Annotated in this window: 49 protein-coding genes and 1 tRNA gene (1 of these 50 running past the window's edge); 29 read left to right on the top strand and 21 right to left on the bottom strand. The window is 60.2% G+C overall.

Features of this window, described 5'->3' with window-relative positions; translation table 11 throughout:
• Positions 1-321, top strand: partial view of a threonine ammonia-lyase gene (gene ilvA / locus AC6CHO_RS12135; protein WP_060700845.1) — the 3' end only. Its footprint begins 951 nt before the window's first position; 321 of the gene's 1,272 nt are visible here — the last part of the coding sequence; its start codon lies beyond the left edge, outside the window; its stop codon occupies positions 319-321.
• Positions 322-399: 78 nt separating this feature from the next.
• Here ilvA and greA read toward each other — a convergent pair whose 3' ends face one another.
• Both greA and AC6CHO_RS12125 read right to left on the bottom strand, forming a co-directional pair.
• A complete protein-coding gene (gene greA, locus AC6CHO_RS12130) occupies positions 400-897 on the bottom strand; it encodes a transcription elongation factor GreA (RefSeq protein WP_060700846.1) in 498 nt (165 codons plus the stop codon).
• A 291-nt stretch (positions 898-1,188) separates the two neighbouring features.
• On the bottom strand, positions 1,189-1,608 hold the full coding sequence (locus AC6CHO_RS12125; protein WP_498215218.1) for a DUF4307 domain-containing protein: 420 nt from the start codon (positions 1,606-1,608) through the stop codon (positions 1,189-1,191).
• A gap of 241 nt (positions 1,609-1,849) precedes the next feature.
• Between AC6CHO_RS12125 and mca the strand changes: the two genes are divergently transcribed.
• The 5 genes from mca (at position 1,850) to phoH2 (ending at position 7,642) form a co-directional block, all read left to right on the top strand.
• Positions 1,850-2,716: a mycothiol conjugate amidase Mca gene (mca, locus tag AC6CHO_RS12120; RefSeq protein ID WP_498215489.1), complete on the top strand. Its 867-nt coding sequence runs from the start codon at positions 1,850-1,852 to the stop codon at positions 2,714-2,716.
• Positions 2,717-2,759: 43 nt separating this feature from the next.
• Positions 2,760-3,041, top strand: coding sequence for a hypothetical protein (locus AC6CHO_RS12115; protein ID WP_444660670.1), 282 nt, complete (start codon positions 2,760-2,762; stop codon positions 3,039-3,041).
• A 32-nt stretch (positions 3,042-3,073) separates the two neighbouring features.
• A complete protein-coding gene (locus AC6CHO_RS12110; RefSeq protein WP_498215216.1) occupies positions 3,074-5,203 on the top strand; it encodes a thioredoxin domain-containing protein in 2,130 nt (709 codons plus the stop codon).
• A gap of 111 nt (positions 5,204-5,314) precedes the next feature.
• On the top strand, positions 5,315-6,076 hold the full coding sequence (locus AC6CHO_RS12105; protein ID WP_498215487.1) for an isoprenyl transferase: 762 nt from the start codon (positions 5,315-5,317) through the stop codon (positions 6,074-6,076).
• A 249-nt stretch (positions 6,077-6,325) separates the two neighbouring features.
• Complete coding sequence (phoH2, locus tag AC6CHO_RS12100) at positions 6,326-7,642, top strand: RNA 5'-3' helicase PhoH2 (protein WP_498215214.1); 1,317 nt, start codon at positions 6,326-6,328, stop codon at positions 7,640-7,642.
• Between the two features lie 92 nt (positions 7,643-7,734).
• On the opposite strand, the gene AC6CHO_RS12095 is transcribed toward phoH2, so the two are convergent.
• Entirely contained in the window at positions 7,735-8,514 is a 780-nt protein-coding gene (locus tag AC6CHO_RS12095) for a hypothetical protein (protein ID WP_498215212.1), read from the bottom strand.
• Positions 8,515-8,597: 83 nt separating this feature from the next.
• On the opposite strand from AC6CHO_RS12095, the gene AC6CHO_RS12090 reads away from it, so the two are divergent.
• Together AC6CHO_RS12090 and AC6CHO_RS12085 are read left to right on the top strand one after the other, a co-directional pair.
• Positions 8,598-9,101 carry a prepilin peptidase gene (locus AC6CHO_RS12090; RefSeq protein WP_498215210.1) on the top strand — a complete coding sequence of 168 codons (504 nt, stop codon included), beginning with the start codon at positions 8,598-8,600 and terminating at the stop codon, positions 9,099-9,101.
• A gap of 4 nt (positions 9,102-9,105) precedes the next feature.
• A complete protein-coding gene (locus tag AC6CHO_RS12085) occupies positions 9,106-9,570 on the top strand; it encodes an NUDIX hydrolase (protein WP_498215208.1) in 465 nt (154 codons plus the stop codon).
• An 87-nt stretch (positions 9,571-9,657) separates the two neighbouring features.
• Here AC6CHO_RS12085 and AC6CHO_RS12080 read toward each other — a convergent pair whose 3' ends face one another.
• Both AC6CHO_RS12080 and AC6CHO_RS12075 read right to left on the bottom strand, forming a co-directional pair.
• Entirely contained in the window at positions 9,658-11,367 is a 1,710-nt protein-coding gene (locus tag AC6CHO_RS12080; protein WP_498215206.1) for an MDR family MFS transporter, read from the bottom strand.
• Positions 11,368-11,400: 33 nt separating this feature from the next.
• Positions 11,401-12,066: a TetR/AcrR family transcriptional regulator gene (locus AC6CHO_RS12075; protein ID WP_498215205.1), complete on the bottom strand. Its 666-nt coding sequence runs from the start codon at positions 12,064-12,066 to the stop codon at positions 11,401-11,403.
• 113 nt (positions 12,067-12,179) lie between these two features.
• Between AC6CHO_RS12075 and AC6CHO_RS12070 the strand changes: the two genes are divergently transcribed.
• On the top strand, positions 12,180-12,749 hold the full coding sequence (locus AC6CHO_RS12070) for a GNAT family N-acetyltransferase (RefSeq protein ID WP_498215203.1): 570 nt from the start codon (positions 12,180-12,182) through the stop codon (positions 12,747-12,749).
• Positions 12,750-12,898: 149 nt separating this feature from the next.
• Here AC6CHO_RS12070 and AC6CHO_RS12065 read toward each other — a convergent pair whose 3' ends face one another.
• The 3 genes from AC6CHO_RS12065 to AC6CHO_RS12055 form a co-directional block, all read right to left on the bottom strand.
• Entirely contained in the window at positions 12,899-14,311 is a 1,413-nt protein-coding gene (locus AC6CHO_RS12065; protein ID WP_498215201.1) for a class II fumarate hydratase, read from the bottom strand.
• 131 nt (positions 14,312-14,442) lie between these two features.
• Positions 14,443-15,072: a carbonic anhydrase gene (locus tag AC6CHO_RS12060; protein ID WP_146277825.1), complete on the bottom strand. Its 630-nt coding sequence runs from the start codon at positions 15,070-15,072 to the stop codon at positions 14,443-14,445.
• A gap of 68 nt (positions 15,073-15,140) precedes the next feature.
• Positions 15,141-15,815, bottom strand: coding sequence for a DUF4245 domain-containing protein (locus AC6CHO_RS12055; protein ID WP_498215199.1), 675 nt, complete (start codon positions 15,813-15,815; stop codon positions 15,141-15,143).
• 154 nt (positions 15,816-15,969) lie between these two features.
• On the opposite strand from AC6CHO_RS12055, the gene glpX reads away from it, so the two are divergent.
• Positions 15,970-17,004 carry a class II fructose-bisphosphatase gene (gene glpX, locus AC6CHO_RS12050; RefSeq protein WP_060703296.1) on the top strand — a complete coding sequence of 345 codons (1,035 nt, stop codon included), beginning with the start codon at positions 15,970-15,972 and terminating at the stop codon, positions 17,002-17,004.
• 93 nt (positions 17,005-17,097) lie between these two features.
• Here glpX and manA read toward each other — a convergent pair whose 3' ends face one another.
• From manA to AC6CHO_RS12030, 4 genes are all read right to left on the bottom strand, one after another.
• Positions 17,098-18,306 carry a mannose-6-phosphate isomerase, class I gene (gene manA, locus AC6CHO_RS12045; protein ID WP_498215198.1) on the bottom strand — a complete coding sequence of 403 codons (1,209 nt, stop codon included), beginning with the start codon at positions 18,304-18,306 and terminating at the stop codon, positions 17,098-17,100.
• A 65-nt stretch (positions 18,307-18,371) separates the two neighbouring features.
• Positions 18,372-20,006 (bottom strand): LCP family glycopolymer transferase, encoded by a 1,635-nt coding sequence (locus tag AC6CHO_RS12040; RefSeq protein WP_498215197.1) that lies wholly within the window; start codon positions 20,004-20,006, stop codon positions 18,372-18,374.
• Between the two features lie 18 nt (positions 20,007-20,024).
• Positions 20,025-20,555, bottom strand: coding sequence for a 5-(carboxyamino)imidazole ribonucleotide mutase (gene purE / locus AC6CHO_RS12035; protein WP_498215196.1), 531 nt, complete (start codon positions 20,553-20,555; stop codon positions 20,025-20,027).
• Positions 20,556-20,631: 76 nt separating this feature from the next.
• On the bottom strand, positions 20,632-21,744 hold the full coding sequence (locus tag AC6CHO_RS12030; protein WP_498215485.1) for a 5-(carboxyamino)imidazole ribonucleotide synthase: 1,113 nt from the start codon (positions 21,742-21,744) through the stop codon (positions 20,632-20,634).
• Positions 21,745-21,968: 224 nt separating this feature from the next.
• Here AC6CHO_RS12030 and AC6CHO_RS12025 point away from each other — a divergent pair, with 224 nt between their 5' ends.
• Positions 21,969-22,538 (top strand): GtrA family protein, encoded by a 570-nt coding sequence (locus AC6CHO_RS12025; RefSeq protein WP_444660655.1) that lies wholly within the window; start codon positions 21,969-21,971, stop codon positions 22,536-22,538.
• On the opposite strand, the gene AC6CHO_RS12020 is transcribed toward AC6CHO_RS12025, so the two are convergent.
• Complete coding sequence (locus tag AC6CHO_RS12020) at positions 22,535-23,263, bottom strand: TIGR03089 family protein (protein ID WP_498215194.1); 729 nt, start codon at positions 23,261-23,263, stop codon at positions 22,535-22,537. The two genes, AC6CHO_RS12025 and AC6CHO_RS12020, sit on opposite strands and share 4 nt — an antisense overlap.
• A 288-nt stretch (positions 23,264-23,551) precedes the next feature.
• Between AC6CHO_RS12020 and AC6CHO_RS12015 the strand changes: the two genes are divergently transcribed.
• The 4 genes from AC6CHO_RS12015 to AC6CHO_RS12000 are packed head-to-tail and all read left to right on the top strand — an operon-like array spanning position 23,552 to position 31,077.
• A complete protein-coding gene (locus AC6CHO_RS12015) occupies positions 23,552-24,076 on the top strand; it encodes a WhiB family transcriptional regulator (RefSeq protein WP_075972560.1) in 525 nt (174 codons plus the stop codon).
• Positions 24,022-27,552 carry a glycosyltransferase family 2 protein gene (locus AC6CHO_RS12010; protein WP_498215193.1) on the top strand — a complete coding sequence of 1,177 codons (3,531 nt, stop codon included), beginning with the start codon at positions 24,022-24,024 and terminating at the stop codon, positions 27,550-27,552. The genes AC6CHO_RS12015 and AC6CHO_RS12010 overlap by 55 nt, the downstream gene beginning before the upstream one ends.
• On the top strand, positions 27,552-30,119 hold the full coding sequence (locus tag AC6CHO_RS12005; RefSeq protein ID WP_498215192.1) for a DUF5719 family protein: 2,568 nt from the start codon (positions 27,552-27,554) through the stop codon (positions 30,117-30,119). The genes AC6CHO_RS12010 and AC6CHO_RS12005 overlap by 1 nt, the downstream gene beginning before the upstream one ends.
• Positions 30,120-30,144: 25 nt before the next feature.
• The gene (locus tag AC6CHO_RS12000; RefSeq protein ID WP_498215190.1) at positions 30,145-31,077 is read left to right on the top strand and encodes a COX15/CtaA family protein; all 933 of its coding nucleotides are present in this window, start codon (positions 30,145-30,147) and stop codon (positions 31,075-31,077) included.
• Here the strand turns inward: AC6CHO_RS12000 and AC6CHO_RS11995 are convergent.
• Positions 31,068-31,529, bottom strand: a complete 462-nt coding sequence (locus AC6CHO_RS11995) for a metallopeptidase family protein (protein ID WP_444660650.1) — start codon at positions 31,527-31,529, stop codon at positions 31,068-31,070. The genes AC6CHO_RS12000 and AC6CHO_RS11995 overlap by 10 nt on opposite strands.
• Before the next feature lie 91 nt (positions 31,530-31,620).
• Here AC6CHO_RS11995 and AC6CHO_RS11990 point away from each other — a divergent pair, with 91 nt between their 5' ends.
• Both AC6CHO_RS11990 and AC6CHO_RS11985 read left to right on the top strand, forming a co-directional pair.
• The gene (locus AC6CHO_RS11990; protein ID WP_498215189.1) at positions 31,621-32,016 is read left to right on the top strand and encodes a DUF3499 domain-containing protein; all 396 of its coding nucleotides are present in this window, start codon (positions 31,621-31,623) and stop codon (positions 32,014-32,016) included.
• Positions 32,017-32,197: 181 nt separating this feature from the next.
• On the top strand, positions 32,198-33,658 hold the full coding sequence (locus tag AC6CHO_RS11985; RefSeq protein WP_498215188.1) for a TIGR01906 family membrane protein: 1,461 nt from the start codon (positions 32,198-32,200) through the stop codon (positions 33,656-33,658).
• A 64-nt stretch (positions 33,659-33,722) separates the two neighbouring features.
• Here AC6CHO_RS11985 and AC6CHO_RS11980 read toward each other — a convergent pair whose 3' ends face one another.
• The gene (locus tag AC6CHO_RS11980) at positions 33,723-35,564 is read right to left on the bottom strand and encodes an AMP-dependent synthetase/ligase (RefSeq protein WP_498215186.1); all 1,842 of its coding nucleotides are present in this window, start codon (positions 35,562-35,564) and stop codon (positions 33,723-33,725) included.
• Between the two features lie 78 nt (positions 35,565-35,642).
• Positions 35,643-37,253: a dolichyl-phosphate-mannose--protein mannosyltransferase gene (locus AC6CHO_RS11975; RefSeq protein WP_498215483.1), complete on the bottom strand. Its 1,611-nt coding sequence runs from the start codon at positions 37,251-37,253 to the stop codon at positions 35,643-35,645.
• A gap of 68 nt (positions 37,254-37,321) precedes the next feature.
• Here AC6CHO_RS11975 and rsmI point away from each other — a divergent pair, with 68 nt between their 5' ends.
• Positions 37,322-38,182, top strand: a complete 861-nt coding sequence (rsmI, locus tag AC6CHO_RS11970; protein ID WP_498215185.1) for a 16S rRNA (cytidine(1402)-2'-O)-methyltransferase — start codon at positions 37,322-37,324, stop codon at positions 38,180-38,182.
• A gap of 136 nt (positions 38,183-38,318) precedes the next feature.
• Positions 38,319-39,806, top strand: a complete 1,488-nt coding sequence (locus AC6CHO_RS11965; RefSeq protein ID WP_498215184.1) for an NAD-dependent succinate-semialdehyde dehydrogenase — start codon at positions 38,319-38,321, stop codon at positions 39,804-39,806.
• A 72-nt stretch (positions 39,807-39,878) separates the two neighbouring features.
• On the opposite strand, the gene AC6CHO_RS11960 is transcribed toward AC6CHO_RS11965, so the two are convergent.
• From AC6CHO_RS11960 to AC6CHO_RS11950, 3 genes are all read right to left on the bottom strand, one after another.
• Entirely contained in the window at positions 39,879-42,305 is a 2,427-nt protein-coding gene (locus AC6CHO_RS11960) for a transglutaminase TgpA family protein (RefSeq protein ID WP_498215182.1), read from the bottom strand.
• Positions 42,305-43,543, bottom strand: a complete 1,239-nt coding sequence (locus AC6CHO_RS11955) for a DUF58 domain-containing protein (RefSeq protein WP_498215180.1) — start codon at positions 43,541-43,543, stop codon at positions 42,305-42,307. Before AC6CHO_RS11955 ends, AC6CHO_RS11960 begins: the two co-directional genes overlap by 1 nt.
• A 94-nt stretch (positions 43,544-43,637) precedes the next feature.
• On the bottom strand, positions 43,638-44,600 hold the full coding sequence (locus AC6CHO_RS11950; protein ID WP_444660641.1) for an AAA family ATPase: 963 nt from the start codon (positions 44,598-44,600) through the stop codon (positions 43,638-43,640).
• Between the two features lie 209 nt (positions 44,601-44,809).
• Between AC6CHO_RS11950 and AC6CHO_RS11945 the strand changes: the two genes are divergently transcribed.
• The 5 genes from AC6CHO_RS11945 to AC6CHO_RS11925 all read left to right on the top strand — a co-directional run bounded on the left by AC6CHO_RS11945 (position 44,810) and on the right by AC6CHO_RS11925 (position 50,640).
• Positions 44,810-45,769 carry a TatD family hydrolase gene (locus tag AC6CHO_RS11945; protein ID WP_444660640.1) on the top strand — a complete coding sequence of 320 codons (960 nt, stop codon included), beginning with the start codon at positions 44,810-44,812 and terminating at the stop codon, positions 45,767-45,769.
• A 261-nt stretch (positions 45,770-46,030) separates the two neighbouring features.
• Positions 46,031-47,197, top strand: coding sequence for a resuscitation-promoting factor (locus tag AC6CHO_RS11940; RefSeq protein ID WP_498215177.1), 1,167 nt, complete (start codon positions 46,031-46,033; stop codon positions 47,195-47,197).
• A gap of 100 nt (positions 47,198-47,297) precedes the next feature.
• On the top strand, positions 47,298-48,182 hold the full coding sequence (gene rsmA / locus AC6CHO_RS11935; protein ID WP_498215175.1) for a 16S rRNA (adenine(1518)-N(6)/adenine(1519)-N(6))-dimethyltransferase RsmA: 885 nt from the start codon (positions 47,298-47,300) through the stop codon (positions 48,180-48,182).
• Positions 48,183-48,184: 2 nt separating this feature from the next.
• Entirely contained in the window at positions 48,185-49,117 is a 933-nt protein-coding gene (locus tag AC6CHO_RS11930; RefSeq protein ID WP_444660638.1) for a 4-(cytidine 5'-diphospho)-2-C-methyl-D-erythritol kinase, read from the top strand.
• A 152-nt stretch (positions 49,118-49,269) separates the two neighbouring features.
• The gene (locus AC6CHO_RS11925; RefSeq protein WP_498215481.1) at positions 49,270-50,640 is read left to right on the top strand and encodes an NAD(P)/FAD-dependent oxidoreductase; all 1,371 of its coding nucleotides are present in this window, start codon (positions 49,270-49,272) and stop codon (positions 50,638-50,640) included.
• Between the two features lie 9 nt (positions 50,641-50,649).
• Here the strand turns inward: AC6CHO_RS11925 and AC6CHO_RS11920 are convergent, their stop codons facing one another.
• Both AC6CHO_RS11920 and AC6CHO_RS11915 read right to left on the bottom strand, forming a co-directional pair.
• Positions 50,650-50,946: a putative quinol monooxygenase gene (locus AC6CHO_RS11920; protein ID WP_498215173.1), complete on the bottom strand. Its 297-nt coding sequence runs from the start codon at positions 50,944-50,946 to the stop codon at positions 50,650-50,652.
• 116 nt (positions 50,947-51,062) lie between these two features.
• Positions 51,063-52,856, bottom strand: coding sequence for an ABC-F family ATP-binding cassette domain-containing protein (locus AC6CHO_RS11915; protein WP_498215172.1), 1,794 nt, complete (start codon positions 52,854-52,856; stop codon positions 51,063-51,065).
• A 163-nt stretch (positions 52,857-53,019) separates the two neighbouring features.
• On the opposite strand from AC6CHO_RS11915, the gene AC6CHO_RS11910 reads away from it, so the two are divergent.
• The 5 genes from AC6CHO_RS11910 to AC6CHO_RS11890 all read left to right on the top strand — a co-directional run bounded on the left by AC6CHO_RS11910 (position 53,020) and on the right by AC6CHO_RS11890 (position 57,482).
• Positions 53,020-53,091: transfer RNA gene (locus AC6CHO_RS11910), tRNA-Gln, on the top strand.
• A 134-nt stretch (positions 53,092-53,225) separates the two neighbouring features.
• A complete protein-coding gene (glmU, locus tag AC6CHO_RS11905) occupies positions 53,226-54,677 on the top strand; it encodes a bifunctional UDP-N-acetylglucosamine diphosphorylase/glucosamine-1-phosphate N-acetyltransferase GlmU (protein WP_498215170.1) in 1,452 nt (483 codons plus the stop codon).
• 72 nt (positions 54,678-54,749) lie between these two features.
• Positions 54,750-55,730 carry a ribose-phosphate diphosphokinase gene (locus tag AC6CHO_RS11900; protein WP_060700887.1) on the top strand — a complete coding sequence of 327 codons (981 nt, stop codon included), beginning with the start codon at positions 54,750-54,752 and terminating at the stop codon, positions 55,728-55,730.
• A 349-nt stretch (positions 55,731-56,079) separates the two neighbouring features.
• Positions 56,080-56,631 (top strand): RNA polymerase sigma factor, encoded by a 552-nt coding sequence (locus AC6CHO_RS11895; RefSeq protein ID WP_498215168.1) that lies wholly within the window; start codon positions 56,080-56,082, stop codon positions 56,629-56,631.
• A gap of 5 nt (positions 56,632-56,636) precedes the next feature.
• Positions 56,637-57,482, top strand: coding sequence for a hypothetical protein (locus tag AC6CHO_RS11890; RefSeq protein ID WP_498215167.1), 846 nt, complete (start codon positions 56,637-56,639; stop codon positions 57,480-57,482).
• Positions 57,483-57,671: the final 189 nt, after the last annotated feature.

Raw genomic sequence — 57,671 nt, 5'->3', positions numbered from 1 at the left:
GGAAATATCGACCCGCTGCTGATGCTCAAGGTGATCCAGCGAGGCTTGTCTGCTGCTGGACGATTCTTGACCGTCCGCATGATGCTGCCAGACCGCCCCGGCGCCCTGGCACAGATCTCGCGGATCATCGCCGACTCCGATGCAAATGTCACCCGCCTGGACCACACGCGCATCGGTGGTTCGCTATCGATGGGCGACGTGGCAATCACCATCGATCTGGAAACCAAGGGCCATGAGCATTCCAAGGCCGTGCTTAATAACCTCCGGGCCGAGGGCTTTGACCCGCAGATCACCAATAACGCTGGCGGATCCGTCGCCTGATCTATAGCAAAAAAGTCCTCGCCGGCTGCCAGCTCCTTGAGCTGGCAGCCGGCGAGGACTTTAAAGCTTGAAGCAGTATCAGGAAGCTTCGTATGGCTTGGCCGAAATGATTTCAACCTTGATGTCGCGGCCGTTGGGAGCCACGTAGGAAAGCTTGTCGCCAACCTTGGCGCCGTGCACGGCAACGCCGATTGGCGACTGCTCGGAGTAAACTTCCAAATCGGTGTCGCCAGCGACTTCGCGGGAGCCAAACAGGAAGGTGGTCTCATCGCCAGCGATGCTCGCGACAACCATCATGCCCGGTTCGACAATTCCGTCATCTGCAGGCGCTTCGCCAACGTTGGCTCGGCGCAGCAGGTCCTTCAAGTACAGGATGCGGGCTTCTGCTTTGCCCTGCTCTTCACGGGCAGCGTGGTAGCCGCCGTTCTCCTTCAGGTCGCCTTCGGAACGGGCCTGCTCGATACGGGCAACGATCTCGGCGCGTCCCGGGCCTGAGAGGAAAGTCAGTTCGTTCTGGAGCCGGTCGAAGGCTTCCTGAGTCAGCCAAACGACAGGTTCGTTGCTGTTGGTGCTCACGTTGTACTTCCTTTGGTCAGTTAGGACTTCGCTGTGGCTTGGTGGACTGCAAAGAGCCCCTCAAAGCCGAACGCCACCTGAACGGTGGCGTCGACGAAGTCGGATTCGGTACGGATCTGCGGGCTTACGTTGTTCTATTGATGCAAGCAAAGACCCCGCCAGCTTCATGATCTGGTTTAAACCAGGACCAATCGCGGATGCGGGGCGAAACGTATCTTTTCAACGATAGTAGTCGCCAAAACGCTTTAAGCCCAATAGATTCAGCTATTAGGGAATGAACGGGCTGAAATATTAACCCTTGTAGTCCTGGGGAACCACGTAGCAAGTTTCGACGCCAGAGGTCACCGCAAGGTTATCGGTATGCAGATCGACGTCGATCTGCTGATTGATCAGGCCGGTGGCCTCTCCCGGATCAAGCAGGATCGTCTTGTAGCCAACAACAGCCTTGGACTCGTTCATCGCGCGGATATCGCATTGGACACGATCCTTGGCGTTGTATTCCACGGCGATGGTCGTCTTGGTCAAGGTCGGCGAAACGACCTCATAATGTATGTCCTGGGCGGTAATGGCGCTGTAGTTGCTAAACCCAATGTAGGCGGCGCCGGCCACGCCAAGAGCAATGGCCGAAGTGATCAGCCAATTGCGCGAGGATTTACTCAGGCTGCGTTTCTTGGGGTTGTTGTAGCGAGCCGTTAAGCTTGGATCAGACATTACTTGTCTTGCACCACTCTCTGTGCCTGGGCGGCATTTGAACTGGGAATGCCGTATGTTGGTTCCTTCAACAAGTTTACCGCCTGAGCTGAATTGGGAATAACCAGCAGTCGAGTATCAGTTGATATCAATGGTGAACAGTATTCTCAAAAATCCGCTGTTCAGCATAGTGGCGAAGGAAAGTAGATCAGTGGAGATTCACGACGTGAAGAAAATTGGCCCATCGCAGGGGCTCCGGCTCATGGCTATTCACGCGCACCCCGATGATGAATCTTCGAAGGGCGCTGCCACCATGGCTGCCTATGTCGATGCAGGCGCAGAAGTGATGGTGGTTTCCTGCACCGGCGGCGAACGTGGAGACATTCTCAACGCGGCAGCCGGAGAACTGGCACACGCGCACCGCGATCTGCCCGGCGTGCGCCGCACCGAGATGGCCGAAGCTGCCGCGGTGCTCGGCATTAAGCACCGCTGGCTAGGCTATGTGGACTCCGGATTGCCCGAAGGCGACCCGCTGCCCGACCTGCCTTTTGGCGCTTTTGCCCTGCAGCCGGTCGAGTTTGCCGCTGCCGGCATCATCAAGCTGATCCGTGAATTCCGTCCCCATGTCATCACGACCTACGACGAGAATGGCGGCTATCCGCACCCGGACCACATCCACAGCCACAAGGTGGCGACCTTCGCCTTCGAGCATGCCGCGAATCCTGGGATGTACCCGGAGCTGGGCGAGCCATGGTCGGTCAGCAAGCTGTACTACGACCGCGCCTTCGCGCCGGACCGCTTCCGCGCCCTGCACTACGCGATGATCGAAGCCGGCTACGATTCGCCGTATGCGGAACGGGTCGCGCAATGGGAAGCGGACGAGGACAACCAGATGTTCAAGTGGGTTTCGCCACATACCACGACCACCCAGATTCACTGCGCAGACTTTTTCTCGCAGCGGGATCAGGCGCTGCTAGCCCACCGAACCCAGATTGACCCGGAAGGTTTCTTCTTCGCGGTGCCGGAGCACGTCTACGCTGAGCACTGGCCATGGGAGGACTACACCTTGATCTCATCCAAGGTATCCACCGATTTGCCCGAGTCCGACCTCTTCGCCGGACTAAGATAGCAATAAGCACTTCCTCGTTCCAGAAAAGAGTTGTCTGTACATCGTGAGTACGATCTTCGCGTCCTTGGCCGTAGCTTCTCAGACCACCAAGTTGGGCACGGAGACCAGCAGTGACTACGGTCCCGGATTCCTCGGCTTCATTTTCACCGCAGTCATGGTCATCGCTGTGATCTTCCTGATCCGCGACATGGTCCGTCGTGTGCGCCGCGTGCGCTACACCTCCGAAGCGGAGTCCAAGCAGCAGGATATGGTGGCCAAGGGCGAGCAGCGCAACCTGCAAGAACCCGAGGGCCCGGTCGACCCGAAGACCGACGAAGCCCGGTAGCTGCGGTGTGAGCCACGCGATAGCATGAAAGCGTGGCTCAACGACTCGCTGGCGCTGCCAGCCAATATCTCAGACAACATGCGCACCAACTAGTCGACTGGTTCCCTTACGGGGATGAAGCCTTCGAACAGGCCCGCCTGCGAGATGTGCCGGTGATGCTGTCCATCGGCTACGCCGCCTGCCACTGGTGCCATGTCATGAGCCACGAGTCATTCGACGATCCGCAGATCGCCGCGCTGCTCAACGAGAATTTTGTGGCCATCAAGGTCGACCGCGAAGAACACCCGCTGGTTGACGATACCTACATGATGGCCACCCAGGCGCTCACCGGTGCTGGTGGCTGGCCCATGACCATCTTTGCCCTGCCCGATGGACGCACCGTGCACGCGGGAACCTATTACCCCAAAGAACCCCGCGGACGCACCCCGGGGTTCAGCCAAGTGCTCCAAGCCGTGCATGAAGCCTGGGAAACCAAGCGCGAAGGCCTTGAAGAGCAGGCAGCAATGCTCGCCGATCACCTGGCAGAACTCGGCAGCAGGCAGAGCGCGCTGCTGGCCCTGGACTCCCGGGAACCGGCCCAGCCGGCTCTGGCCACGGCCACCGAACGCTGGATCCTCACGACCAGGGCCGAGGGCGGATTCACCCCGGCGCCCAAATTCCCGCCCACCTGGGCGCTGAAGACGCTGTGGCATTCGATCATCACCCGCCCGGACAGCGCCCGGGAAGCCTTCAATGCCGCCGCAACCAGCCTGGAAGCGATGTTCCTGGGAGGGTTGCAGGACCATGTCGACGGTGGATTCGCGCGGTACTGCGTGGATGAAAACTGGTCGGTGCCGCATTTTGAAAAGATGCTCTACGACAATGCCGGGCTGCTTTCGCTGGCTGCGCGCAGCGCGGTGCTGGCATCCGAAGTTGCCGCAAGCACCGGTGGCGAGGCTGCTGCACGGGCGCAGAACTTGGCGCAGCTGGCCAGAAGCAGCGCCCTGGGCATCATCGACTTCCTCCATGAAGAACTGCTGATCGAATCCGGGCCCCACCCGGCCTTTGCCGCCTCCCTCGACGCGGATTCAGCACGCGATGGCGCGCAGATCGAAGGCGCCTATTACAGCTACAACCGCGAGCAGATTACCCAGGCTACCGAACAACTGCGTTCCCGTTTGGCACAAGGGCTGATCCGCTTCGCGCCCATTGCCGAGGATCCGCAGCACTTTTGCTTCTCGCTCGCCCGGATGCCAGAGCCCGGGGAACAAGATGCGATCGATGAACTGATCAGCGCTTTGCGCCAGTTGCGCAGCTCGCGCATCCGACCGGTGCGCGATGAAAAGGTGGTTGCGGGTTGGAATGCCCTGGCTGTCGAAGCGCTCTGCGATGCCTTCATGCTGCTTGAGGAGCCCAAAGCGCTGGAGCTCGCCGAGCGTGTTGCGGCCTCGCTGTGGGCCACCCACTGGGATGAAGAGACACGTCGCTTGGCCAGGGTGAGCTTTGCCGGCCGTCCTGCGCCGAATAATGAAGGAACCTTGCAGGACTATGCCGCGTTGGCCCTCGCCTTCCTGGCCTTGAAGCAGGCTACCGGCGAGGCGAAGTGGGGCCAACGCGCCAGCCAGCTGCTGCTCAGGGCCGAAGACTTTGTCGATCCGGCTACCGGGGTGCCCCGCGACGCTATTCAGGTCGATGCGCGTATTGCCGCGCAGCGCAGCAACGTCGCTGCGGTCAGCGTGCTTGACGATGCCCTTCCGGCTGCCGGCGCGCTCTATGCAAAGGCCCTGGCACTGCGCGCAATGCAGGGCATGGCCGACGGAAACTATTCCGAATCCCATGCGGCGGGCCTCGAAAGTGCACGGGCGCTTTCGGCCCACGCGGTAGCGTTGGCGTCCGAAGCCGCTACCCAGGTGGCTACCGCCCTGGAAGTGCAGAGCATCATTTCTGCTCCCGTGCACTATCTGGCATTGGGCTCCTGGGACACTGCCGAAGCCCAGCGGGTTCGCAAGCTTGCCTGGGCGATGGGAATGAATGTTCATTACTCGCCCGAATTAGCTGGTGAAGCAGCGGGGCTCAAAATCCAGCCGTGCCGCGAGGAGCTATGCCAGATGCCAGTTGAGGGCTTCGATAAATTAATGGAATTGCTGCGGGTCAATGACCAGGCGGGGGGATCGGGAAACTGAGAATAGCCCGGCATTTTTGCCGCTGCGGCCGGCAGATCAGCAAAGGGCCGGGGGATTCGCGGTAGATTTAGAACCTAGACTTTTTGGATTCGATTGAAAGGCAGTGCCACGGTGCAGCTTCCCAACCTTGCGTACCGTTACTACGAACGGCGCTTGGCGAAGTCACTGCCAGCCGACAGGCTTCCGCACCATATCGGAGTCATGGTTGACGGCAACCGCCGTTGGGCCAAGCTTGCAGGTTCGCCAACCATGGCCGGCCATCAGGCTGGGGCGGACAAGATCCTTGAATTCCTGGACTGGTGCGAAGAGCTGAACATCAAGATGGTCACGCTCTACATGCTCTCCACGGACAACTTGAATCGCGAAGCGAGCGAACTGCGCGACCTCTTGGAGGTCATCGGCGGGACCCTGGACCGCTTGGGCGAAACCAACCGGGTCAAGGTCCAGCAGGTCGGGGCCAAGGACCTGCTTCCAGAAGATTTGGCACAGAAATTGGCGGCTTTGGAAACCGTTACCGAAAACCGCGCCGGGGTTCACGTGAATGTGGCAATCGGCTATGGTGGCCGCCGGGAAATCCTGGATGCTTTCAAGGCTCTTTTGGGGCAGGCCGCACACGACGGACGCACGCTCGAAGAGCTGGCTGAAAACCTCTCCACAGATGACATCGAATCGGCCCTGTACACCAAGGGCCAGCCCGACCCCGACCTGGTCATCCGCACCAGCGGCGAGCAGCGCCTGAGCGGATTCTTGACCTGGCAGAGCGCCTATTCAGAGTTCTACTTCTGCGAAGCGCTGTGGCCTGACTTCCGGCGTGTTGATTTCTTGCGAGCCCTGCGCGACTTTGCCGATCGCCAACGCAGGTTCGGCGCCTAGCGCCCGATGGGGCGAACAGAGTTTAAATAATCGTTACCCAGAAGTTGCTTACTGGTGGCCGCGCAAGGACTATGGTGATCATAAGGCAGGGGCATCCAGCTCCAGCTGATCGAAGGGTTCCGCACTAGATGACCAAAAGCAGCGCCATCCGGTACAGCTACCGGACACGCCTTGGACATCCGGTGTTGGGCTTCCCCACTAACGCGTGGGGAGAGTCCCCACGCCGGATTCGAGAATGGGTGCGCTGCCATGAGCCGAACTGCCGAACAGGACGTACGAACCTACGTCATTGATACCTCGGTTTTGCTTTCCGATCCGAAAGCGATGTTCCACTTTGAAGAGCATCATGTGGTGATTCCATTGACCGTGGTCACCGAGCTGGAACACAAGCGCAAGGATCCCGACCTCGGATACTTTGCACGCCAGGCCCTGCGCCTGCTCGATGACCTGATCGCCAGTCACGGGGGACTTGCCCAGGCTGTTCCCGTGTCATCGGCCGGCGGCACATTGCGCATAGAACTCAACCACATTGCTCCTGACGTTCTTCCTGTGGGCATGCGCTCGGGCGACAACGACGCGCGCATCCTCGCCGTCGCCAAGCATCTGCTGGATTCAGGACTTGATGTTGCCCTGGTGACCAAGGACCTGCCGATGCGCATCAAGGCGTCAGCGATGGGGATCCATGCCGAGGTGTACCGCAACGAGCTGATAGCCTCCACCGGCTGGACCGGAATACAGCAGCTGGACCTGGATGAGGAATCGATGGCAGCGCTGTATGAGCGCGAGCAGCTCTTGAATTTGCCCGCGGCGGCCGAAGCGCCCGTCAATACCGGCTTTGTCATCACCTCGCCCCGCGGCAGCGCGCTGGCCCGAAAGACCGATGACAATACCCTCAAGCTGGTTCGTGGAGATCAGCAGGCTTTTGGCCTGCACGGCCGCAGCGCCGAGCAGCGAATCGCCTTGGACCTGTTGATGGATCCTTCGGTGGGCATTGTTTCGCTTGGCGGCAACGCCGGTACCGGCAAGTCAGCTCTGGCGCTGTGCGCGGGGATGGAAGCGGTGCTGGAGCGCCGTGAGCACCGCAAGATCACCGTGTTTCGCCCGTTGTACGCCGTGGGTGGCCAAGAGCTGGGCTACCTGCCGGGGTCGGAGGGCGAAAAGATGGGTCCGTGGGCCCAGGCCGTTTTTGACACGCTTGGTTCCATCGTGTCGAAGAACGCCATCGACGAAGTGCTGGAGCGCGGAATGCTAGAGGTATTGCCGCTGACCCACATCCGCGGACGTTCCCTGAATGACTCATTTGTCATTGTTGATGAAGCGCAGTCCCTGGAACGCAACGTGCTGCTCACGGTGCTCTCGCGCATCGGGCAGAACTCCAAGGTGGTGCTCACCCACGATGTGGCCCAGCGGGATAACCTGCACGTGGGACGCCATGATGGTATTGCCGCGGTGGTGGAACAGCTCAAGGGGCATTCGCTGTTTGGCCATGTGACGCTGACTCGTTCCGAGCGGTCAGCGATTGCCGCTTTGGTGACCGAAATGCTCGATGCGCCGATGCTGCGCTAGCTTCCGGCACATGCGCCGGCTCTCGTGCCGCGGGTGATCAACCACCAGCTACACGGGAGCCGGAACTGCGTGCGGAACCAATGGAAAGACGGCTACGAGCGCACTATCGGCTGATCAAGCCAATGAACCTTCTGGAAGTGCGAATTGATGTAATACTCATCCTGGGCCAGAATCCGAAGCCTCAGATCAGGCGCGGCTGGAGCTGGGCCTGAAAGTCTCTGGCGCAGAAGGCAAACGCCGGTGCCCAGATCCAAAACCAGCAGCGTGCGCGCGCCAGCGGGAACCAACGCGAAATCGGCAAGGGCGGCTTGATACGTGTGACCGGAACTGAGCACCGCCGCTAAGGCTGGACGTCCCTCATGCATGATCTCGCTGAGTTCATGAATATAGGTGGGATGGTCAAAGGCCAAGTCCTGCGCTGCGGGCTCAGTACCCGCAATTTCCACCGGATCCAAAACCGCCGCCCAGTAGTCCAGGGGCAGCAACTCATCAAATCCTGCGATCTCCGGGCGGCGGAGCACTAGCTGATCTGTCGTATATACCGGTGTGATCAGCGTTGATGGCAACTTCCACGACGCATTGGTGGCGGCCACATAACCACGACTGCGTTGGGCACTGAAAGTCTCTTTCTGGAAGACCAGCGCGCCCGCGGCATTATGAACGGCGATTCCTTCGCGTTGGCGAATTTTGGCGGTCACTGTACCGGTCAGACCACGCTCTGGATCGCCCAGCTCATCGGGAATGTCGATTTCGACTTTGAGCGACGTGCTCAGCCAGGGCGCGGAGCGGGCCAGGGCGCGAAATCTTCTCCGCGCGGTGGAATCTGGCTCAGGGGAGCCGGGGAAGTACAACGGAGCTGAAGGCACGTCCATAATCTAATTGTATAAGTGCCTGAATTATTCACAAGGGCGAGCTGGCCATCCCATGGCATTGGGAAGATGCCTATGCTCTATACATGTCGCAGATATGGAGCGTTGCCCAAGAAGGGCCGATCGAGGGTGCCCTGGTGGCGCTTCAATTTCTCTGCTTTGGCGTCTTTGGAGTACTGCTGTCCAAGGCTGACATCGCCAGCCATCGACTGCCGAATCGGCTTGTGGGCTCGTGGCTCCTGGGCAGCCTGGCCCTTGTGATCTGTTTGGGCGCCAGCAGCGGTGGCCTGCCGGGAATTCTGCAAGGATTCCTGGGGATGCTGCTCCTCGGTGGCGGATATTTGCTGATCAGCCTGATTTCGGCTGGGGCCATGGGAATGGGCGATGTAAAGCTGGCTGGCGTCCTTGGCTTAAACCTGGGTTATTATTCTCTGCCTGCGCTGTTTCTTGCCACGTTATTGACTTTTGTCTTGGCCACACTCTGGGTGATTGGGGGAGTGATCGTGCGCAAGCTGACTTTGAAGTCGGCCGTTCCATTTGGTCCATTTATGGTCATTGGGGCATTTGCGGTGCTGCTTGTGGCACGATGAATTCATGGCGACTCCGGAATTCATCACCAAGCTGCGAACACATATAGGGCATGAGATGCTTTGGCTCTCGGGGGTAAAAGTTGTTGTATTCCACGGTGATCGAGTTCTACTGGTGCGCCGTGCCGATAACGGACTGTGGACTTTGCCTGCCGGCATCATCGACCCGGGAGAAGAGCCATCGCATACTGCCCAGCGCGAGGTCCAGGAAGAGACCGGGGTGTCCTGCGAAGTCACCGATTTGGTGGGGGTGGGAGTGACTGCGCCAACTGTTTATCCCAATGGAGACCATGCCCAATATCTCGATATCGTATTCAAGGCCCGGCACCTCTCCGGGCAGGCGAGTATTAACGATGACGAAAATCTCGAAGTCGGCTACTTTGATCTGCGGGACCGTCCAAAGCTGCCGCCCTTGCATGAACGAGCCTTGTCATGGGCGCTGGAGCCTCGTCCAGGTGGCTACTTCGCCTAGCTGAAAATGGAAAGAGCATCGGCATGCGGACCAATTGGTCCGCATCCCGATGCTCTTGAACCGATAGAACTAGTGGCTGCTGAATCCCTATTTAGCTTCTGGCGAGGAGTTCTTTTCGCTTGGGCGCTCAGCGACCAAGACATTGCCCTCGGACTCCATTGCGTTCTCCGCAGGCGCAGCCTGCTGGGCGCGCTGGGCTTCTTCGAAAGCGATTGCTTCCTCTCCGCCAATGGCCTCGCCACGGGCAACCATGCCGGCGGTGTCGGATAGCGGAACCTGCTTTAGGAACAAAGCCAGAGCGAAAGCTACAACCAGGAACGGAATCAGGTACCAGAACACCGGAGCCAAGGAGCTGGCGTAGGCATCCACGATGCCATCACGCAAAGCATCTGGCAGTGATGACAGCGTCTGCGGATCCAAGGTGGATGCCGCCTGGCCGGCTTCGGCAGCGCTGGCTCCAGCGCCGGAGAAGACATCCAGGAGCTTATCGGAGAGGCGGTTGGTGAACAAGGCACCGAAGATGGCCACACCCAGCGATGCGCCGACTTCACGGAAGTAGTTGTTGGTGGAGGTGGCGGTGCCGACCATTTCTGGTCCAACCGCGTTCTGTACTACAAGGACAACAACCTGCATGATCAAGCCCATGCCGGCGCCGAGGACAAACAGGTAGGCGCAGATCAGCCACAGCGGGGTCTGCGCGGTCAGGGTGGTGAATGCCAGCATGGCGGCAACGGTGACGATGGTTCCGGCGATCGGGTAGCCCTTGTAGCGTCCGGACTTGGAGATCGCCATGCCCGAGTAAATGGAAGTACCCATCATGCCGACCATCATTGGAACCATCAGCAGGCCGGAAACGGCGGCTGAGGTGCCCGAGGACATCTGCAGGAAGGTTGGCACGAAAGCGATCGCGGAGAACATTCCGATGCCCAGGGTGAAACCGATGGCGGTGGCGTTGATGAAGACCTTGTTCTTGAACAGGCTCAGCGGGATGATCGGGTCTTCGGCCTTGGCCTCGGCCAGGATGAACAGCGAAGCGGCGATCACCAGACCGACACCCCAGCCCCAAGTTTCCAGAGCTCCCCAGCCATGAGCGGCGGAGCCGCCGAAGTCGGTGAAGAAGATCAGGCAGGTCGTGGCAATCGACAGCAAGAGCACACCCAGGATGTCGATCTTCTTTTCTGCCTTCTTGTTTGGCAGGGTCAATGCGAACCATGCAATGGCAAATGCGGCAATACCAACAGGGATGTTGATGTAGAACGCCCATTCCCAAGTCATGTGGTCAACGAAGAATCCACCGAGCAGCGGGCCGGCGACGGCCGACAAACCGAAGATGCCGCCCAGAGGCCCCATGTACTTGCCGCGCTCGGAAGCCGGGACGATGTCAGCGATGATGGCCTGCGAGAGGATCATCAAGCCACCGCCACCCAGGCCCTGGATGGCGCGGAAGACCACGAACATCCAGAAGGTGGTGGAGAAGGCGGCGCCGACAGATGCCAAGGTGAACAACGCGATGGCAATCATGAACAGGTTGCGGCGTCCGAGAACATCGCCAAACTTGCCATAGATGGGCATCACGATGGTGGTGGCCAAAAGGTAGGCCGTGGTGATCCAGGCCTGGTGCTCAACGCCGCCGAGCTTGCCGACAATGGTTGGCATGGCAGTGGAGACGATGGTTTGGTCCAGTGATGACAGGAGCATTCCTGCGATCAAGGCGGAGAAGATGATCCAGATGCGCCGCTGGGTCAGTACCAGGGGTGCATCGCCCGGGGTTTTCCGGGAACCGGTAGTTGCGGTCATTGCAATCCTTGCGAGAGGTGTTGAAGGAATTATTTAGTCGTTGCTGCGTCTCAGGGGCTGGCCCATGATGTTTTGGATCCGGCCCATCAGTTCCAGGAATTCCTCGGTGAGCGAGCGTTTCCCAGAACCTTCGACATAAGCCTCGATGGCTTGGAGAGTGGTGTGCCTGAGAATGTGCAAAAGGCTTGAGAGCAGTGGATCCTGCGGATCGACTCCTTCGCGCGATGCAATGAGTTCACGGAACTCCGCGTCTTTCCTGGGTCCGGCCTGGACCATGTGCTGAAGGAGTTCCGGTTCGCGGTGTGCCACGGAGAAGAACCCATGGGTGCTCACGATTTCGGTTTCATCAAAACTCAGCCGTTCAATGACCATGTCCACCAAGTCCGCCAGAAGCGTGGGGGAAATCCCGGTGATGCCTTCAGGCCGAGCCGCCATGAAACGCTCGATGATGCCTTCTGGCATGGCGTCGGCGTCGTGACCGAAGACTGCGTCGACTTTGCTGGGGAAGTAGTTGAAGAAGGTTCTCCGGGAGATGCCTACCCGTTCGCACGCCTGTTCAATGGTGAAACCGTTGAAGCCCAACTCGGCCGTTAGCTCGCGGCAATGGCGAGTGATGGACGTCCGGGTTTTTTGCATGCGTCCGCTCAACGTCGGTGCCTCGGTGGGCACCCCCGTTGCATCTTTTGCACTATCTTTCATACAGTGCAGTATTGCACTATGGTTTCAAGGGTGCAACTTAAGTGATCTGCGGCATTCCACCCCTGCCGAGCCTGAGCGGAAAGCTGGATGGCGATCTGTACTAGGCTGGCCCCATGAGCCAGATAGATCTCTGTGAACCAACCACTGACCTGCACCATTCATTCATGCAAAGCACCGCAGAATGGAACGGCGAGGAACAAGACGGCGCTTCGATGTTCTTTGCCGATAAGTATGGCTGGGACTTGGCTGACCCCAAGGATTTTGAGCGCTGGGTGAAACTTCTCAACGATCTGGCAAAGCCAGAATTCACGCCAGCACCAGGATTCGTTTCGCAAAGCACGCTCTGGGTAGTGGAAAACGGCAAGTACTTAGGCGCCGTGAGCCTGAGGCATGATCTTGGCACCGGCTATCTGGCGGAGGTCGGCGGCCATATAGGCTACGGCATCCGACCCAGCGCGCGGCGGCGAGGCCTGGCCAAGCTGGCGCTCGCCGGATCGCTGGAGCAAGCGCGGAGCCTGGGGCTGCCAAAAGTCCTGATTACGTGCAATGACTCCAACTTCGGATCCGCTCGCACAATCGAATCATGTGGCGGCGTGCTTGAAAGCATTAAGCCGCAAAGCGAAGTTGGTCCGATATTCGGTTCACCGGACGATGTGCGCCGCTACTGGATCACGCTGGTTTAACGGGCGCTTCATGCAGCTGCTATACGATGCGAGCTGTTCGGGTGTTCCGGTGGCTGGTTTGCTCGCCAGCCCCGAAATAGCGGCGGCCCCTTGCCTTTCGCGATCATGAATCCGGATAGCAAGGGGGCGCCGCTTGGTTTATGAGGGCTCTAGTGCTTGCCCACCATGGTGGAGACGTCGAGCAGTTCATCAAGCTGGGCTTCGGTGACTTCGCCGCGCTCGACGAAGCCCAGCGCAATGGTGGCCTCGCGGACGGTCAGTCCTTCGGCAACGGCTTTCTTGGCAATCTTGGCCGCGCTCTCGTAGCCGATCAACTTGTTCAACGGGGTGACGATGGATGGAGACGCCTCGGCGAGGAAGCGGGCTCGTTCAACGTTGGCCTTGATTCCATCGATCATCTTTTCAGCCATCACGGTGGCGGTATTGGACAGCAATCGAATTGATTCAAGCAAATTCGAGGCCATGACCGGGATGCCCACGTTCAATTCAAAGGCTCCATTGGTACCTGCCCACGCAATCGCGGTGTCGTTGCCGATGACCTGGGCGGCAACCTGGATGGTCGCTTCGGAGATCACCGGGTTGACCTTGCCAGGCATGATCGAGGAGCCTGGCTGCAGATCAGGAATGGAGATTTCGCCCAGGCCGGTGTTCGGTCCAGAGCCCATCCAACGCAAGTCGTTGGCGATTTTAATGAGCGATATGGCGATGGTCCGCAGGGCAGCCGATGCTTCGATAAGACCATCGCGATTGGCCTGGGCTTCAAAATGATTGCGTGCCTCGGTAATAGGCAGGCCGGTATCCTCGCGAAGGAGCTCGATCACCTTCTGCGGGAAGCCTTCAGGAGTGTTGATGCCGGTGCCGACTGCGGTGCCGCCCAGCGGGACTTCGGCAACTCGTGGCAAGGCTGCCTCGACTCGTTCGATGCCGTAGCGCACCTGTGCAGCATAACCGCCGAACTCCTGTCCCAAGGTGACCGGGGTGGCATCCATCAGGTGGGTGCGGCCGGACTTGACGACATCCTTGAATTCGGTCGATTTTGCTTCCAGTGCGGTGGCCAGCTGGCCCAAGGCAGGGACCAGATCATTGATCAGGGCACCGGTGGCAGCTACGTGGACCGAAGTCGGGAATACGTCATTGGAGGACTGCGAAGCGTTCACGTGGTCATTGGGGTGAACTTCGGTGGCGCTCTGTTTTGCCTTCAATGCGCGGGTAGCCAATTCGGCAAGGACCTCATTGGTGTTCATATTCGAGCTGGTTCCCGAACCGGTCTGGAAGACGTCGATGGGGAAGTGCTCGTCGTACTTTCCGCTGGCCACCTCTTCGGCAGCATCGGTGATAGCTCCGGCGCGCTCGGCATCCAGCACACCCAATGCGAGGTTTGCCTGGGCCGCGGCCTTTTTCACCTGGGCGAGGGCCTTGATATGCGATGACTCCAGCGTTTTGCCTGAGATTGGAAAGTTCTCGACCGCACGCTGAGTTTGTGCGCGATACAAAGCCTGGGCTGGAACTCGGACTTCACCCATGGTGTCATGTTCAATGCGGAAATCGTCACTGTTAGTCATGCGCCCAGATTACGCCTCGAATGCAATGGAAGGACAGGACTCTGAAGCAAACATCACAACCGCTGGTGACGCTGCGCCGATACGGGAATAAAACCCGCGCTGCAAGGCGGTTACCGCAGTGCGGATGCTGCCTAGTCCAGGCCCAAGCTTGAGACGAGCTGCGCCCGGCCATCGTCGAGGTGGTAGGCCACGCCAGCTACGGCTGTGCGGCCCTCTTCGATAGCGTGCGCGATGATGGTGGACAGATCCACAAGGCGGTCCGTGGTCTGCTTTACGTGCTCAACGACCGTGCCGTTGACATCGGTGATGCCCTTGCGCTCGGCGGCCAGCACCGACGGAGTGATGTGCTCGACCAGATCCCGCACGAAGCCCTTGGGCATGTCCCCGGACTCCTTGACCTTGATGGCGCTCGTGACTGCGCCGCAAGAATTGTGGCCCAGAATGACAATCAAAGGCACGTTGAGCTCGTCGACCGCGAACTCCAGCGAACCGAGGCTGGCCGGGTCGATCACGTGGCCGGCGGTGCGCACCACGAACATGTCGCCCAGGCCGACGTCGAAGATGATTTCTGCTGCGAGCCGGGAATCTGAGCAACCGAAGATCACCGCAAACGGCTCTTGTCCTGAAATCAGCGACTGGCGCCGGGCACTGTCCTGATTAGGGTGTTCGGTTTCTTCATTGACGAAACGCAGGTTGCCGGCGCTAAGCTTCTCCCAAGCCTCTTTGGGGGACAAGGATTGAGTGGTTGATTCAGATCGCATAAGCCAAAGTCTACGGGATGATGTTCGAATATCGAATATTTGCGGTCAGGGTGAAGTCACAAAACTGACTAGCTAAGCGTGGATTCTGCCAGCTCGGCCACATCCTCAAGCTGCTGCTCGGAAGTGTCCGTGGACAGGATCAGCGTTGAGTCTTTTCGCTCCGAAATCAGATACGTGGTTTCGTCCTTGACCCGGACTTCCCATTCCCAGCCACCGATGGTCCTGGTGCCGGTCGGGACGGCGGTGTCGGTGGTCAACGCGATCCACGTGGCGTTTGCTTCAGCGGCCTGGCGTACCCAGACGAAATCCTTGTTCTTGGTCACGATGCCAAATTCCCAGTAGGGGACACCCTGAGCGGTATTGGCCTGCCAACGGGCAAAGTTGGCATACTGTCCATCGCCCAGGCTTGGCGCGAAGACCTCGAAACCTGCAATTTGTTCGGTTTGCTCCGCGGTCTGCTGCAAGTTCACCTTGCTCTCGAATGCTTCATCTTTGGGAGCTGGGTTGAGCAAAACCAGCGGAATAACAACAGCGAGGGTGAAGCCAACCGAAAGGACCATGCCTTTAAAGGTCTGGTTGGCACGCTTGGCCTGCTTCTCGGTGAGCTGCGGCTTGAACGGCAAGTCCTCAAAGGTCGCCTCGGGATCATTCAAATCGCGACGAGGCTCCGGTGCCGACTTTGCGGACTGATCCGACGGCTCGTTCACAGGCATGGTGTTCCCATTGTTGTTCTCAAGTTGCACGTCTTCTATTCTCCCCTAAGATTCTGTGTAATTGGAACTAGCGTGCCCAACCCCACGTTGGGCTTCAAAAGCCCTGGCGACACGAACTGTCACTGCAAATTCTAAAGAGATAGAATGAATATGTTTGCATAGGCGCAATGACTACGACTCAGTGATGGGATCTTTCGTGACCGAAAAGAACAATTATGCCCACCTTTCCTCGCGACTGTCGGTAACCGACTCGGAGCCGGACCGCAACCTAGCACTGGAACTGGTGCGCGCTACTGAAGCTGCCGCCATCGCGTCCACGCCCTGGGTTGGATTCGGTGACAAGAACGCGGCCGACGGCGCTGCAGTAGACGCTATGCGAGGTCTGCTCTCCACCGTGAACTTCAATGGCGTTGTTGTCATCGGTGAGGGTGAAAAAGATGAAGCCCCAATGCTCTTCAACGGCGAGCAAGTCGGCAACGGCACCGGTGCCGAATGCGACGTAGCTGTTGACCCGATCGACGGAACCCGCTTGACAGCCCTCGGCTTGAACAATGCGCTGTCGGTATTGGCAGTGGCTGACCGCGGATCCATGTTTGATCCCTCAGCTGTTTTCTACATGGAAAAGCTGGTCACCGGCCCAGAAGCCGCCGACCTTGTTGACCTGCGTTTGCCGGTGAAGCAGAACCTGCACTTGATCGCCAAGGCCAAGGGCAAGAAGCTCAGCCAGATCACCGTGACCATCTTGGACCGTCCGCGCCATGCCGGACTGATCGAGGAGATCCGAGCTGCTGGTGCTCGCACCAAGCTGATCATGGACGGCGACGTCGCCGGCGCCATCGCCGCAACTCGTGAAGGTACTGGCGTTGACGCGCTGATGGGTATCGGTGGCACGCCGGAGGGCATCGTGACCGCCTGCGCTATCAAGGCGCTGGGCGGCGTCATCCAGGGGCGCTTGTGGCCAACTGATGACGACGAAAAGCAGAAGGCGCTGGACGCTGGCCACCAGCTGGACCGCGTATTGACCACCAACGATCTGGTGACCTCCGATAACTGCTACTTCGCAGCGACCGGCATCACCGATGGCGACCTGCTGCGCGGCGTACGTTACAAGGGCAACCGCATCAGCACGCAGTCGATCGTGATGCGCGCGAAGTCCGGAACCATCCGCTTCGTTGAAGGTGAGCACCACCAGGATAAGTGGGAAGCCTACACCCGCTAAATCTTTCTGGAATACGCCGATGGCCATGAACCTATTCAAGGTTCATGGCCATCGGCGTATTAGAGCTAGATTCGGTCCAACAAGGAGACTTCTTTAATCGAGCTGTGCGCTGGCGGCAAAGAGCTGGCCAGCTGTATTTCCCTGCAGTGTCGCCGTCGCGGGTAGCTCAGCGGCGGTAATGAAGAGGGACTGTCCGCGCGTGATGCTTCGCTGGCCTTCCTGGGTTTTGACCAAGAACTCGCCCGCGGTGCACAAGACCACTCCAGCACCATGCAGCTGAAGTTCGGAAGCCAGGCCTGCAGCCTGCGGATCCAGCACCTGCAGCTGGAACTCTTCGAAGTCCGGCTTGTACAGGCGGTCGTGCGAGCCCAGCGCGACCGGTGCAAGGATCGGCGCAGGGGAGGGCTGGCTGATGGTGACATCCAGAAGTTCGGGAACATCGATATGCTTGCTGGTCAACCCGCCTCGCAGAACGTTATCCGAGTTGGCCATGACTTCGATGCCGAGGCCGCGCAAATAAGCATGAACATTTCCAGCGCCCAGGCTGATGGCCTGGCCCGGCTCCAAGAACACCAGATTCAGCAGCAGTGCGACGAGCACGCCAGGATCCGAGGGGTAGATCTTGTTGATCGACACCATCTCGGCAAAGTGGACGTTGGCCTTCAACTGATCCGAGGACTCAATGGCTGAGCAGATCAGCTCCACGGTTTGGGCAACAGGTTCCCCGGCGGTCAGCACACGGCTGAAAGCGGCAGCCAGCGGATCCTGCCCCTGCAATGAACGGATGATCGTCTCAAGCTCTCCCAGCTTGTCTTCCGGCAGCCCGGCGGACAACAACCGCAGATCCTTGATGATTTGGGCAGGCTGGCGGAATCCGGATAACGCCACAAAATCAGTCAGCGCATAAAGCATCTCTGGCTTGTGGTTGTCATCCCGATAGTTGCGGTCGGCCGCATCAAGGGGCTTGCCACTGGAGTTTTCCAGGGCAAAACGCTCCTTGGCCTGCTTGAGCGTTGGGTGCGTCTGAATCGACAGGGGTTGGGTCGCCGAGAGTACCTTGAACAGGTACGGCAGGCGGCCAAATCGCTGCGCAACAGTTGCCCCCAGTACTTGCTGCGGGTCTTGGGCAATGAAGTCGTTCAGCGCAATGTCTTCATCAACCAGCCGGCTTGGGCAGCCCGGGTGGGCGCCGAACCACATCTCTGCCTGCGGGGAAATGTCCGCAGGCAGATCCAGCAAATCAGAGATCTGGGAATCAGAACCCCAGTGGTAATCCCTTATCGCGTTTTTCAACTCGAACACGTTGTTTGACCATAGCCTTTCAAGAACGGTGATTGGGTTGCATCGCGGTCGGGGGGTCTAACCGTTTACGGAACAGAGCATTCGTCGTTGTTAGCGGCGATCTGTGAAATGCGGGTGTTGTATCCAGCCATTTCCAACTGCACCAAGTACTCTTCGGTGATTGGACTTCCATCAGGCTGGGTGAATTCCTGATCTCCGCCGTTGGAAAGCTTGGGAGCGTTATTTATATCCGTGGTATCTTTGCTCTCTTCAGTGCTTTCTTCACTTTCCGAGCTCTTGGAGGACTCGGAAGCCTTGGAAGAATCTTCGCTCTTCTTAGGAGAATCGGACTTCTCGGTCTTCTTCTTTTCACTCTCCGACTGCTTGGCAATCAGGGTCCGGATTCGCTCCTGGAGCTCGTCAAAGTCCGGGTACGTGGAGAAGGTTCGCTCAAAGTCAGGTGCGCCCAAGGTCAGGCGTGCCATTGGCTGTGAAGAGACCTTCTCGGCCAAGGAGACGAAGGAACCGAGCTGGCCAGCTGGAATGTTTGTCTCCACCAGCTGCTCGCCAGCGGACATGATGCTGGTGAAGTTCGTCAGAATGGTCTGCGGAGTGAACTGCTTGATGATGGCCTGCTGCAAGCACTGCTGGCGCTTGATGCGGTGGTAGTCGTCGGTGAAGTCGCGGGAGCGGGCAAACCACAGCGCATGCTTGCCATTGAAGGTTTGAGTGCCAGGAGCGAACCAGTGGGTGCGCACGGTGCTGTTGGGGTAGCGCTTGCCGTTGTATGGAACCCAGCCGCCGGAATTGATGGTGACTCCGCCCAAGGCGTCGACAAACTGCTCAAATCCTGCCATGTCCACCATGACGTAGCCCTGCACGGGCAGTCCAGTAGTTCCTTCCAGGGCATCCATGGCGGCCTGCGCGCCAACATTCTTCACGGAGGCCGGGAAAGCATCAGCATGCTCGTCGGCCGCATTGCGGTAAATGGCATTGAAGATGCAGTCGTCACCGCAGTTGTAGCCGTCGGGCCAGATCTTCTTCATCGGCGAGTCATCGGCAAAGCGCGCGCCTTGGAAGTTACGCGGCACCGAGATCAGCAGGGTCTTGCCGGTCTTGGCATCGACCGAAAGCAGCGCCACCGAGTCGGTGCGCACACCCTCTCGGTTGGATCCTGAGTCGGCTCCGAACACCGCGATGTTGTAACGGCCATCGATCGGGTCAAAAGCCGGCCCTTCATCGAAGACCGAGACAATGGTCTCGCGTCCGGTGTTCAACAAGGACGCACCGTAGATGAACACGCCACTGGTGGCGACCACCGCGGCCAGGGTGAAAACGGTAACGATGGCGCGCATGCCGGGAGCCAGCATTCCGGGCCGAATGATCACCAGGGTATTGATGAACATGATGAACCAGCCGACAGCCAAGCTGCCGAGCACGATGATCAGGAACAGCTGGAAGTTCGGGTGCGCTACCCAGCCGAGGATGACCGACCGGTTGATGAAGTAGATTGCCAGGATGCCAAGAATGGCGACCCAGCACAGCATCGTAATGGAGACCGCAAGCCTTCCGAGCTTTCGATTTCCGGCAACCAGCTGAGCGCTGCCCGGGAAGAAGATGGTCAGAAGAACCAAGATCAGCGCACGTTTGCTGCGTTGCGGAGCGCTAATTGTCTCCGGCTGGCGCAACGGACTTGGTGCGCGGTGACTGGCAGAACCCATGTACTTGTTTGACTTTCCCTAGGAAGCGAAATTCTCGTTGGCTACTTCATCGCGCAGAGCAGCGCCCTTAGCGTGGGCTGACTCGCGCAGTGAATCTGCGAACTGAAGCAACTTTACCTGCAACGACTGTGCAAGCTCATCCGTTCCCGAGGCAAGGGTGCGCACCGCGAGCAAGCCTGCGTTGCGTGCACCGCCAATGGAAACAGTTGCGACGGGGACTCCTGCTGGCATCTGGACGATAGACAACAGGGAATCCATTCCATCAAGTTTAGCCAGTGGAACTGGAACTCCGATGACAGGCAGCGGAGTAACAGCTGCGAGCATGCCGGGAAGGTGGGCCGCGCCGCCTGCTCCAGCAATGATCACGCGCAGCCCACGCTCATGTGCCTTTTTGCCGTACTCGATCATCTCGGTTGGCATCCGGTGGGCGGAGACCACGTCGGCTTCAAATGGAATTCCGAACTCGGCCAGGGCCTGCGCAGCCAGGCGCATTACTGGCCAATCGGAATCCGAACCCATGACCAGGCCGACAAGAGGTGCTTCAGACATCAGATTTTTCCTTGGTTGTGTCATTGGCAAGAGCCACTGCGCAGTTGCGCGCAGTGGCTCTTGCCGGAATATCAGGTTAGTTCTTGGCGTCGACGCCGTCGCGGATCAGCGCGGCAACTTTGTTTGCCTGCACGCGAAGTTCATCTACGGTTTGCCTGGCATTTGCCACCACGTTCACATGCCCGATCTTTCGGCCCGGGCGAACGGACTTGCCGTAGGCGTGCACCTTGACCTCGGGGGCCGCGGCCAGTGCAGCACTGAATGCCGAGTAGAGGTTCTGGTTGGCGCCGCCGAGGTAGTTCTTCATGACGGTGACACCCAGCTCGCGGGTGTCGCCCAGCGGAAGATCAAGGACGGCACGCAGGTGCTGCTCGAACTGGCTGGTGACCGAACCATTCATGGTCCAGTGCCCGGTATTGTGCGGGCGCATCGCCAATTCATTAATGACATATCCGGCTCCCTGGCCGGGAGTCTCGAACAGCTCCGCGGCCATGACGCCGGTCACGCCGAATTCGTTGGCGATCCGCAGGGCCGCCTCGGCGGCGCTGCGTGCGGTGGTCTCGTCAAGGTCCTGGGCCGGGGCGATCACTTCGTCGCAGACCCCGTCAACTTGAATGGTGTGGACTACTGGCCAGGCTTTGGCTTCGCCGGAAGGGGTGCGCGCCACCAGGGCGGAGAGCTCACGGGAAAAATCGACCTTGTCCTCGGCCAGCAATGGGCCGTTGGCAAACCAGTCGACGGCGTCTTTGGCATCTTGGATGCTATCGAGCATGCGCACGCCCTTGCCGTCGTAGCCGCCCCTCGGGGTCTTGAGCACAATGGGCCAGCCGGTCTGTTCGCCGAAGCTGATCAGCTCCTCGACGTTCTCCACCTTGGCCCAGGCCGGGTTGGGAAGGCCCAAGCGTTCAATGGCCTCGCGCATCACCAGCTTGTCCTGGGCATGGATCAGTGCCGCGGGACGAGGCTGGATATTGACACCCTCGTTGATCAGCGTGGTCAAGAATTCGTTGGGGACATGCTCGTGGTCAAAGGTGACTACGTCCTTGCCCTTGGCAAAAGCGCGCAGGGTATCGAGGTCCTTGTAGTCACCTACCGGTGCGTCTGGAACACTTCGGGCAGCCGAGACTTCAGGCCCTTCGGCCAGAATATGAAGTTCGAATCCTAGGTTCAGGGCCTCAGGGGCCATCATTCGGGCTAGCTGCCCGCCACCAATCACGCCAATTTTTGGAAAGCTCACGTTATCTAGGGTATCGAAAGCGCGGATCAGATTCGCATGCGAGATGTCTGATTACTCTCACAATTCGGACAATCCTCAGAAATTGGCGATAAAATAGCTAGATCGCGTGCTTCAAGTTGTACTTTGTGCGCCCTGTTACTGCTAGCCAGACGGGAATCTCATTCCCTGGAGGACCCTTGCTCGAACGCATCAAATCAAAAATTGCCGGACTCATCTCGCTGTTCTGGCGTGAAGTTGCGAAGTTCGGCGTCGTTGGTGGAGTCGCGTTCATCATTGACTCGGGCATCTATGTCTGGCTGCTGCATGGCTCAATGAGCGACTCGCAGGTCAAGGCAAAAATTATTGCCGGTGTCGTGGCAACCATTTTCTCGTGGGTGGCCAATCGCTATTGGACCTTCCGCCATCGCCGCCAGGCCAACGTGGTGCGCGAGCTGGTGATGTTCATCATCATGAATGCCATCGGCCTGGGCATTGCCGCAGCCTGTGTGTGGGTCACCAAATACTGGATGGGCCTGACCGACCCGACCTCGGTGTTCATCGCCGGTTCGGTGGTCGGTTTGATCCTGGGCACCATATTCCGCTTCTTCGCCTACCGGTTCTGGGTCTTTGGCAAGGAAATGGACCAGGAGGAAGAGTTCGCTCACGATCACGAACTTCTCGGACGGCCTAGAACCGATATCGGTGCGGCTGCGAATGGATCCACTGGTCCAACCGATACCGGTTCTACGCCAAAGGTCTTGCGCTAGCTGGCAGGCTCATAGTCGAAGCTGATGCGTTCGCCTTCACGCAGGCGCTCAGTGACTTCCACGCCGTCTTCCACAAGAACCACTGCATCACCGGCCGCCCACTGGCTCACCAGATAGGGGAGGAGGGTCAGCAGCGGTTGCTGTGCGCGCACCAGAATGGTGCCCCGTGCTGGAACGGAACTCCCAAAAAGCTCATTGAGCGTCATAGCAGAACCGCCAGTGGCGGCCAGTGCCGTTGCGGAAGAAGCAACAGCTGAGGGGTAGAACTGGTCGCCATAGGAACGCACCGAAGCATTAAAGTCTTCTGCGACGGGGCCGAGATCCGAGCCGAAGGACAGCGCGAGAGCTGCCGGGTTCACGGCGAGGATTTCACTGCTTGCGGGAATGCGTTCATCATTGGGTTCGGAGCTGATCCACAGCGTGGCATGAGCTGCGTCGCTGTGTTCGGCGTCAACGAGGGTAGCGCCATGGTGCATAGCAGCCAGAGCGAGCACCAGGGATTTCCAGTGCGGGGCGAGATCGATGACGACGGTGGACCCTTCGTCAAGGTCAAAAAGATCACTGAGCAAATTGGCGCTTTTAGCTACCCAATTGTCAAACACCCGGCCGGAGAGCTCGATGCGCTCACCGCCCAGTGAATGCCACGTCAGCCACGGCGAGGCCGAGGCCCGTCGCGGTGCAAGTAGTTCCTCCACGAAAGTTCCTTGTGGTTGAATGCTGCTCATTGAACGTCCTTTGAAATTAGATGCTGAGAATTCACCGAGAATTCAAGCAAGTGAAGACTCGCCCGTCTCATCTGCCTGTTTTGACGGCGTGTTGTGCCGAGAGTTTCCTGAGAAGTCTTCTTAGAATGACCTCCCCACTTGACTCTAGCGGAGTTACACGGATGTAATTAGAGTGTGAGTCCGGCAGGATCCATCACATTCTCTAGATTGATGGAATAAATGCTGCCGGATGGGTAGGGACCATAGATGGCCCAATCCACTCAAACCAATCGAAAGGTCAACATCACCATGGCGAATCTGGAGCAGGGGTACTCCGAATTTTCGACCTCGGCTGTTGCGTCCGCTCAGTACGGGCTCGAAGACGCACCGTCTGACTGGTTTGTCGACCCTCAAGCCGGTGAGTCCGCACGTGTTGCAGTAGCAGCCGATCTGGAGACCGCGGCCGACAACTATCTTAAAGAGCACGACGCGGAACTGGACGCTGAAGAAATTCCTTCAGTTGGTTCCTGGGCGCCGGAGCTCGATGAGGACGATGAAGTACGCGACACCATCAAGGCAGTATGGCTCGGTGTTGGCGGCGAAGTTGATGAAGGCGAACTGGGCTGGCAGGCCCGCGCGCTATGTGCGCAAACTGACCCTGAAGCGTTTTTCCCTGAAAAGGGCGGCTCGACTCGCGACGCGAAACGTGTCTGCGGCGCATGTGTTGTCCGTTCTGAATGTCTAGAATATGCCTTGAGCAATGATGAGCGCTTCGGCATATGGGGAGGGCTCTCAGAGCGCGAACGTCGCCGTCTACGGAAACGAGCAATCTAATTCGTCCGCCAATTCACGTCACCGCCATCGTTGCTTCGCACGATGGCGCTGACTTTTTACCACGCACTTTAGCCGCGCTGCGCAACCAGTCCCGGCCTATTGAACGATTTGTCGGAGTCGATGCTTCTTCCTCCGATGCTTCCCTGGAGGTGCTCCAAGCCAATCTCCCTTCCAACGCAGCCCTGCTGGTAGCCGAGGAAGGGTCCTTGGGCCTGTCTCTGGAATTGGCCGTTTCACAACTGCCAGAAGCTCGGCAAGACCGTGACGAATGGCTTTGGATCATCCACGATGACTCCATGCCGGCGCCCGATGCACTTGAACACCTGACTCGTGCCGTTGAAGCATCCGAGTCCGTGTCCATCGCCGGATGCAAGTTGTTGGATATCGACAACCCTAGGCACCTGGCCGAAGTTGGCCTGAGTGTAGACCGCAAGGCCCAGCGGCTGACCATGATCGATACCGACGAAGTCGATCAAGGGCAGTACGACGGCCGCAGCGATTACTTTGCCGTTTCCTCGGCAGGCATGTTCATCCGGCGAGAAGTATTCGAGGACCTCGGCGGATTTGATCCTGCCATTCCGGGCCGTGGCGACGACGTGGATTTGTGCTGGCGAAACCGCCTGGCCGGGCACCGCGTAGTGGTGGTTCCGACAGCAAAGATGTACCACCAGGTCGAGGTTGTCGACTCCCTGGCTGGACCGCGCGAGGCGAAGCGTTCAGAAGTTTTCCAGCGCTTGAAGTTCGCCTCGCCGCTGGCATTGCCGTTCTTGTGGGTCGGCCTGCTCCTTGGTGGCATTGGCCACTTCTTGCTGGCCCTGCTCGCCAAGGATCCTGGCCATGGATTCAGCCACCTCGGTGCAGTCCTGCGTGGCCTGTTTACTCCAGGCAAGCTGGCGGCCTCGCGCCGCAATGTCGCACAGATTCGCCGGATTCCGCGCCGGCAGGTACGCAAGCTGATGACCTCGGCGGCCCAGGTTCGCGAATACCGCCGCAACCTGGCTACCGGTCGCGACGACACTGAAGTTTATGGCGACGGCAGCGGCGCCGACGCCATGGTTGAGCCAAGCGGCGACAACTTCTCGGACTTCGTCCGCATCGCCCGTCCGCCGCGCACCACCGCGGTGCTCTCCTTGATCCTTGCCCTGTTGCTTTCGGCAGCTGCCTCGCTGATTGCCTGGCGCAATGTGATCGGCGCTTCGGCCCTCTCCGGCGGCGCCTTGCGCCCGTTCTCGCAGAGCACCGAGGAAATCGGTGCCAATGCGCTGTCGTGGTGGCAGAGCATCTCCACCGGCGCGGGCGCGCCGCCAGATAATTCGGACGTGCTGTTCTGGCTCTTCTCGCTGGTCACTTTTGGCCACGCGAATCAGGCATCGCCCTACCTGTTCCTCGCCGCCATGCCGCTTGCCGCACTGGCCGCCTGGTGGGGTATCGGCGCGGTGAGCCGCTCGCGTGCCGTGCGATTCTTCGCAGCACTTATTTGGGCGTTCCTTCCATCGCTGGCTTCTTCCTTGGCCTCGGGCCGAATTGGCTCAGCCATGGTGCACATCCTCCTTCCTGTCTTTGTGCTCGCTGTCATGCGTTCTGTGAACGCACAGGTAGCCGTTGAAGGCGCCAAGCCCAAAACTCCCAAGCAGCAATCCGTATCCGCATGGACCGCATCAGCGTCGGCTGCCTTGCTGCTCTGGGCCATTTCCGCCGGCTCAATGGCATTCTTCCTGACCGCAACCGTGCTGGTCTACGCGCTGGCTCTCTCCTCGCTGCGCCGAGCTCGCAGCCTGTGGTGGATCCCGTTGCCAGCTGTGGTATGGAACCTTCCGCTGCTGGTTGCCGCACTGGGCGACCCGCGCCTGTTGTTCACCGAGCCCGGTGCTGCGACAGCGTTTTCGCCTGCGTCGCCGTGGCAGATGCTGCTGGGCTTCCCGGAAGCATTTAACCCGGCGGTCGGCCTGGTGGGCTGGGACATCCTGCCAGCCGGTCCATGGGCGCTCGTGGCAGCCCTGCTGGTCGGCGCCCCGGTCATTTTCATGGCCGTTTTTGGCACGCTGAGCTCCGCATTCAGCGTCAATGCTGTCATGCGCCGGAACTCGCGGCGACTGCTGTGGGGCGCCGTGATCGCTGTGGCCGCTGGATGGGCTGTTGGCTTCGTCCCGGTCACCATGGATTCGCACACTGCGGTTACCGCCTATACCGGTCCGTTTGTTTCCTTTGCGGTTTTCGCGCTGATCGCAGCTGCGGCGAACGCTTTGGCCGCATTGCGGCACGAGGACAAGCCGCGCGCTGTCCGCGCAGGCGCACCCCGCTTGGCCTTGGCCTTGACAGCTGCGCTCAGCGTGGTGGCCGTACTGGCCTCCGGCTCGGTGCTCCTGGCGACTCAGCTGAATCCAGCAGCCGCATCGGAATCCATGGCCAAGCTGGTGAACACCCAGCAGGTTGGCTCCTCGCAGCCGCGCACCTTGCCGGCTACAGCAGCGGATGCGGGTCGTTCGGAATTCCAGGAGCGCACCCTGGTGCTCAGTCCGCGGTCTTCCGGCGAAATCGATAGCCAGCTGGTCTCCGGCTCCGGAGAAACCCTCGATAGCATCAGCCGCTATTCGCAGGTCAAGCAGCTTCAGGGAGGCATGCTGGATCCAGAACGCAACGAAAGCTCAATTACCGCATCGGTGCAGAGCAAGGCAGTAGCCATGCTGCTCTCCGAATCGGCACTGGATTCCCGCAAGTCCCTGCGTGAATTGGGCATCGGCTACATCGTGTTGAACGAAACCGGCGAATCGGTTCCAGCAACCGTACGCGCCCTTGACTCAGCTACCGGATTGGCCTCCGTGGGACAAACCGACAGCGGATGGCTCTGGCGTGTGGACTATGGAACCTCGTCTGGTGCCGAAGGCACCGGCTTTGCCCGCATCGTCGGCAAGGACGGCGCGGTCACCGTGCTGCCTGCCAACCGCGGCAAGATCAGCAAGGTGCAGATCCCGGCTTCTGATTCGGAACGCACCCTGGTTCTGGCCACGGCAGCCGATCCGAAACTGCGGGCAAGCTTCAACGGCGAGCAATTGCGCTCCGTGGCTTACCCGGAGGATTCGGAGACCCGCTGGGCACAGGCCTTCGAGATTCCAGCAGGCGGTGGCGAACTGTCGCTGTCGCACAAGGAAGCCATGGCAATGCCTTTCTTGATTCTGGCTTGCGCCGTCCTGCTGATTACCGTGTTGCTGGCCATTCCGGTGCCAAGCTCGCGGCGTTTCGCGAACTACCGCAATAGCGATTACCGGTTCCGCGAACCCCGTGCAGAGGACGAAGCACTGGCTGACGCCTCTGAGGTTCTCGCCGCGGCCGAAGTGCACAGCCCCCCTGCGGCAACTGGCATGCTTCCACAGAGCCGACGCGAAGCCCGTGAACGGGCCAGCGAGATCCGAGACAACTTGACCCCGAAGCTCAACGACCGGATATCGGGCGATGACGCCGAGCAGGAGAAGAAGTAGTGAGCGACGAGAAGAACGTGAACTCAGCGGATTCTGCTGACAAGCCTGCCGAACAGGTACCCGCGCCAAAGCCAGCGGCCAGCTTCCAGGGCGCTGCAGGATCCCAGGAACCGGTATCCGCGGCGCTCTCGCGTGCAGAGCAAAAAGCTGCCAAGGCCAAAGCCAAGGTTGATGCCAAGCTCGAGAAAGCACGGGCCAAGGAAGCGCAGCTGCGTGCCAAGGCCGACGCCAAGAATGCGGCCAGGGAACAGAAGTCCCTGGAAGCTGAGCAGGAATCGGCGGCCAAGGCCGAGGCAAAGGCCCAGAAGAAGAACGCATCCCCAGCACCTGCCAAGCCTGAGACCGCGCCGGCCCCGGCAGTTGAGCCAGCCGCTGCTGACTCGGCAAAAACCGGCCAGGCCGATCAGGGCAGCAAGGCCGAAGCCGAAGAAAAATCCGAGCCATCGGGCAACAGCCAGCCAAACGCCACCACGGCTGCGGCCGGTGCACCCGAGGCCAAGCCTGAAGCAAAAGACCAGCCGGCCCAGGCCGCCCAGCAAGATTCTGCTGGCGCGCATCCGGCTCATAAGAGCACCGACCCAGCAGCACCAGCTGCGCCCGCGGCAGCTCACGAGCCCAAGGCCGCCCACAAGGCCGAGCCCGAACAGGCTGCGGCGCCGGAGAAGCAAAAGCCGGCGGAAAACAGCAAGGACGCGGCGGGAGACAGCCCGTCTGCAAAAGCTGTCGCAGACACTGGAACGGCTTCGGCTTCGCCATCGACGGAGGCTGCTTCGAAGAAACCTGCGCCAGTAGCCCAGGAACCAGAAAACGCCAAGGCGGCCAAGCGCCGCCGCAAGCTGGAAAAGATTCGCGCCGCAGAGGCGGCTAAGGAAGAGCAGGCTCAACAAGCCCAGGCCACCGAAGCTGGCATTGCCAGCGAATCCGCAGCCGGCAGCGTGAATGCACGCCGCAAAAAGCTGGACAAGGCGCGAGCTGCTGCCAGCAAGGATGCTGCCACCGCATCCACCCGCAAGAAAACTGGTGCAGTGCTGTTGAGCCTGGCCGCTGTGCTTGCCGCCAGCGCTGCAGTGGGCGCAGGATCCCTGGTTGCCCCGAAGGCTGCCGAAAAGACCCTGTCGGCCGCGGTGACCAACCTGCCAGCCGGCGATGCCAGCAGCGTCTGCGCGCCCACCCCGAAATTACTGAAGGGCGTTGACGGTACAGATCCGCAATTTGCCGCGGGAGGAAAGGAAATCTCCAGCAACCTGCGCAGCATTGCCGTCTCCGACTTGGCAAAGCGCATCCCGGGATCATCCTTCGCCAAACTTGACGGAACCTCGGAACGGCCACTGACCGAGCGCATCGCAGAAGCCCAGGCGCTTGAAGCCCGCGGATCGGATGATGATGGCCAGACCGGGCGCACCAGCAAGGTCTCGACCGTCAATGGCGTCGACGACGCCCAGATGTACTCGCTGCAGCCGTTGGGCGGCCTGGCCTCTGAAGGCAGCGCCCTGCGCAGCTACCAGGCCAAGGACGGCGACCTGGCGGGCTTGGCGACGGGCACCTGCCAGGCGCCGGCATCAACCTGGAGGTTCACCGGCCTGCAAACCAGCACCGGGTCCACCAGCGTGATGAACCTGGCCAATCCAACGCATACCACGGCCCAGGTTTCCTTGCGGCTGCGCGGGCCCGAAGGCCTGATCGACACCCCGACCCTGCAGAGCATCGTCTTGGCGCCAGGGGAGAGCCGCGCTCTTGTTCTTGGCGGCTACGCCCAGGATATGGACTCGGTCTCTGCCGAGGTCACCAGCCTTGGCGGCAAGATCACCGCTTCGGTGCAACAGGCTGCCCTGCGCGGGTTGACCCCATCGGGTGTCGATCTCGTGGCAGCCAACGCCTCGGCCTCGAACACCCAGGTGATTCCGGGTGTTTGGATTGACGAGAAATCGAATTCCGATGCGCTGAGCAAGGACGATGGCACTTTGGTTCCGCAGCTGCACGTCTCGGCCACGGGTTCTTCCGGAGCCGGATACAAGGTCAAGGTGCTCGGCAAGGACGGCGAAGTAGCTGCCAGCTTCGATGACAACCTTGCTGTATCCTCCAATGCCACCGATGTGCAGAGCTTGAAGCAGCTGGCGGGCGGCTATTACACCATCGTGGTTGAATCGGATGCTCCGGTGACCGCAGCGGTGCGCATGGTCCGCGGCAGCGATCCGAAGGATTCCTCGGATACCGCATGGGCCGCCAGTTCCAACGTGCTGGCCGGAACCCAGGCCATGCCGCTCTCGGCCAATGGAGCAGGAACATTTGCCCTGGCCGCTGTTGATTCCGACTCCACCGTGGAAGCCACCGTGGTGAGCAAAAATGGCAAGCTGAACAAGGGCAAGAAGCTGGCGATCAACGCCGGCTCCAGCATCGTCTTCGACCCGAGAACCGTTGCGGATGACGCCCAGGCAGTGATTTTCTCTACCGACGCGAACACGTATATTGGACAGCTGACCCTGAGTTCTGAACGTTCTATTGCCTGGGCTGCCATGCCCCAGGCCAATGCCGGTCGCGACGGCATCGTGGTGAATATCGGCGGGTAGCCTCCCGCCACCAAGGAATAGTTTTATGGTTACCCCCTTCGGCTGGCTCGCCAGCCGAATCTCACTGGAGCGCCGCAGCTTGCGCGCGGCCAGCCTGACCGCAATGATCGCCGCCATCCTGATCATCGTTGGCGGCGGTGTCGTGCGCGTGACCGGTTCGGGCTTGGGCTGTCCCGACTGGCCGGCCTGCACCGACGGGTCATTGGCACCCACGGCGCAGATGGGCATTCATGCGACCATCGAATTCGCCAACCGGTTGCTCACCACGGTGCTCTGCGCTGCGGTGGGATGGGTGATCATTGCCGCTCGTCTGCAGCGCGAACCGGTGCCAGCCATTACCCGCTGGGCCTGGGTGCAGTTTTGGCTCGTGGTGCTCAACGCCGTGATCGGCGGGGTCACGGTGTGGGTGAAGCTCAATCCCTTCATGGTGGCAGGGCATTTCCTGGCTGCTACATTGCTGCTCACGGCCGCGGCCATCACCTGGGACAAGACGCAGAACCTGATAGCCGGGGAACATCCGGCCAGCACCGGCAAGCTCAAGGCCCTTGGCACCATCATGCTTGCAGCCAACGCCGTATTGGTCATCGCAGGCACCGCCGTAACCGGCTCCGGACCGCACGCCGGGGACTCGGCCGACGTGCCGCGCATGGGCTTTGACTGGCTGGGCATCACTGTTTTCCACGCCTTGGTGGCGGTGCTGGCCCTGGCAACGGTGGTGGTCATGTGGCGCACGGCGAATCAGCAACAAATAGCCAGCGTGTCCCGCAAGGCGAAAATGTATGTGCTGGTCTTCGCCGGGCAGGGCCTGATCGGCATCGTCCAGGCGCTCACGCACCTTCCCGAGCTGCTGGTGGTCTGCCACCTGGTCGGTTCTGCGCTGGTCTGGATTGGCGCGATACGCCTGCTGCTGGCCAGCCATGCACCGCAGCGCAGCGCCGCCGCGGCGGCTCACTCGTAATCAGGGTCGTCGGGGAAATACGACGGGTCAATCTCGCTGATTGGCTTGACCCACAGCTGGGACACCTCGTGGACCACGCATTGATGGACCAGGTCCAGCAACTCGCCAGGACTGTCGGCAATCTGCTCGATGGGCAGGCGGAAAATGATGATTTTTGCCCGCTCGCTGGCGGTGGCCGCCACGGAGGACGCCAGCGGGATCCGGTCGCCAACGGCCTGGGCCTGGTTGATGAGATTGTCGCTGGGAACCGGCTCGATCAAGAAGTCGATAAGCTCAATCTTCTGCGGCCAGCGCTCGGAAAGCCGCTGGGCACTGGCCATCACTGCGTCATCGAACCGCTCTTGCCTGCCTCGGTAGGCAGGAAGATGCATTGGCAGCAACGGCCCGCGGCGCCCCCGGCCGTGGCGATTGCGCCGCGGCCCGCTGGGCTGATTCGGCACCTTGGAGTTCATCACCCCAGCCTATCGCCCCGGATGGCCTCTGGCCGCGCATCGGCCCGTAAACACCGCTAGATCCCCGGTTAGCGCCAATGGCACGAGTAGAATGGGAACCGTGGAAGGTCTTCGTCTTTGTTCTCGCCCAGCTTGCCGTGAAGCAGCTCGTGCAACCCTCACCTACGTATACGCGGATTCAACTGCTGTACTGGGTCCGCTAGCGACCTATCCGGAGCCGCACTGCTACGACCTGTGCGCGCGGCACGCCAATCGCCTGACCGTCCCCAGCGGCTGGAACCTGATTCGCGGAGCCATGCCGGATGTGCTGGAGCCCGAAGACGAACTGAATGCGCTGGTGAATGCGGTGCGCGACACGCAGCCGGCGGCCCGCGAGCCGCGGCACGCCTCAACTTCCCCGGTGGATTCGGTGCGCGCTCGCGAAAACCGCGGCCAGCGCTTTGACTCTCGTGTGCGCCTGGCCGTTTTGCCGGATAAGGAACAGTAAGTACCGTTCCAAGAACTTTTCCCAGCACTTCGCGCTTGTGTCTTAGCCGAAACATGTTTTAGGTGTGGTAATCCGTCGCAAGAGCCTTTCGGGTGGATATGCTGAAGGCGCGTGAGCCCTTCGCGGCTTGCCAATTACCCCAAAACATCACACCATCGCGCGAATTGCAGGAGGTCTGCTCATGGCTGAGGCGGCGAAAAACCCTTCCGGAGGGCAAGGAAATGCGGGCCAGCCCGCATCGGCTGGCCCGGAAGGCGCGCCAAGTCCAAAGGCATCCCTGAGCCAAAAGGCCGAGGAGCTGGCAGCGCGTTTGGAAGCCCACAAGAACCAGGCGCAGGCTGAGGCGGCCAAGGAAACCGTTGCCCGGGAAGCCGCCCGCAAGGAAGCAGTGCGCTTGGCCATGTCCGGAAAATCCGAGACTCCTGCGCAGCCCGAAGCCATCAAGCCTGCAGCCCAGAAAGCAGCGCCTGCCAAGCCAGCCGAGGCCCCGCCGGCGCAGAAGCCAGCCGCAGCCAAGCCAGCAGCTCCTGCCGCCGCGAAAAAGCCGGCGGAGGGGAAAACCGTGGCTGACAAAACCGCTCCCGCCAAGCCTGCAGCGGCGAAGCCAGCGGCCAAACCGCAGGCCAACGAGCCAGTTGAAGACGTGATTCGCGCAATCAAGCTTCCCCATGAACTTGCGGCCGAAAAGAAGACCGCAAGCCAGCCCGAAGCACCGGCAACGAGCGTGCAGCCGCAGGCAGAGGAGCCAGCCACGAGCACCGCACAGCAGGTACCGCCGGTTTCGGTCGCTCCGAAAACTGGATCGCTGCCCACCACGAAAGCCGCTGTGGCACAGGCCCGCAATCGCGTCTTCGGCAGCTACGAGCCGGAGCCAGAACCTTCGGAGGCGGCCGTCAAGCGCCGTGTCGCCCGCGAACGCGCCTTGAACTCCAAACCGCCCCTGGGCCGCACCGCGCAGGTGATAGTAGCCCTGGTCTTCCCGCTGCTGACCCTGATCGCTGCCATCCGCCTGATCGCCACCCCGGCCTTCTTGGCGCTGTCCTACGCACGCCCCGGATTCCCAAGCGACAGCTTCGGATTCACCGAGGCCGAACGCCTGACCTACGGCAGCTACGGCGTGGACTACCTGAACAACTTTGCCGGACGAGAGTATCTGGCCGGGCTCAAGCTCTCCACGGGTTCGAGCATGTTCACCGAAGGCGAGGTGCAGCATATGGTCGATGTGAAGCACCTGATTGGCTTCGCCTACGTGCTTGGCGTGGTCTTGGCAATCATCCTGGTCATCGGCGTCTGGTACCTCGCCAAGCGCTATGCCGGCGGTGTGCGCAGAGCCCTGTTCTCCGGCGCCATCGTGACCCTGGCAATGATTGCGGTGCTCGCTGTGGCAGCGCTGATGGGGTGGGAAACCTTCTTCACCCAGTTCCACGCGCTGTTCTTCTCCGAAGGAACTTGGACCTTCAGCGTCAGGGACACCCTCATCCGCCTGTACCCCGAGCAATTCTGGGTTGATAGCGCCATTGGCATTGCCGCCCTGGTGCTGGCAACTGTTCTCGCGGTTCTGGTCAGCTGCTGGCCGACCGGACGCCGCCGCGAGTCCTCCCGGCTGCGCCAGGAAGCCCGCGCCTTCGGCATCGGCAACTAGGCATAAGCGCAGCAAACTGATTCAGGCGCCGCATCTGCGGCGCCTGAATTGTTTAACTGGCCTCCTACTTGGAGTAGAACTCCTGGATCCGGTCATCAAACTGGTCGAGGACACTCTGCCGCTTGAGTTTCAGCGAGCTGGTCAGGTGGCCTGAGGCCTCGGTGAATTCCGCATCGAGGACCACGAACTTGCGAATCGATTCGGCCTTTGAGACCGTCAGGTTCGCTGTTTCCACATATCGCTGGATTTCGGCAATGACCTCGGGATGAACTGCAGCTTGCGCCAGGGACAATTCGCCCAGTCCCTTGGCTTTGCCCCACAGGACGAGTTCCTCATGATCCAGGGTCACCAAGGCTGAAATAAACGGACGCTGTTCGCCGGCCAGGACGCACTGGGCCACAATGCGCCCGGCGCGAACCATCTCCTCCAAGGGGCCGGGGGAGACGTTTTTGCCGCCGGCCGTGACAATCAGTTCCTTCTTGCGCCCGGTGACCTTCAAGTACCCGGCCTCATCCAGGACGCCGGTATCACCGGTCTTGAAGTAGCCGCCAGCATCGAAGGCTTCCGCGGTGGCCTGGGGATTGTTGTGATAGCCGGAGAAGACGCCGATGCCCTTGACCAGGATCTCGCCATCGTCGGCGATCCTGACGCTGGTTCCGGGGATTGGACGCCCCACCGTGCCTACGCGGGTATGCGAGGCCTGGTTCACGGTGGCCGGCGCGGTGGTCTCGGTCAATCCGTAGCCTTCCACCAGCTGGATGCCGGCGCCCCGGAAGAAATGCGCCAGATCCTGGTTGAGCGCGCTGGCCCCCGAAATTGCGTAGCCGCATTCGCCGCCAAAAATGCCGCGCAGTTTTGGATAGAGCACCTTGTTGAACAGCGCATGCCGAGCACGCAGGCCCAGGGGCAGGCGTGCCTTGAGGCCCCGGGCACGCGCATCGCGGATCTTGGAAACGTCGATGGCAGTCTGCTCGGCCTTCAAGAACAGGCCGGCCTTGCCGCTGCTCTCAGCTGTTGCCAGCGCGGTGGTGCGAATCTTCTCGAAGACGCGTGGAACGGCCAACAGGAAGCCGGGCTTCACGGCTGCCATGTCCTGGACCAGATTAGCCATGGAACTTGAATGGGCGATGATGGAGCCGCCGTGGATGCAGGTCTGCTGGACGGCGCGGGCGAGCACGTGGGCCAGCGGCAGGAACATCAGGGTGCGTCGCTGGTCGCCGAGAACTTCGCGCATGTGCCCGGCCAGGTTGTGGGCGACCATGGCGAAATTGGCGTGGGTCATATTGCAGCCCTTGGGGCGGCCGGTCGTGCCCGAGGTGTACACCATGGTGGCTACGTCTTCGAGCTTCATGGATGAGCGGCGGGACTCGATGGCCTGCTCATTGACTTCGCCAGGCTCCACGAGCAGCCGGTGCAATCCTGCTGAAGGTATCAGCGCCTTGTCGGACTGGTCCGAACCCTCGAAAATGTGGATGCGGATCTCGTCGCCCAGCTGCGCGGCGGCCTGTCGCACATTGGCCCGCAACGCGTGGTCTTCGGCGAAGACGACGCGGGCGCCTGAATCGCGGAGGATCCATTCGATCTGAAATGGGCTTGAGGTCTCGTAGATGGGAACCGAGACGCCGCCGGCAAACCAGATGGCCTCTTCCGCCAGCGCCCACTCGTAGCGCGTTCTCGAGACGATCGCGACCTTGTCGCCTGGCTGAAGCCCATCATTGATCAAGGTGGTTGCCAGGCGCTTCACATCGGCGAGGAAATCTCCCGCGCTCACATCGCGCCAAGAGCCCTCGCGCTGCACGCTGAACAACGGCTGGTCCGAACCGCGGGCGACGCGGTCGAGGAGAAGATTCGTCGTATTAACTTCTGGTGCTAATTCAGTAAGCAGCTCGACGGTTACTTCGTGCATGGAAGCTGAACCCTTCGGGAATCGATAATCGTCAACGTGGCCTGGTTCATGGCATCAAGCGCCGATCTGCCCCGGTGCCTAGCCCCAGCTGGGGATCCACACGTGCAGGCGCCAGAGCTCATCTGCAATCATTTCCCCAGACCAAATCGACCAGAAGAAGGCCGATGTGACTAGGAATAACGCAATAACCAGGGTGACCACGATAATGCGTGAGCGGTACATGAGTCCGGAATTCGGCTCACGCGGAATGAACCTGCCAATCATATACGTCAATGAAAGGATCATGAACGGCACCAGCGGCAGGGTGTAGAAGAAGAACATCGTGCGTTCCGGGTACATCAGCCATGGCAGGAAACCGGCCACGGCCGAGGAAAGAATGGCCCCGGCACGCCAGTCGCGGGCTCCGATCCACCACAGGATCAACAGGAACATGCTGATCGAGCAGGCCCACCACAACAGTGGGTTGGGGAGGTCGGTGATGACTTCGGTGCAGCGCTTCAGATCGCAACCGTTGACGCCCTGGTCGTAGCCTTCGAAGTAGAACAGCACCGGGCGGCCTGCGAAAGGCCACGTCCATGGCGAGGATTGCCATCCGTGTTCTGAACTGAGTCCCGTGTGGAATTCGTAGCCAGCCTGGTGATAGTGCCAGAGCGAGCGCAACGGAGCGGGCAACCAGCTGACGCCGTCGCCGGGATTCTCTTCAGCCCATTGCCGGTAGCGCCCGCCGGCAGTGATCAGCCAACCAGTCCACGTGGACAGGTAGGTGAGCAGTGCGAGCGGGATCATCGTGAAGAACGAGTAGATGCCGTCGCGGGTGAAAGCGGCACGCTGCCAGTGATGAATGCCTGCGGTGCGACGCGCGGCGAAGTCCCACAGCACGGCCATGATGCAGAAAACAGCCACAAAGGACAGCGCTGACCACTTGATGCCGACCGCCCCGCCGAGCATGACCGCTGCAACCAGGCGCCACGGGCGCCACCACAGCATCGGCCCGTAGCCCAGAAGGAATTCATCGGGCCTGTTGCCCCGGGGGACACTGAGCTTTCGAGCCAGTTGGGTCCGCCCATGGATTCGATCCTTGAGCAACGCGTAAAACGCGGCCAGGACGAAGAACATGAGGAAGATATCCAGAAGCGCGGTGCGTGACATCACGATGGAATGGCCATCGATGGCCATCAACAGTCCGGCGGTGCCAGCCAGGATATGGGAACCGAAGAGCAGCCGGGCGCAGAGGGTGACCAGCAGTACGGAAAGGGTGCCGAACAGCGCCGTGCTGAAACGCCAGCCGAAGCCGTTGAAATCGCCAAAGAGCAGCATTCCAAAGCCGATGAGCCATTTGCCCAGCGGCGGATGGACCACGAAGGAAGAATCCGTGGTGAGCTGGGGATCCCCGGCTATGAATTGCGCGTCGCTGTCATCGGCCCATTCGCGTTCATAACCGCTCTGCAGCAGCGAAAATGCGTCTTTGACATAGTAGGTTTCGTCAAAGATCAACACGTGCGGATGAGCAAGGTTGATGAAACGCAGCAAACCGGCAAGCAGCGTCACCGCCAGCGGAATGATCCATAGCAGCGGTCCGCTGAGCGCTACCGTGGGCAGGAGCCGCTGTTTCAGGCTCTCGAAAGTGAAGGCCTGCCGCGTTGAACGGACGTGGCCAATAATCGCGGAGTTAGGAGTCGAGATGCCCATCACCAGATCATGCTACCGGCGTGAAGGGAGGAATGTGGGCTTTTCATACTTCGCGTAGGCTTAAGAATGTGCAGATCTCAGAGAATGAGGGCGTAATCGTCCTCGGCGCTACCCCAATTGGCAATTTATCCGATGCTTCCCCGCGGTTGCGGGAAATGATGGCGACCGCGGATATCATCGCCGCGGAGGACACGAGAAACTTCCACCACCTCGCCCATGCACTGGGTATCAAGATCACCGCCAAGGTGATGAGCCTTCATGAACACAACGAAGCCCACAAGCTTTCTGAAGTCATCGACTTGGCAGCCCAGGGGGCAACGATCCTGGTCGTCTCCGACGCGGGAATGCCAGCTGTTTCGGATCCGGGCTACCCGCTGGTGGCGGCCGCGCTCAGCGCAGGCATTCGCGTCACCGCTGTGCCTGGCCCTTCAGCCGTGTTGACCGCGCTCTCGCTTTCGGGTCTGCCGACAGGGCGCTTCACCTTCGAGGGGTTCTTGCCACGCAAGGCAGGGGAGCGGCGCAAAAGGCTGGAATCGTTGCTGGCCGAAGAACGCACCATGGTCTTCTTCGAAGCGCCGCATCGCCTGGGCGATTTCCTGGAGGCAGCCGTTGAAGCCTTTGGCGAAAACCGCCAAGCAGCCGTGGCCCGGGAATTGACCAAAAAATTTGAGGAAGTCCGTCGTGACTCGCTCGGTGCCTTGAAACAGTGGTCCGAGGACGGCGTGCGTGGCGAAATCGTCGTGGTGATCCACGGCGCTGAAGAAGCCGAACCGGCCACGGTGGATGAGTTGTTGCCCAAGGTTGCGGCACTCGTGGAACAGGGCACTCGAATGAAACAAGCCGTGGCTGAAGTTGCCGAAAAATTTGGCGTGAAGAAACGCGATCTTTATGAGGCTGTCCTGGCCGAACGTCACGAAGCGGATAAATAGCGGAATTCGCATAGGCTGATTGCACAATGAATCTGCGCATTTATAGTGCACAGGGCGATTTACAGTTCGCTTGTGCCGAGAATAGCGTAGGCATCAACGACGATTAGTTTCATTTATAGTTTCAGGAGATGCGCGTATGTCGATCACTGCCCAGCGCGAAGCAGAACTGCTTGCAAAGGTTCCAACCGGTCTTTTGATCAATGGCGAATGGCGCGATGCCTCGGACGGCGGCACCTTCGACGTGCTGGATCCAGCCACAGGAGAAAAGCTGCTGACCCTTGCCAGCGCCACGAGCGAAGATGCCATGGCCGCTTTGGACGCAGCGGATGCCGTGCAGGCCGAATGGGCCTTGACGGCACCACGCGAACGGGCTGAGATTCTGCGCCGCGCCTTCGATCTGGTCACCGAGCGCAAGGATGACTTCGCCCTGCTGATGAGCCTGGAAATGGGCAAGCCACTAGCCGAGGCCTACGGCGAAGTGACCTACGGTGCCGAATTCCTGCGCTGGTTCTCCGAAGAAACCGTGCGCCACTACGGCCGCTACGTGACCACCCCCGAGGGCAAGAACAAGGTTCTGGTCCACCACAAGCCGGTGGGCCCATGCCTGCTGATCACCCCGTGGAACTTCCCATTGGCCATGGCCACCCGCAAGGTCGGCCCAGCAGTTGCTGCAGGTTGCACCATGGTGCTCAAGCCAGCCAAGCTGACCCCGCTGACTTCCCAGCTATTCGCTGCCACGATGATGGAAGCTGGCCTTCCGGCAGGCGTGCTGAACGTTGTTTCCGGTGCCTCGGCTTCGAAGATCTCCGGCCCATTGATGCAGGACGACCGCCTGCGCAAGGTCTCCTTCACCGGTTCGACCCCAGTGGGCAAGCAGCTGATGAAGGACGCCGCCGACAAGGTGCTGCGCACTTCGATGGAACTGGGCGGCAACGCGCCGTTCATCGTTTTCGAAGATGCCGACGTGGATGCCGCAGTCGAGGGCGCCATGGCTGCCAAGATGCGCAACATGGGCGAAGCTTGCACCGCAGCCAACCGCTTCCTGGTCCACGTTGATGTTGCCGAAGAGTTCACCGCAAAGTTCGCCGAAGCGATGAAGGCACTGAAGCCAGGCCGTGGCACCGAAGCAGGCACCACCGTGGGACCACTGGTGGAGGAAAAGGCTCGCGACGAAGTGCACGCACTGGTCGAGGATGCAGTCAGCGCTGGCGCAACTGCTGTTACCGGTGGCGCACCGGTCGAGGGCCCAGGCTACTTCTACCAGCCAACCGTTCTGGCCAACGTAGCCAACGACGCGAAGATCCTGACCCAGGAGATCTTCGGCCCGGTTGCTCCAGTGACCACGTTCACTTCCGAGGAAGAGGCCATCAAGCTGGCCAACTCCACCGAGTACGGCCTGGCCTCCTACATCTACTCGCAGGACTTCAACCGCATGTTCCGCGTTTCGGAGCAGATCGAGTTCGGCCTGGTTGGCTTCAACGCCGGCGTTATCTCCAACGCAGCAGCACCATTTGGTGGCGTGAAGCAGTCCGGTTTGGGCCGTGAAGGCGGCGCTGAAGGATTGGGCGAATACACCACCGTGCAGTACATCGGCATCGCCGATCCATACGCTGCAAAGAAGTAGATCAACGCATCTAATGATGCGTCGCAGATAATTGATGCCCGGCCACTTGGCCGGGCATCAACTGTCTGCAGGCTATTTTCTGGCACCTTCTGCCGTGGCTCTTTTTCCTGGCGTTGAACGCAACGAGCGCGGGAAAAGGAAACTGAGGATCCGGCGTCCTGCGGGCAGTTCCCCGCGAAGCTGGCTTTGAACCTCGTGCAATGCGTCCAACAGTTCAGGCGCATCATCTGCAGGTACATGCCGACCTGCGTAGAAGCTCTGCTCAATGGCGGCCTGGAGCAATTGCAGTGGCTTGGCGAGCCGCGGGTGGTCATCGGCCAGGCGCACGAGATAGTCGCCCACTGATTCATGGACGCCTGCTTCAACTCCCGCATCCATTCCAACACTGAGCAGTTCGGCCCACAATGCTTGTGCCGCATCAGGGGCGCCGGAACGGACCAGGGCCAGGCGCTTTTGCCGAGTGCGTTGCCGGCGCCAAGGACCAACGCATAATCCGGCAGCCGCCAACAAGATAGCCAAGGGCGCCAACCAGATGGCGGTATTGCCATCACGTGAAGAAGAACCCGTCGTCGCCTGAGGCGTTGGATCGGGAGACTCGGAACGAGGCGGAGTGCTGCGCGACGTGGGGACCTCAGGCGCCGTACTCTCTTGAGGCGCTGCGGTACTGGTTGGTTCCGGCGCATAGGTTGGCGTGTAGCCTCGGCCCGGAGTCGGTTCGAAAGGCACCCAGCCCAGCCCGTCAAGATACAACTCTGGCCAGGCATGAGCCTGCTGCCCGCTGACCTCATAGCCCTTGAGCTCGGTGCCCGGCTCCAGCAAGCTGGCGAGCGAGGTTGCAGCATCAGAATTATCAACCGTGATGGTTTCGCCGGTGGCCACGCCAGGGGCGTAGCCCACGGCAATTCGCGAGGGGATCCCAGCCTCACGCGCCAGCAGAGCCATGGCCGAGGCGAAGTGCACGCAATACCCCTGGCGGCGGTTCAGGAAAGCTTTGACTACCTCAGCGTTGGCACCGTCGTAGCCTTCCCGCAACGGAGTGCGCTCGGAGTAAACGAAGTTACCGTAGCGGAAGTAATCCTGGAGGGCCACTGCTTTTTCCAAATTGGTCCTCGGCGTGCTTCCCTTATCGTAGGCTTCCTCCAGCGCCTGTTCGAGCATCGGCTGCAGGGCGTTGTCCGAGTCCTGGGGGAGTTGCGTGTAGTCCGACGATATGAAATCGTTCGTGCCAATGCGCCGCTGATCGAGGTACTCAACCATCTCCGGGGTGATATTCAATGGCGCATAGGCCACGGTAATATCGCCAGTCGCGCCAAGCGCATCACCGCTAAGCCGAGCTACCGAGGTTTCAAGGGTCCATTGCCAATCTCCCTGGATTCCACTGACCAGATTACTGCGGTCGGGCAACGGCAATAGCGGATTCCTATTGCCCCTCGGCCAAGTCATCTGCACAATTTCCTCGGAGCTGGATAATAGCGAAAAATTATTGTTGACCGCCACGTCGCCCGAATAATCGGTATGGAACAGGTCCTCGGTCGGTTCCCAGCGTTCATTGGTCAGTTCCTTGATGACCTGGGTGCGCAAATAAGGCGCCTTCGAGGCGCTGGTGTAATAGGTCAAGAACGGATCTGACCCATTGGAGCGGAGATCCCGTCCGAGATTGATCAGCGGGTCAACATTGTTGGCCAGCAGGTCCCCGGACGGGCGTTGCCCCTCGGGGAACATGCCGGTGCGGAACCCCGGCATCCACAGGCTCGCGGCAATCAACGATCCAACGCAGGCCAGAGCGGTGATGCCAAAAATTCCCAAGGTCATCGGCTCGAGGAGCTTGCGCCTGCCCGTGCGAGGCGAAGACTTGGCGAAGGCGTGGGGCACCAAGGCAGCGTACGCCAATATCCCTAAGACCATAAGCGACAGGTAGCCAATCCCGGCGCCTTGCTGCTTGAACAGCGAAGCAACAATCGGGGCGAAAGACAGCGGGATGATCACCAGCAAGGCAGTGCGGCGGAAACTGGCCAGCAGTTCCACCACAAGGCTCACGCCCAGTGACAGAACCAAAATGCCGAAGTCTACATGGATGGAGCTGGCTACCGGCGGGACTTGCGTGGCCAATTGGAGTCCTGCTTCGGACAGCGAAGAGCGGAACCATTGCAAGGCAGGAAATCCATAGGAATTTGCGGTCATGACGTCGTGGCGCATGATGGCAGCGACGGCGATGAGGACTGCAGCCGGGATGGCCAGCCAGCGAACGACGCGTACGCTCCGGATCGCCCCGCAAGCCAGATGCAGGGCAATGTTCGGCAGGACGAGGTAGGGGAACCACGAGGTACCCTCAACGACACCGGTGAGCGACGCCATTCCGGCCAAGACGGCTAAAGCCAGGCACAATGAAGCCAAGATGCGGGGGAGCACATTCTCAACTGCCGGAGCTTGCTCCAGCATGAGGCTCTTTTGTTCTTCTGTTTCGCGAGGCGATGGGGCGCCAGCCAACTGTGAGGTCATTATCCGCCCCACATCTCAGCCGCGCCCATGGTTCCTGGGAGCAGATGAACTTTCCACCCGGTGCCGGCGAGCTCTTGTTGCACGGAATCGTATCGTTCCGGATGCGCTACGAGAATAAAGACTTCGGCAAGGCGTACCGTGCGGGCCAGAGTGGCAAGCCATCGAGCCTGTGCAACGGTGAGTTCGCCAAAAATCATGATGACTGGTTCGTCTCGGAATCCCAGCAGCTCTTTATGCAATCCATCGCCGAATAGCTCTGAGGCGTCGGTATCGAGGCCGCTGGCGTCGAGGGCCAACTCGGCCGTGGCAGCGTGGAATGAGCCAAAGTTTGAGTCAGCGGCGGCCTCCGACGTTGCTTGCCGATGCTGGCTGGTAAGCGGCGCTCCACTGAGATCGCGGAAAGACAGCTGGTAGCCACCGGTCGAATAGCGCAGTCCGATGCCGCTGGCCAGGGACAAAGCTGTTTCAAAACGGCGGCTACTTGGCAAGTCTTCGTTCGACCCGCCGGGGATGGACAGTCGAAGATCCACTCCGCTGTGGCACCAATGCTCAAGTTTTGTGTCCAGGATCAGGAGCGCTTGAGCGGTGGCGACATGATTCTCCTGCCGAACCATGAGCTTGCCTTGCCGGGCGCTGGCCTTCCAGTGGACCTGCCGGATCGAATCACCTTGCTGATAGTCGCGAATGGCAACGTCGTAGTAATCGGCGGTGGTGCTGCGTGAATGCCGTGCATCGCCGGTGAGCATCTGCTCTCCAAGGGAAGCCAAGCGGTGCAGATCCATGAGTTCCGAGCGGACCGGGACCTCCAGGGCTTCGCCGGTGTTGACCATTCCCCGGACCAATCCCAACGTGTCAGAAACGATTTGCTGTGCCGGGCCCAGCTGATGGTTGCCGCGCCTGCCAAAGATCAATTCATATTCGAGTTCGCCAGGGGTGTCGAGCATCGGTCCGCGCCCGAAACCTTCTGGAAGCTGTTCCTGGATGGTTGCCGGTTCCAGACAATGCAATTGCACTTTGCATACTTCGCCAGCACTGGGAGCCGCGGATAGCACCTGTCGCTGGATTCGCGTGCGCCCTCGCAGGCCCAGCGCGAGGGCCCAACTAATGCCGGCCAGCACTACGAGGCTGATGCCCACTGCCATCAATTCATGGCGTCCGAACATGAAGGCGAGGAATACCAGGAAGATTCCTGAGCCGAGCACGCACCATCCGCGCACGGTGAACAGGTCCAGCCGCAACCTACGCAGTATTGCAGGTGTCGAATTTTCTGAACGAACCCACGACAATGCATTACGGGAGTCGAAACGAGGTATCTTCTCCATGCGATGCCAGCTAGCTGACTGGGGTGCTGGAGAGCAGTTCTTGAATGAGGTCCTGGACTTCCACCCCATCAGCGATAGCGCGTCGAGTAAGGATCAGCCGATGGTTCAGCACCATTTGCGCCACGCTTCGCACATCTTCCGGGAGCACGTGGTCGCGGCCGTTAACTGCGGCATGTGCCTTGGCGGCTCGAACCCATTGGATCAGGGCACGCGGTGAAGCCCCTAGCTCAACCTGCGGATGGTTTCGCGATGCTCGGCCCAAATCCACGACATAGGAGCTTAATCTTGCGGTGACGGTGATGGAGCTGACCTGTTCGATCATTTGCCGCAGGTCTGCAAGCTGCAACACCGAGGCCAGGGTTTCCAGCGGCTCATGATGGTGATGGCCGGCAATCATGGATATTTCGGCTTCGCGTTGCGGATAGCCCAAAGAGATCCGTCCCATGAAGCGATCGCGTTGCGCCTCGGGCAGCGCGAAGGTTCCTTCAGAGTCCACGGGGTTCTGGGTAGCAATAACCATAAAAGGCTGTTCCAGGCTGTGGGTGATGGAATCTACGGTGACCTGGGATTCCTCCATGCATTCAAGCAACGCGGATTGCGTTTTGGCATTGGCGCGGTTGATCTCATCGGCAATGACGATATTGGCGAAAATGGGGCCGGGGTGAAAAGTGAATTCGTGAGTCTGCGGCGAATATACTGAAACGCCGGTGACGTCACTGGGCAGCAGGTCCGGGGTGAACTGGATGCGATGCACAGATCCATTCACGCTTTTGGCCAGCGACTTAGCCAGCATGGTCTTGCCAACGCCTGGAACGTCTTCCAGCAACAAATGTCCTTGCGCCAGCAGTACCGTTAGCGCGCTGATGACGGCCTCGGGTTTTCCGGTGATCACGCTCTGCACAGCGTCGAAAATTCGTTGGCAATTCGTTTGGAACGTTGAATCCAGCGATGGCATCGTCGGGTTCGCACTCATTCGAAGTTCCTCCTGCGCAATGGGTCAGCCGCGAGACACTTCGCATCCTGAGACATTCAATAGACTCTTGCTCACCATCATATGGGCATCTTTTGTCCAACAACAGAGGCTAATCTGGCCCGGGGCGCAGGGCGGTTGGGGTTAAAGTACCGGGTGATGACACAATAAAATGAGCAATGGGCTGTAGTAATTAAGTGCAAAGGATCAGCGTGTCAAAGAAGAAGTCGGACACCGACGTTAACCGGGTACCGGAGGCCTACCGTCCCAGCGAGGCTGAGGAATCTGCAGGGCCAGAAGGCCGCGCGCGCAAGACTCACAATGAACAGGGCGGCAGCAAGCGAAACTTGCACTATCCCGAAGCGCCGGAAGCCCTTCCAATCGCGGTGGTCGACAACCATACCCATTTGGACTTTCTTGACGGCACGGTCAACGTTTCTGCGCGCGATGCCTTGGCAGCTGCTGAAGCAGTCGGAGTAAAAGGTCTGATCCAGGTGGGCTGTGATGTGCCATCCTCCGAATATGCCGTGCAGGTTGCCAATGAATACGCCAGCATCCTGGCCGCTGTGGCTATCCACCCGAATGACGCCGCGCGGCTAGCCGAGGCCGGGGAACTCGGAAGCGCCCTTGAGCGCATTGAAGAGCTGGCTTCAGACCCTCGCGTGCGAGCGCTGGGGGAGACCGGGCTTGATTACTTCCGCACGGGTGAAGACGGACGGGATGCCCAGGAGCATTCATTCCGCGAACATCTGCGCATTGCTGTTGAGCTCGGCAAGGCTGTCCAGATCCATGATCGTGACGCGCATGATGACGTTGTGCGTATTCTCAAGAGCTCCCAGCTGCCGCCGAAAGTCGTGTTCCATTGCTTCTCCGGGGATGAGCGATTGGCAAAGATCTGCAATGACAATGGCTGGTACATGTCATTCTCAGGAACGGTCACGTTCAAGAATTCCCATGATTTGCGAGCTGCCTTGAATCTGGCCGATCCGCAATTGCTGCTGGTGGAGACCGATGCTCCGTTTTTGACTCCTCATCCATTCCGCGGACGCCCCAATGCCAGTTACATGATTCCCTATACGACTAGGTTCATGGCGGAAACCAAGGGTGTTGAGCTCGCTGAATTCTGCGCCCGAATCGATGCGAATACCCGAGAAGTGTACGGAGAATTCTAGACTCGCTGGCTGTGCCTCTCGTTACAGGACACTTGCCATGAATATAACAATTCGGTTACGGTGGATGAGATGTTTGAGGTCCTTCCTGCCCTTTGCGGGGCAGCGACAGGCCTCGGCAGCCTGATCCTCGCACCTCGCTGCGTCCGGGAAAGACGGCATAAGTCAGATTGATAAGCAGGCAGCGGGTGCTGCTGGGCTCAACGCGAATTCCTGGAATAGAATTCAGGGTTTGAGCCAATAAACGATGAGGATCTCACTACTGTGACTCACTTGCTCAAGAAAAGCTGGGTTAAATACCTGGCTCAGGCGCTCGCCGTGGCCGTGGTTATCGCCGGCGCCGTGTTCTATGTTGCTGGCCAGAAGTCGGTAGTGATCTCCGTCGATGGAGAAGCCCAGGAAGTCACCACCCGCGCTGCCACCGTCAGCGCGCTGCTGGATCAGCAGGAAATCTCGCTGGACGAGCGCGATGAGATCTCCGCTTCTTTGGATTCGAACCTTTCGGATGACCAGAAGATCGATATCAAGCGCAACAAGTCTGTTGAGGTGACGGTTGACGGCGCCGAGCGCGTGGTCCACACCACCGGCATGACCGTGGCAGATGTTGTCAAGCAGCTCGACCTTGAAAAAGGCTCCGAGGTGTCCCTCGATGAGGATATGCAATTGAGCGCTTTGAGCGACGAGCTTGAAGTAATCACGCCCAAGGACCTCACCTTGATTGTGGACGACAAGAAAAAGACCGTCGCCACCACCGCATCGACCGTCAAGGAACTGCTCGCCGAGCAGGACGTCAAAGTTGATGACAATGATGAAATCAACGTCAAGGTTGACGACGAGACCGACAAGAACGTCAAGGACAGCACCGGTATCAAGGCCGGCGTAGAAGTTGAAGTTATCGAGGTCATCGTCAAGACCTGGGACGAAACCCGCGACATCGACTTCGATGTCGAGAAGGTCAACGACAAGTCCCTGGACAAGGGCGAAACTAAGGTCAAGACCGAGGGCAAGAAGGGCGAACGCGAACTCACCCTGCGCCAGGAAACCCGCAACGGCGAGAAGGGCGAGGAAGAAGTCCTCAAGTCCAAGGTCACCAAGCAGCCAGTCGCCGAAGTTATCCGCGTGGGCACCAAGGAAGAGAAGAAGGAAGAATCCTCTTCGAAGCCTTCGACCAGCACCGGCAACATCTCCGCAACCTGGAAGGCACTGGCAAAGTGCGAATCCGGTGGCAACTGGTCGATCAACTCCGGTAACGGCTACTACGGCGGACTGCAGTTCTCTGCCTCCTCCTGGCGAGCAGTCGGCGGCACCAAGTACGCGCCATTGCCGCACCAGGCCAGCCCGCAAGAACAGATCGCCGCAGCCGAGGTGCTGCGAGCCTCCGGCGGCTGGGGCCACTGGCCGGCCTGCTCGTCCAAGCTGGGCCTGCGCTAAAAGCCGAAGATCTACAACAACGCGACGCGTCCACCATCACGGTGGACGCGTCGCGTTGTTATGTTTGGATCAATCTGGCTGAACTAGAATTGGATTTGTGATGTCTAAGGAATCTTTGCCGCTGCTTGGGGCCACCGAAATCCGTCGTCTGGCCGAAGAGCTGGGAATCCGCCCTACCAAGACGTTGGGGCAGAACTTTGTGATTGATGGGAACACCATCCGCCGCATTGTCGCCGCCGCCAATGTCGACCCCGCCGAGACCGTGCTGGAGGTTGGTCCGGGGCTCGGTTCGCTGACCCTTGGCATCATGGATGCAGCGGCCAGAGTTGTTGCCGTGGAAATCGATCCGCCGCTGGCCCAGCGCCTGCCGCAGACCATGGCCGAGTTCCGGCCCGGGCGCGAAGAAGACCTCACCGTCATCCTCAGCGACGCCATGAAGGTCACCGAATTACCAGGCAATCCGACATCGCTGGTGGCAAACCTTCCTTACAACGTTGCGGTGCCAGTCGTCTTGCACCTGTTGGAGCACTTCCCGTCCATCCGCAACGGCCTGGTGATGGTCCAAGACGAAGTCGCCGACCGCATGAGCGCCACCCCGGGCAACAAGATCTACGGCATCCCGTCGGTCAAGGGCGCCTGGTATGGCACCATGCGCAAAGCCGGGGTCATCGGCATGAACGTCTTCTGGCCAGCGCCGAAGATCCATTCCGGTCTGGTGTCCTTCACCCGCGACAAGGACCGCAGCGACGCTCCGGATCGCAAGGAAGTTTTCGCCATCGTTGACGCCGCTTTTGCCCAGCGCCGCAAAACCCTGCGCGCAGCGCTCTCAGGTTGGGCTGGCTCCGGCGTCCGCGCCGAAAAGATCCTGGTGGCTGCAGGCATCGACCCGAAGGAACGCGGCGAGAAGCTGGATATCGAGCAGTACATCGACATCGCCCGCGCAGCGCAGGGCGTGCCGGCTGAACCGTCGGCCAGCGAGGCCTAGGCATGGCAAAGCAGAGAGTCATCGCCACCGCTCCAGGCAAGATCAACTGCTACTTCAAGGTGGGCCCGCCCCGCGAGGACGGCTACCACGAAGTGGCAAGCCTGTATGTCGCGGTATCTCTGAGCGAACAGATCGAAGCCACCCTGCGCACCGATGGCGAGCTGCAGCTGAGCCTGGAACCTGATTCACCGGTGGTCCATGACCCGGAGAATTTCCCATTGGGCGAAGGCAACCTTGTCTTCCAGGCGGCCCAACTGCTGCGCGAGCACACCGGAACCGCACTGGGTGCGGACCTGCACATCACCAAGCGTGTCCCCATCGCTGGCGGCATGGGAGGCGGGTCAGCGGATGCTGCGGCCACCTTGGTGGCCTGCAATGAATTGTGGGAAACCCATTTGGACCGCGAGGAACTTGGCCGGCTGGGCGCGCGGCTTGGTGCGGACGTGCCTTTTGCACTCATGGGCGGGGCCGCGATCGGCCTTGGCGTGGGGGACCAGTTGGCTCCCTTGCTCACCCGGGCCAAGACGCACTGGGTGCTGATTCCTGCCAGCTACGGGCTGTCCACACCGCGGGTGTATGGAATGCTTGATCGCCTGCGATCCGGTGCGGACGTCGAAGTCCCGAAGGAAATCGATCCGGCGGTCATTGAGGCCCTGATGGCTTCGGACGCTCCAGCCTTGGCCCAGGTGCTGGCCAATGACCTGACGCAAGCGTCGCTGGCTCTGGCTCCGGAACTGGGCACCATGCGGGACCTTGCTGAAGGAGCCGGCGCCCTGCGTGCCATGGTTTCCGGCTCGGGGCCAACCCTGGCCCTGCTGGTCAACGATCATGAGCACGCCGAAGAAGTGATGGCGCAGCTTGGTGACGAAGTTGGCGTGGCGACCATTCCGGTGAATGCTCCGGCCGCCGGTGCGCACATCACGCTGAGCGAGTAGGCCTAAGTACAGCCACTGGGTTCCGCGGCTCCCACAGCTAACCGCAAAGCTGACTTTCTTGATTGCTCTTGTCGTGCAATGGAACTGGCCATAGGCTGATTTCCAAGCGCAAGGTGAAAGTGATTCATTTAGGAAGCACGGGTGGTCCAAGCATGCTCAACGGCCAGGTATCGCATTGGTGGCAAGAAATTGGCATCCCGGAACCACGCCCGAAACTTCGCGGCCACAGCACCGTGGATGTCGCCATTATCGGGGCCGGATTTACCGGGTTATGGACCGCCTACTACCTGGCGAAAGCCAATCCGGGAATGTCCATCGCGGTTCTGGAAGCCCGGCACGTTGGCTATGGCGCTTCAGGGCGCAACGGCGGTTGGCTGACCAACACCATCACCGCTGGCCGGGCTCGCTACCTCAAGACGCACTCGGTGCAAGCGATCAATGACTTCCAACTGGCCATGAACCAAACCGTTGATGAAGTCATCAACGTCTGCGTTGCCGAAAACATCAACGCCGATATTCTGCGCGGTGGAGAATTCGAAGTCGCCTGCACTCCGGCCCAGGAGCAGCGCCTGCGCGCGCATGCCGCGGCGAATAGCGCCTGGGAACACACCGGCACCAAGCTCCTGGACGCGGAAGAAGCCCGAAGCAAGATCAATGTCGCTGGAACGAGGGCCGCGCTATGGCACCCTCATGCGGCCAGGATCCATCCGGCGAAGCTCGTGCGCGGGCTGACGGAAGCCGTGGAACGGCTCGGGGTGGAAATCTTTGAAGATACCACTGTGAAAACCATCCGCCCGAGGCAACTGGAGCTTGATGGCGGAACGGTCAACGCGCAATACATTGTGCGGGCCACCGAAGGATTCACGGCCCAGTTGCCCGGCCATAAGCGGTTGTGGCTGCCGATGAACTCGTCCATGATTGCCACCGAGCCGTTGCCAGACAGGCTTTGGGACGAGCTCAATTGGAGCCAGGGCGAAGTGCTGGGGGATTACGCCCATGTCTACATGTACGCCCAGCGAACCGCTGATAACCGCATCGCCATTGGCGGCCGAGGGGTTCCTTACAAATACGGTTCGCGCACTGATGCCGATGGCCAGACACCGCAGAGCACCATCACCGGCCTTCAAGAAGTCCTGCATCGGATGTTTCCGCAGGCAAGGCACGCAAAAATTGATCATGCGTGGTCCGGGGTGCTCGGCGTACCGCGCGACTGGGCGGCCACCGTTGGCTTGGATCCGCTAACAGGCATTGGGTGGGCCGGAGGCTATGTCGGCACTGGCGTGGCGACCACAAATCTCTCGGGGCGCACATTGCGGGATCTGATCCTGGGCCAGGAAACTGAACTGGTCCGCTTGCCGTGGGTCAATCACGAAGTGCGCAAATGGGAGCCGGAACCACTGCGCTGGCTGGCGACCAAGGGGCTATATGCCGCCTACGGCCAGGCCGACCGAAACGAATTCAAGGGGCGGGAAAGCTCATCGCCGCTGGCCCTCATTGCCGATAAAATCACCGGAAAACCCTAGGGCATGGGGCTAGCTGGTTGTGCCAGGCTGCAGCCCCTCGATACTGTATTCGCGCTTGATGTCCATGGTTCCTTGGCCCCATGGGCTTGAACGCACGCGTTGCTGATGAGCTTCGAAGGCTTCAGCGGTGGCGAATTGCTCGGCGACATCCCATACCCAAGGATCGCCGGTGGGTGTCACCTGGAATGACAGGCATCCGGCTTCCGCCCGGGTCAGCTGCACGTGGGCAGGCAACAGCTCAGCGACGGCATCTGCTTCTGATTGGCTGGCGCAGACAAGGCGCCCGGTCAGGCTCACAATTCCCATGAATCGAGTGTGCCATGCTGTTGCTGGATCAGTGGCACCGAGGGCCAAATGCGACGTTGGCCCGGAACCTGCCAGGATTCCGGGCCAACTCATAATTCCGCAGGGGCTAGCTGGGGCTACTCAAGCATTTCGGTCAGTTCCAGCCAACGCTCTTCCAGCTGGTCAATCTGGCTCTGGTATTCATCGATTTCAGCGGTGAATTTGCCCAGGCCCTCGTAATCGCTCTGGTCGTGGCCTGCCATTTTGGCGTGGACCTTGGCGATCTTTTCGTTCAGCTGGCCGACCTTGCGCTCATTGGCGTTCAGCTCCTTTTGCGCCGCGCGCAGTTCGGCCCCCGATGGGCCTGCAGGCTTGGCTGCCGAGGAGGAGCCCTGCGACTGCGAGGGGTTGGAACCACCGGTTGAACCTTCAGCGGCGCGCAACTTGAGGTATTCATCCACGCCGCCGGGCACATGGCGGAAATGCCCGCCAAGGATGGCGTATTGCTGGTCGGTGACACGTTCCAGCAGGTAGCGGTCGTGGGAGACCACGATCAACGTGCCTGGCCAGGAATCCAAGAGGTCTTCCAGAGCTGCCAGCATGTCGGTATCGACGTCATTGGTCGGCTCATCGAGGATCATCACATTCGGCTCGTCCATCAGGATCATCAGCAGCTGCAAGCGGCGGCGCTGGCCGCCGGAGAGCTCCGCGACCTTGGTGGACAGGTGCGCCGAGGAGAAACCGAGCCGCTCCAGCAGCTGGGCCGGGGTCAGGTCCTTGCCGTCGACGTTGAAGGTGGTGCGGTAGCGGCCCAGGATTTCGCGGACCTTGTCCTGGCCAATGGTCTCCAGCTCGCGGAACTGCTGGTCGAGCACCGCCAGCTTCACGGTCTGGCCGCGCTTGATCTTGCCGCCGGTTGGCTCCACGGTGCCGGCGATCAAGCCCAGCAGCGTGGACTTGCCTGCGCCGTTGGCTCCGAGCAGCCCGGTGCGCTCGCCAGGCCCGATGCGCCAGGTGAACGGCTTGAGCACCTGCTTGGTTCCGAAGGACACCTCGGTATCCAGCAGGTCGATGACGTCCTTGCCCAAACGGCTGGTGGCCATCTTCTGCAGTTCCAGCGGGTTGCGTGCCGGTGGCACATCGGCGATCAGCTGGTTGGCTGCCTCGATGCGGAACTTCGGCTTGGACGTACGGGCCGGGGCACCGCGGCGCAACCAGGCCAGTTCCTTCTTCATCATGTTCTGGCGCTTGTTCTCGGTGACCGCGGCAATGCGGTCGCGTTCCACGCGCTGCAATACGTAGGCGGCATAGCCGCCTTCAAAAGGTTCAACCAGCCGGTCGTGCACTTCCCACGTAGTGGTGCAGACCGCGTCGAGGAACCAGCGGTCGTGGGTGACAACCATCAGGCCGCCAGCATTCTTGGACCAGCGGTTGTTGATGTGGCCAGCCAGCCAGGAGATGCCTTCGACATCCAAGTGGTTGGTTGGCTCATCGAGGATGACAACATCCCAGTCCTGCACCAGCAAGGCCGCCAGGGCCACACGGCGGCGCTGGCCGCCGGAGAGGGTGCCGATGGTGGCTTCCCAATCAAGGTCCGCAACCAGGCCCGAAATAATGTCGCGGATGCGTGCTTCGCCGGCCCACTCGTGGTCGTCCATCTCGCCAACCACGCTGTAGTGCACGGTCGCATCCGGATCCAGGGTGTCGGACTGGTCCAGCACACCCACGCGCAGTCCGTTGCGCAGGGTGACCCGTCCGGAATTGGGCTCGATCTTGCCCGAGAGCATGCCGAGCAGCGAGGATTTGCCTTCGCCGTTGCGTCCCACCAGGCCGATGCGGTCGCCATCGGAAATGCCGATGGTGACCGAGTCGAAGACGGTATGGGTGGGATATTCCAGATGTAGGGCTTCGCCCCCGAGTAAATGAGCCACGATTTCCATTTTACGTTCCGAGTGCAAATCGGCGTGGACCGGTGGCCGGCAACCGCCATGGCGCACCCCTATTTAGCCATGGCGTTTTGCGATTTCGCTCAATGGGGGCGAACATGGCAGAATAATTAGCGTGCTTGTCGGGCATGACCTGCATAAGCCATTTTCCGCCCTGGTGTAATGGCAACACTCCAGCCTTTGGAGCTGTGTATTCTAGGTTCGAATCCTAGGGGCGGAACTACAGATAAAGCGTCGCGCATGTGGCGCTTTTATTCTTTAACCAGTTCAGCCCCGCTCGCTGCGCACGTTAGACTTGTCTAAGGGTTTTCTTCTCTGCCCAAAACCTTGAATCTAATCTGCAGGAGAGCGCACTTGAGCGATCAGGCCAATGCACCAGTTGCTGTCATCGTCCTTGCTGCCGGGGCTGGTACCCGGATGAAGTCGGCCAAGCCGAAGATCATGCACGAAATCGCAGGTCGCTCCATGATTGCCCATGCGCTTCATGCTGCCTCGGCACTGCAGCCAAAAAACCTTGTGGCCGTCGTCCGCCACCAGCGCGATCTGGTTGCCGAGCACATTCTCAGCCAGTTCCCGTCCATCACCATCGCCGACCAGGATGAGATTCCGGGCACCGGCCGCGCTGTCCAGCAGGGCCTGGACGCCATCGATCCAGCCCTTGAAGGCACCACCGTTGTGACCTATGGCGATGTGCCATTGCTCACCAGCGAAGTGCTGCTGGATCTGGTGGCCACTCACGAGGCCAACCGCAACTCGGTGACCGTGCTGGCCACCTCGCTTGAAGACCCCAACGGGTACGGGCGCATCTTGCGCGATGAGAACGGCGATGTCGCCGGCATCCGCGAGCAGAAGGACGCCTCGGCTGAAGAGCTTCTGATCAAGGAAATCAACTCCGGCATCTACGCCTTCGACACCAAGATGCTGCGTTCGGCGCTGACCGAGGTCACCACCGAGAACGCGCAGGGCGAAATGTACCTGACCGACGTGCTGGCCATCGCCCGCGCTCGCGGTGGCCGGGTGGCTTCTTCGCAGATCGCGGACCGCTGGCAGATCGAAGGCGCGAATGACCGCGTCCAGATTTCCAACTTGGCCCGCATCTACAACCAGCGCAAAGCCGAATTCTGGATGCGCGAGGGTGTGACCATCATCGATCCGGCCACCACCTGGATTGATGCCGAGGTGATCATCGGCCGCGACGCCACGCTGAAGCCGGGAACCCAGCTGCACGGCAGGACCTTCATTGGTGATAACGCCACCGTGGGCCCGGACACCACCTTGACCAATGTTGTCGTCGGCCAGCGGGCCACCGTCAAGCGCACTGATGCAACCGATTCGCGGATTTCCGAAGGCGCCTCGGTTGGCCCCTTCGCCTACCTGCGCCCGGGCACCGAACTCGGGACCGATGGCAAGATCGGCGCCTTCTACGAAACCAAGAACGTCACGATTGGCCGTGGCTCCAAGCTCTCGCACCTCGGCTACGCCGGGGACGCTGAAATCGGTGAATTCACCAACATCGGGTGCGGCAATATCACCGCGAACTACGATGGTGAAAAGAAGCACCGGACCAAGATCGGTTCGCATGTGCGCACCAGCTCCAACACAGTATTTGTCGCCCCGGTTGAAATCGGGGATGGCGCGTACACTGGGGCAGGCGCCATCGTCCGCAAGAACGTCCCGGCCGGTGCTTTGGCACTGTCTGTGGCTCCGCAGCGCAATACCGAAGGCTGGACGCTTGAAAAGCGTCCGGGGAGCCCTTCGGCTGACGCCGCATTCAAGTCCTCCCTGAATTCCTCGGGCACCGAGTAATCCGGCCACGGACTTAATTTCCTCGACAACAACCTCATACGTGATAGCGAAGCGAGCGAGAAAGCATACCCAATGAGTGAAATCAGCCATAACGTCGACAAAAAGCTGGTGCTGGCCAGCGGTCGCGCACACCCGGAACTAGCCGCCGAGGTCTCCAAGGAACTGGGCACCGAACTGCTGCCGCTGAACGCCTACGACTTCGCCAATGGCGAGATCTACGTTCGCTCGGATGAGTCGGTTCGCGGCAAGGATGTCTTCCTGCTGCAGTCCTACCCGGCACCGCTGAACAACTGGCTGATGGAACAGCTGATCATGATCGACTCGATGAAGCGTGCCTCGGCCCGCCGCATCACCGTGGTGGCACCGTTCTACCCCTACGCACGCCAGGACAAGAAGGGCCGTGGCCGCGAGCCGATCTCGGCCCGCCTGGTTGCCGACCTGTTCAAGACCGCCGGCGCGGATCGCGTGATCTCCTGCGACCTGCACACCGCGCAGATCCAGGGCTTCTTCGACGGCCCGGTCGACCACCTCTTCGGCTTCCCGCTGCTGGCTGACTACATCAAGTCCAAGGTTGACGTCAACGAAGTCACCGTGGTTTCCCCGGACACCGGACGCGTTCGCGTGGCCGAGCAGTGGGCAGACCGCTTGGGCGGCGCACCGCTGGCCTTCGTGCACAAGTCCCGCGACTTGACCGTGCCCAACCAGGCCGAGTCCAAGACCGTGGTTGGCCAGGTCGAGGGCCGCACCGCGATCCTGATTGACGACATGATCGACACCGGCGGAACCATCGCAGGCGCAGTGCGCGTGCTGAAGGAAGCTGGCGCCAAGGATGTCATCATTGCCGCTACCCACGCGGTCTTCTCGGACCCGGCTGCCCAGCGCCTGGCTGAGTGCGGTGCCCGCGAGGTTGTTGTCACCAACACCCTGCCGATCCCTGAAGAGAAGCGTTTTGAGAACCTGACGGTGCTTTCTATTGCACCGACGATCGCTCGCGCGATCTCGGAAGTATTCCACGACGGTTCGGTCACGAACCTGTTTGACGGCCGCGCCTAGCAGCCCTCGTTTCGCAACGCCTCTGGCCGGTACCTTCGGGTGCCGGCCAGAGGCGGTTAAGCCATCAATTGCCGCGTCCTTTTAGGGGGACCTTGAGCAGGACGGAAATGCACCACCAGAGTGAACCGACGATAAGCGGGAAGATTTGTCTTCGGTATCGGTTCTCGGACAGTGGCGCAGTACATCATATATTGACCAGTGGGAATCCGGGACTTACAGCCTGCGCCGGCTTCGGGAAATGAGCAGTATACGTAAATAGTCCGTGGCCTAGTTGTTGGACATGTACTGGATTACTACAAATTGGAACTGTCTCCGGGTAACAACTGGCACCAACCGGACATGTATAGGTATGAGCACTTCAGAAATACAGCAGAACCGGGAGGCACGGTTCTCCAGATTGTACGAACTGGCCTACACCGATGTCTTGCGGTTCATCCAGCGCCGGGCGGGTCCAGAGCACGCTGAGGACATTGTCCACGAGGCTTTCCTCGCCGCCTGGCGGCGTTTGGATGAGCTTCCCGCAAAGCACGACGACGCCAGAGCTTGGCTGTTCGCGACCGCGCGAAACTGTCTGCTTAACGACCGACGCGGCCAAGCACGCCAAGGAGCGCTGGCGGTTCGGATCGCAACCCGGACCCCTACCATCACTGACGCCGAGGCCGAGTTGACCCACCAACGCATTGACCTAGCCGCGGCTTGGCAGCGATTGCGCCCCGAAGACCAAGAAGTCCTGGCCCTGGCGATTTGGGAAGACCTTCCCTCGTCACAGGCGGGCAAGATCCTTGGAATATCATCGGCGGCTTACCGCATCCGGCTTCATCGTGCGCGCAAATCGTTGCGACACGAACTCGATGCCTCCCCCTTCCCGGCGCCCCTCGCCGGATCCATCATGACGGAGTGACTGACATGGACAAGAACAAGTACTCGGAACTAGACGCATTTCGACCCCTCGACTATGCTCCCCAAGGCGATCTTGACGAGGACGGACAGATCAGGGCAAATGCGAGGTTGCAACAAATTCTCTCCAGCGATCCGGACAACGGAAATACCGCGAACGGTGCTATCGGAAAACGACATTCCAGACCTGCACGTCGGATAGCGGCCCCAATTGCATTGGCCGCGGTGGCTGCCGTCACTGCAACGGTGGTGCTCCTGCCAGTGGCGGGAGGCAACGATGTGGCGTATGCGTCATGGAATGCTGTGCCAGATTCCATCAGTAGCCCAGATAGGGCCGTGGCCGATGCGGCCTGCCGTGGCCGCTTGGACCTATCTTCCCCTCAGCTTGATCTTGCCGAACGACGGGGTGATTGGGTGGTCTTGCTGTACACCGCTTCCGAACACATGGCTGGTATGTGCATAGCGCACCTGCCTGCCGGGGCCGCGAAAGCAAACGACATTGATTTCAGCCAGGCTGGCGGCGATCAGGGGTTCCTCCCGGTTGCCGGGGAATTCACCGAAGGAAACATCGCCGAATTTCGCGGCGGCAATATATTAGGGTTCGGTGATCGTCCCGAAATTGCACTCACCCACGGGAACGTCGGAGAGGACGTGGCCGGCGTAACGATCACGACCCCCGACGGTCAATTGGTCGAAGCTACCGTGCAGGATGGCAGATATGCCGCTTGGTGGCCGGGAAAAGCCCTCGGCGGCGAACTGGAGGGAAATGGGGGACCTGCTTCCGATATTTCCTACACGATCACTCTGAAGGACCAAACAGTCATCGAAGACGCGACCCCGAGGATGCCGTCTTAGAGTCTCCGCTGAGGGTGTGGGCGCGACGAGCAACCCGGCACTATTCTGGGAGCCTCGTCGCACCCGTGACTCTTAACGGCGCTTCGCGTGGTGCATCCGAAAAGTGCGTCCCATTGCCGCTGCAACAGGCACACCGTTCCGTAGGGGGGTCTGTCCGGATTGGCGTTTCGGACCGTTCCGCAAGAGGGT

Source organism: Glutamicibacter sp. GQ173 (assembly GCF_059759215.1).
This window is presented reverse-complemented; position numbering and strand designations above follow the sequence as displayed.

Excerpts from the sequence above, each read along its gene's own strand:
- AC6CHO_RS12125 (WP_498215218.1), bottom strand. The coding sequence starts at position 1,608 with ATGTCTGATCCAAGCTTAACGGCTCGCTACAACAACCCCAAGAAACGC.
- mca (WP_498215489.1), top strand. The coding sequence starts at position 1,850 with ATGGCTATTCACGCGCACCCCGATGATGAATCTTCGAAGGGCGCTGCC.
- phoH2 (WP_498215214.1), top strand. The coding sequence starts at position 6,326 with ATGAGCCGAACTGCCGAACAGGACGTACGAACCTACGTCATTGATACC.
- AC6CHO_RS12095 (WP_498215212.1), bottom strand. The coding sequence starts at position 8,514 with ATGGACGTGCCTTCAGCTCCGTTGTACTTCCCCGGCTCCCCTGAGCCA.
- AC6CHO_RS12090 (WP_498215210.1), top strand. The coding sequence starts at position 8,598 with ATGTCGCAGATATGGAGCGTTGCCCAAGAAGGGCCGATCGAGGGTGCC.
- AC6CHO_RS12085 (WP_498215208.1), top strand. The coding sequence starts at position 9,106 with ATGGCGACTCCGGAATTCATCACCAAGCTGCGAACACATATAGGGCAT.
- AC6CHO_RS12080 (WP_498215206.1), bottom strand. The coding sequence starts at position 11,367 with ATGACCGCAACTACCGGTTCCCGGAAAACCCCGGGCGATGCACCCCTG.
- AC6CHO_RS12075 (WP_498215205.1), bottom strand. The coding sequence starts at position 12,066 with ATGAAAGATAGTGCAAAAGATGCAACGGGGGTGCCCACCGAGGCACCG.
- AC6CHO_RS12070 (WP_498215203.1), top strand. The coding sequence starts at position 12,180 with ATGAGCCAGATAGATCTCTGTGAACCAACCACTGACCTGCACCATTCA.
- AC6CHO_RS12065 (WP_498215201.1), bottom strand. The coding sequence starts at position 14,311 with ATGACTAACAGTGACGATTTCCGCATTGAACATGACACCATGGGTGAA.
- AC6CHO_RS12060 (WP_146277825.1), bottom strand. The coding sequence starts at position 15,072 with ATGCGATCTGAATCAACCACTCAATCCTTGTCCCCCAAAGAGGCTTGG.
- glpX (WP_060703296.1), top strand. The coding sequence starts at position 15,970 with ATGGGATCTTTCGTGACCGAAAAGAACAATTATGCCCACCTTTCCTCG.
- AC6CHO_RS12040 (WP_498215197.1), bottom strand. The coding sequence starts at position 20,006 with ATGGGTTCTGCCAGTCACCGCGCACCAAGTCCGTTGCGCCAGCCGGAG.
- purE (WP_498215196.1), bottom strand. The coding sequence starts at position 20,555 with ATGTCTGAAGCACCTCTTGTCGGCCTGGTCATGGGTTCGGATTCCGAT.
- AC6CHO_RS12030 (WP_498215485.1), bottom strand. The coding sequence starts at position 21,744 with ATGATGGCCCCTGAGGCCCTGAACCTAGGATTCGAACTTCATATTCTG.
- AC6CHO_RS12020 (WP_498215194.1), bottom strand. The coding sequence starts at position 23,263 with ATGAGCAGCATTCAACCACAAGGAACTTTCGTGGAGGAACTACTTGCA.
- AC6CHO_RS12015 (WP_075972560.1), top strand. The coding sequence starts at position 23,552 with ATGGCGAATCTGGAGCAGGGGTACTCCGAATTTTCGACCTCGGCTGTT.
- AC6CHO_RS12010 (WP_498215193.1), top strand. The coding sequence starts at position 24,022 with ATGGGGAGGGCTCTCAGAGCGCGAACGTCGCCGTCTACGGAAACGAGC.
- AC6CHO_RS12000 (WP_498215190.1), top strand. The coding sequence starts at position 30,145 with ATGGTTACCCCCTTCGGCTGGCTCGCCAGCCGAATCTCACTGGAGCGC.
- AC6CHO_RS11995 (WP_444660650.1), bottom strand. The coding sequence starts at position 31,529 with ATGAACTCCAAGGTGCCGAATCAGCCCAGCGGGCCGCGGCGCAATCGC.
- AC6CHO_RS11990 (WP_498215189.1), top strand. The coding sequence starts at position 31,621 with ATGGGAACCGTGGAAGGTCTTCGTCTTTGTTCTCGCCCAGCTTGCCGT.
- AC6CHO_RS11985 (WP_498215188.1), top strand. The coding sequence starts at position 32,198 with ATGGCTGAGGCGGCGAAAAACCCTTCCGGAGGGCAAGGAAATGCGGGC.
- AC6CHO_RS11980 (WP_498215186.1), bottom strand. The coding sequence starts at position 35,564 with ATGCACGAAGTAACCGTCGAGCTGCTTACTGAATTAGCACCAGAAGTT.
- AC6CHO_RS11975 (WP_498215483.1), bottom strand. The coding sequence starts at position 37,253 with ATGGGCATCTCGACTCCTAACTCCGCGATTATTGGCCACGTCCGTTCA.
- AC6CHO_RS11965 (WP_498215184.1), top strand. The coding sequence starts at position 38,319 with ATGTCGATCACTGCCCAGCGCGAAGCAGAACTGCTTGCAAAGGTTCCA.
- AC6CHO_RS11960 (WP_498215182.1), bottom strand. The coding sequence starts at position 42,305 with ATGACCTCACAGTTGGCTGGCGCCCCATCGCCTCGCGAAACAGAAGAA.
- AC6CHO_RS11950 (WP_444660641.1), bottom strand. The coding sequence starts at position 44,600 with ATGAGTGCGAACCCGACGATGCCATCGCTGGATTCAACGTTCCAAACG.
- rsmA (WP_498215175.1), top strand. The coding sequence starts at position 47,298 with ATGTCTAAGGAATCTTTGCCGCTGCTTGGGGCCACCGAAATCCGTCGT.
- AC6CHO_RS11930 (WP_444660638.1), top strand. The coding sequence starts at position 48,185 with ATGGCAAAGCAGAGAGTCATCGCCACCGCTCCAGGCAAGATCAACTGC.
- AC6CHO_RS11925 (WP_498215481.1), top strand. The coding sequence starts at position 49,270 with ATGCTCAACGGCCAGGTATCGCATTGGTGGCAAGAAATTGGCATCCCG.
- AC6CHO_RS11920 (WP_498215173.1), bottom strand. The coding sequence starts at position 50,946 with ATGGGAATTGTGAGCCTGACCGGGCGCCTTGTCTGCGCCAGCCAATCA.
- AC6CHO_RS11900 (WP_060700887.1), top strand. The coding sequence starts at position 54,750 with ATGAGTGAAATCAGCCATAACGTCGACAAAAAGCTGGTGCTGGCCAGC.
- AC6CHO_RS11895 (WP_498215168.1), top strand. The coding sequence starts at position 56,080 with ATGAGCACTTCAGAAATACAGCAGAACCGGGAGGCACGGTTCTCCAGA.
- AC6CHO_RS11890 (WP_498215167.1), top strand. The coding sequence starts at position 56,637 with ATGGACAAGAACAAGTACTCGGAACTAGACGCATTTCGACCCCTCGAC.